The organism is Agrobacterium fabrum str. C58 (assembly GCF_000092025.1).
GTDB lineage: Bacteria > Pseudomonadota > Alphaproteobacteria > Rhizobiales > Rhizobiaceae > Agrobacterium > Agrobacterium fabrum.
In genome coordinates this window covers 1,159,231-1,216,901 of sequence record NC_003063.2, presented here as the reverse complement: position 1 = coordinate 1,216,901, position 57,671 = coordinate 1,159,231, and the positions used below count along the sequence as shown (strand labels likewise).

The following is a 57,671-nucleotide window of genomic DNA, read 5'->3' as shown; positions in this document are numbered from 1 at the left end:
AATAAAGGCAGAAGTTCGGTGCGCGGGCTCTGGGTTGCGGGGGAAACCGCCTGCACCGGCCTTCACGGCGCAAACCGGCTTGCCAGCAACTCGCTGCTGGAGGCCGCCGCGATGGGCATGCGTGCGGCGCAGGATATTGCCGGCCGGCCCGCACCCGCGGCAAGATCGGCGGCTGCCGTTTCGCCCAACGCGACAGCTGATTTTTCGCCCGCCGATCTCGCCGCTGTCAGGCCCATCGTTTCCCGTCATCTCGGCATCGTCAGACATGCCGCGGGACTGGCCGAAGCCATCAGGGACTTACTGCCGCTTGCCGAGCGAAACGGCCCGGCCTCCGACCCGGCGGTGGTCGCTCTCTCCATCGCCGTTTTCGCAGCCCTGCGGAGGGAATCGCGCGGCGCGCATTTCCGTGACGATTTTTCGCAGAAGGATGCCAAGGCCATGAGACGCCGACTGAGCCTGAACGACGTCGTCACCGTCGCCCATGAATTTTCCTCTTCCAGCCTTGCAACAGCCGGTTTCGCGCGGAGCGCCTGACATGATCCTTTCTCCCCTGCCACGTCTCATCATCGAACCGCCCGTGCGCAATGCCCTTCTGGAAGACCTGGGCCTTGCAGGCGACATCACCTCCACTGCCGTCATCCCCGCCGATCACCGCTCGGTCGTTGTCATGGCGGCGCGGGAGCAGGGTGTCATTGCTGGGCTCGATGCGGCGGAACTCGCCTTCCAGCTTGTGGACCCGGCGATCAGGATGAACAGGCACATTGCGGATGGGGCAGCCGTGGCGGCCGGCGATATCATCGCAACCATCGAAGGGCCGTCTCGCGGGCTTTTGACCGGGGAACGCACGGCGCTGAATTTCCTCGGCCATCTCTCGGGCATCGCCTCCGTCACCGCAAAAATCGTCGCCGCCATTGCCGGCACCAAAGCGTCGGTCGCCTGCACCCGCAAGACGACGCCAGGGCTGCGGGCGCTGGAAAAATATGCCGTGCGCGCCGGCGGCGGCATGAACCACCGTTTTGCGCTTTATGATGCCGTTCTCATCAAGGACAATCATATCGCCGTTGCCGGCGGCGTGCGTGAGGCCATCCGCCGCGCAAGGCACGGCGTCGGACATCTCGTCAAGATCGAGGTCGAAGTCGATACGCTCGTGCAGTTGCACGAGGCCATGGAAGAGGGTGTGGATGCGGTTCTTCTCGATAACATGACGCCGGAACAGCTGCGCGAGGCGGTAGAGATCGTTGCCGGTCGCGCCATCACGGAAGCCTCTGGCCGGATCAATCCGCAGACGGCGGCAGCCATCGCCGCCACCGGCGTCGATCTTATCTCCATCGGCTGGATCACCCACAGCGCGCCGGTTCTTGATATCGGGCTGGATTTTGAGAGCCAGAGTTGAGTTTGCGCTAACGTACACGCCTCACGGAACAAAACTTCCGCGTCTTCGTTAATAATCGCCTGGGGTCAATTCAAGGCGGGGGGACGTGCGCAAAAAATGCGGGTCCATATGCCTATGACCTCTCTCTAGAAAGGAAAGGCTTGTTATGGAAGACGCACAAGTTGGCTGGATTGCAGCAATCATCATCGGCGGCGTAGCCGGTTGGCTCGCCGAACAGTTCATGAAAAGCAATATGGGTGTTTTCATGAACATCATCCTCGGCATTATCGGGGCCATCGTCGCCAATTTCCTTCTGGGGCTCATCGGCGTCTCGCTCGGAGGCTGGATTGGCTATCTCATCGCAGGTTTCATCGGCGCCTGCATTCTCATCGCCGTCGGGCGCGCATTTCGCAGATAAGGGGAGGACAGAATGAGCTTTTTCAACAAGATCAAGGACGCTATTTTTGGCAAGGCCGAGGCCGCGCCGCAGACTTCGGCTCCGGCCGGCACATCCACAACCACCGCAAGCCCGGCAGCACCGGCCCAGCCTGCCTCTCCGGCACCGACAGCTGCGGCTCCTGCGCCCACCGGCACCGTCGACGTCGCCTCCATCCTGGATGCGGCAGTCAAGAAGAACGGACAGAAGCTCGACTGGAAACATTCGATTGTCGATCTTCTGAAGGCGCTTGATCTGGACAGCAGCCTCACCGCCCGAAAGGAACTGGCGAGCGAACTCGGCTACACCGGCGACACCTCGGATTCGGCGACCATGAATATCTGGCTGCACAAGGCGGTCATCAAGAAGCTCTCCGAAAACGGCGGCAAGGTTCCGGCCGACCTTCTGGATTGAACCGATAAACGGGAGAACCGCGATGGACGACTATTCCAGCCTGAGAGAGCAGATCGGCCAGGATCTCGACACCCTGCACAGGACCGAGAACCCGAAGTCGATTTTCGAGATCGCCGATGACTATCTGCTGGGAGATCCAAATCTCAAGCGAGCCATCGTCGAAGACATCATCAAGGAAGAAGCGGACAAGCGCGGTATCGCGATCCACTGAACACACGCGACAAGCGCGGCTGTTTCACACGAAGGGCGGCATCCAGACCGGGTGCCGCCCTTTTTGCTTCAAGCGTCATTTTTCCGGCTTCGCTTCGGCCTTCTTCGCGTTTTCTTCCATCAGCTCATACCACATGGCGTTCATGACGGCGAAGATGGCGGCGAGAGGCAGGCCGAGCAGCCAGGCGAAATACCACATGTTCGATCTCCTTCTTTTCAAACTTTTCCTGGAATTGCGTCAATAAGCGTGGCCGCTGTCGTCACGGATCGCCTTTTCATCCACCTTGCCCCACAGCACGCGATAGACCCATGAAGTGTAGGCAACGATCATCGGAACGAAGATGAGCGTGACGACCAGCATGTTGAATAGCGTCATGTGGCTGGACGATGCGTCCCACACCGTCAGGCTCGACCTGGGATCGACCGAGGACGGCAGGATGAAGGGAAACATCGTAAGCCCGACGGTGGCGATGATGCCGAAAATCGCGAGCGAACTGGACAGCAGTGCCAGGACTTCCCTGCGGGCCCTGAAAAGGATGAAAGCGAAGAGCGGGAAGACGAGACCAAGCGCCGGCGCCAGCATCATCCACGGATGTGCCGCATAGTTGGCAAACCAGACACCACCCGCAACCTCGACCGTCTTGGACAGCGGGTTGGAGGGACCATCGGTCACGACTTCAGAGGTGAAGCGATAACCATCGACCCCGAGCCAGAGAAAGACACCGCCGAGCGCGAAAAGAACTGTGGTCGCAAGGGCCGCAATGCTGCCGAAACTGCGCGCACGGGCAGCCACCGGACCTTCGGTCTTCAGCACCAACCAGGCCGCACCATGCATTACCAGCATGGAGACGGAAACGAGGCCGCAAAGAAGGGCATAGGGGTTCAGAAGCTCGAACAGCGTCGTGCCGTCGTAGAAAATCCTGAGGTCGTCGTTAAAGTGGAAGGGAACACCCTGCAGCACGTTGCCGATCGCCACGCCAAAGATCAGCGCCGGCACGAAGCCGCCGACGAACAGGGCCCAGTCCCAGCCGCTGCGCCATGCCGGGCTCTCGCGCTTGGAGCGATATTTGAAACCGACCGGCCGCAGGATCAGCGCGAACAGGGTGGCAAACATCGCCAGATAGAAACCTGAAAACGAAACCGCATAAAGCGGCGGCCAGGCGGCAAAGATCGCACCGCCGCCAAGGATCAGCCACACCTGGTTGCCTTCCCAGACCGGGCCGATGGAATTGATGACGACACGGCGCTCGATATCCGTCTTCGCCACGAAGGGCAGCAGCGCACCCGTGCCAAGATCGAAACCACCCGTCACGGCAAAACCGATAAGCAATACGCCGAGCAGCAGCCACCAGATGACGCGAAGGATTTCATAGTCGATGAGTTGATGCAGGATCATGATATCTTACTCCGCAGCGACGAGTTTTTCAGGAACGAGCGGTGCCTCCGGCTCATGGTCCGGATCCGGCCCCTTGCGGATCGCCTTCAGCATCAGCCCCATTTCGACGATGAACAGCACCGTGTAGATGGCGATGAAACATAAAAGCGTAATCAGGACAGTCGAAGCGCTGAGGCTGGAGACGGCAGCGGCTGTTGGCAGCACACCCTCGATGATCCATGGCTGGCGGCCGAATTCGGCGACCACCCAGCCCATTTCGGCGGCAATCCACGGCAGCGGAACGGCAAAGACCGCCACCTTCAGCAACAGCGGATAATGATCCAGCCGGCGGCGGGCCGAGAGATAGAAGAAGGTCGCCGTCAAAAGGATGAAGAACATGCCGAGGCCGACCATGATGCGGAACGACCAGAACAGCGTCGGCACATGCGGGATGGTATCAGCCGCAGCTTTCGCGATCTGCTCTTCGCTCGCCTGACGCGGATCGTCGACATAGCGTTTCAACAGCAGCGCGTAACCAAGCTCGTGGCCGACTTCGGCGAAGGTGCCGCGCACCTCTTCCGGCAGCTGTGCGCCCTTGCCGGTGGCGCGTATCTGCATCAGCGCGTCATAGGCCTTGATACCGTCGCGGATGCGGGTCTTTGCCTGCTCGACAAGATCGTTGATGCCTGGGATTTGCGTATCAAGCGAACGGGTGCCGATGAGGCCCATCACCCATGGGATTTTGACCGCAAAATGCGTCTCGCGCGCTTCCTGATCCGGAAAGCCGATGGCGGTGAAGGGGGCGGGCGCCGGCTCGGTTTCCCACATTGCTTCGATGGAGGCGAGCTTCATCTTCTGGTGTTCTGTCGAGAGATAACCGCTTTCGTCCCCCAGCACGACGACCGAAAGCGCGGACGCCAGACCGAAGGAGGCGGCAACCGTCATCGACCGCTTAGCGAGATCGACGTGGCGGCCTTTCAGCACATACCAGGCGGAGACGCCGAGCACGAAGATGGAGGCCGTCACGTAGCCGGCTGAAACCGTGTGCACGAATTTCGCCTGCGCCACCGGGTTGAACAGGACCGCGAAGAAGTCAGTCACTTCCATGCGCATGGTCTGGGGATTGAAGGCGGAACCGGTCGGGTTCTGCATCCAGCCATTGGCGATCAAGATCCACAGCGCCGAAAAATTCGAGCCGATCGCCACGCACCATGTCGCGACGAGGTGGCCGAGTTTCGACAGCTTGTCCCAGCCGAAAAAGAACAGGCCGACGAAGGTGGCCTCCAGAAAGAAGGCCATCATGCCCTCGATCGCCAGCGGGGCGCCGAAGATATCGCCGACATAGTGACTGTAATAACTCCAGTTCATGCCGAACTGGAATTCCATGACGATGCCGGTGGAAACACCGAGCACGAAATTGATGCCGAACAGGGTGCCCCAGAATTTCGTCATCTGCCGCCAGATCGTGCGGCCGGTCATGACATAGACCGTTTCCATGATGGCGATCACCACCGACAGCCCGATCGTCAGGGGAACGAACAGGAAGTGATATAAAGCCGTCACTGCAAATTGCAGGCGCGACAGCGCCACTATGTCGAGTTCCATAGTCTTACCCACCTTTTCCGGAAGGCCGGCCTTCCATTTTCAAAACGACGCCGGCTCTCAAAAAATCTCAGTCCGGGCGCAGTGTCTCAAGCACTACGCCGTATTCCAGGGTACCGCTTTGACATTCATCAAACTGGCGTCCCTCTCTCAGCACGATGATACGATCGGCAAATTCCGCCTCGCGGCGATTATGGGTGATCATCAAGACAGTCTTTCCCTCTACCCTCGCGAAAAGCCGGCCGAGCACATCCCGGGCGGTCTCGCCATCCAGCCCTTCCGTCACCTCGTCGAGAAGCCAGAGCGGCCTGTCGGCAAGCAGGAAACGGGCAAGCGCCAGTCGGCGCGACTGGCCGCCGGAAAGACCCTGCCCGGCCTCGCCGAGCTTCGTTTCCAGCCGTTTCGGCAAGGTTCTGACGTGTTCGGCAAGCCCGGCCGCCTCGAGCGCCTCCCACAACTCAACCCCCGTTGCCGCAGGTTTTGCCAGCCGCAGATTGTCAGCGATGCTGTCACGGAAAAGCTGGCTGCGCTGCGTCATCAGGGTGGACGGCAAGGCACGGACCGAGCCCGCAGCCGGGTGCAACTCGCCCGCCACCAGCTGGATGAGGCTCGTCTTGCCCGCACCGCTTGCACCGACGATCGCGACCCGTTCCCCGCAGGCGATTGCAAGGTTGATATTCGTCAGGACCGGATGCTCGTTCCCTTCCCGCTCCAGACGCACGCCTCTAAGCTCCGCCGCGATGCCACTCGCGGGTAATGCGGGACAGTGCGCCTCGGCCGTTGCAGAAAGGCGCGGCGCAATACGCCTTGCGGAAAACAGCGTACGGCCCAGCTCCATCGCCCCGCGGCGAAGCGCCGTGAAAGGCTCCAGCGCAGCGAAACAGACCAGCAGTCCGAGTGCGGCGGCCGGTGCGCTCCCCGCCCCATGCTCCACCAGACAGGCCATGCCGAGAAGGGCGGCGCTCAAGAGAATGGCCGCTGAAAGACCAAAGGAAAAGCCGGCATTGGTCTCGATGCGGTTGAGGCTGTCATCACAGGCAGCGAGATAGTCATCCGCGCGCTTTACCGCGGCCACCTGCGCGGAAAGCCGGCCCGTGGTCAGCAGCTCCGTCTGTCCGCTCACCAGATCGGCCGTGCGGGCGCGCAACGCCTCGAGCCCGATGGCCCGCCGGCGCGAGAATTTTTCCGCTTTCAAGGCAGAGCGCGCAGAAATCCCGAGCCCCGCTGCAATAAGGAAGGTTGCCGCCAGCACGCCGGCAAGCGGATGCAGGAAAGCAAGCCCGAAGCCGGTCACGAGCGCGGCAAGGATGGCGACGGCAGCGGGAACCAGAACGCGCAGATAAAGCGAATCCAGCGCATCGATATCCGCCGTCAGCCGGTTCAGCAGGCGCGCGGGCCGCGCCTCCAGAGATTTCGCCGCCTGCGGTGCGGCAAAACCGCGAAACAGTTTCTCCCGAAGAGCCGCAAGCACGGAAAGCGTGGCTTCGTGGGTCGTCATGCGCTCGCCATACCGGGCGGCGGTGCGCGCCAGCGCCAGAAGGCGAATGGCTGCCGAAGGGGCAAAGACATCGAAAGCGAAGGCCGTCGCCGGTAGCAGGCCGGCAATGGCCGTCGCGGTGATGAACCAGCCGGACACGCCGAGAAGACCGATGCCCGCCAGAACAGTCGTGACCGCCAGAACCGCGCCCGCAAGCAACATGCCGCGCCGTGTCGACCAGAACAGGGCGATGACGGGTCTCAATATGGCAAAACGCGCGATCATGGCTGCCCCCTCGAATGGATCGCCGTCATATCCACGATCCTGTCCATGCGTGCCGCAAGTACCGGATCATGGGTCGCGACGATCAATGTCCTGCCCTTTGCCAGTTGCAGCAGGTTATCCGTGACGAGAGCAGCCGTTTCCCGGTCGAGATGCGCGGTCGGCTCATCGGCCAGAACAAGCTGCGTTGCCGGATCGGCGAAAGCGCGCGCTATGGCGAGCCGCACCGCCTCCCCGCCCGAAATGCCATTTCCGCCGTCTCCGATCTGCAAATGCCGGCGCGCCTGCGTCAATCCATCCAGTCCGGTGCGGTGCAGGACCTCTTCCACCATGGCCTCGCTGACCGCCAAGCGGCCAAAACCAATATTCGCCTTCATGGACGCGGCAAAAAAGAATGGCTTCTGACTGACCCAGCCGATCGTTCCGCGCAGCCCATCAGCCGTTGCGTCATCAAGCGTGACGCCGCCGATCCTGATTACGCCCTCACCCGCCTCGGCCAGCCCGGCAATCAAGGAGAGTATAGTGGATTTGCCACAACCGGAAGCCCCAAGAATCGCAACTCTCTCGCCCTGCTGAACCGTCAGGTTGAAATTCCGGATGACAGGCGGAGCATTCGGGTAAGCGAAGGAAAGGTTTTCCATCTCCAGCAGGCCGGGTGTCGAAGATGGCGCGCGCACCACATCCGCGCCCTCACCCACGATGGCAGCACCGCCGGCCGTTAATGTGGCGAGCGCATTAAGTGACGCCTCGCCGGCCGCGCGGTCGTGCCAGACGGCGGAGAGTTCGCGCAATGGCTCGAAAAAAGCGGGTGCAAGCAGCAGGATGAAGAGGCCTTCGGCCAGCGTAAGCTTTTCGCCCCACGCGCCGAAATCGAGAAAACCGAGCAGGTGGAAACCGATATAAACGGCGGTCATGGCAACGCCGATCGCCGCAAAAAGCTCCAGCACGGCGGAGGAGAGGAAGGCGATCCTCAGAACGGCCATCGTCCGCTTCTTGAGGTTCTGCGCATCGGCATCGAGGCGCGCCGCCGTCAGGTCAACGGCCTTGAGCGTGCGGATCGTTTCCAGCCCGCGCAGCCGATCGAGCAGGAAGGCGTTGATGTTGCCCGTCTCGGCCAGCTGCTTTTCACTGGCGGCCTTTGCCTGCCAGCCGATCAGGGCCATGAAAAGCGGGATGGTGGGCATGGCGAGCAGAAGCACAAGCGCCGCAATCCAGCTAAAGGGCAGGATGGCGAGCACGAAAACCAGGGGAACGATGGTGGCTTTCATGCGCGCCGGCTGGAACCGGGAAAGATAGGGCACCAGCGCTTCCGCAGCCTCCGCCACGATACCTGCCGCCTCACCCGAGGCCGTGCGCGACAGATCGAGCGGGGAAACCTTCGCCACGGCCTGCAACGCCTCGAACCGCCGCTGCGAAAGTGCTGCGCGCGCGGCCCGGAAGGACAGCCGCGCCGCGACTTTTTCCAGCCACGCCTTGAGAAGCCCGAGGATAAGGACCGCAACGGCGGCCGGCACGATCGCCATCATCGGCTCGCCATCGGCAATTTTTCCAACTGAAAAGGCCAGCAGGCCCGCCTGCGGCAGCCAGAGCAGCGCCGGCAGCACATGCAGCAGGGCGACGGATCTGCCAACCGCGGGCGCATGTTGCGTTTTTACCGCGGTCTTGTCGGGGGCAACGTTGCGCCGGGCTCGACCGAAGAACCGCCTTTGCCCGGCACCGGGCACGGGACAGTCTGCGGCATCACCATCGGCCGAACGGGGGATTTGTGCGGACATGGTCACGACCGATCACCCTTTCTTCTTCGTGCCGCGGGGTCTTGCAAGCGAGACGATCTTGTCTTTCGCCTCCAGAAGCTTCGTGACCTTGGAACCGAGCGCCAGAAGCGAGGCCAGCCTCTCCGTCTCCAGCCGCTTCACATCGTCATACCAGCCGGTAAGCTGCTCGATCAGCGTCTTCATCTCGTCGATCCGCCTTTGCGCATGCCGCTCATCTTCGTTTTCCGGCGTCTCCATCAGGATTTCGCGCAGCACGCTGAGCGTGGGATCGATCTCGCGCTTTTTCCGCTCCTCGGCGAGCGTGCGCAGAATCTGCCAGACATCATCAGGCGTCGTGAAAAAATCGCGCCTGTCACCGGGGAAGTGCTTGAGAATTGCAAGGTTCCACGCCTGAAGCTCCTTGAGGCTCATCGACACGTTGGAACGGGAAATGCCAAGCGCCTCGACGATCTCGTCCGCACAGAGAGGCTGCGGCGAAATGTAAAGCAAAGCATAGACCTGGCCGACGGTACGGTTGATTCCCCAGCGGCTGCCCATCTCGCCAAAATGCAGCACGAAGGACTGAACGAGCGGTGACAGGCTGGTTGGCATTTCTTCACTTCCTGAATTTTCAGTAATTTCTGAAATTTCGATAACGCAAAAAACCGCAGGCAGCAAATCACCTTTTTGACCTGCGTCAAAATGTGCAAACCGGTGGGGCAGATCGGCAAAGGACGGTCAGGGTCGCCAAATATGAGACTGGAATCCCCGGCATCATAGCGGATTGCGCTGCTTGAGGCCGCGGCCTCATCGCAAATCCATGATATCGGTAACAGCGCCGCTGGATCGCGCCACGCCCAAAACCATGCATAAAAAATCGGCGGCGGAATTATCCGCCACCGATTGAAAATAGCTAATCACTGTCCGCAGCAAATGCGCTTAGGAAAAGGCGATCTGCACCTTCATGGCGCGGCTGCGATCCGAGGCGAATTCGAAGGCCGAGATGGCGTCGGCAAGATCGACGGTCTGGGTGATGAAGGGTTTGACGTCGATCAGGCCCTTGCGCATCAGCTCGACGCCGGTGGCGAATTCCTCGTGGAAGCGAAAGGAACCACGCAGGTCGAGTTCCTTGGCTGTGATCGCCATCATCGGCAGGCTCATATCGCCGCCGAGCCCGAGCTGGACGATGATGCCGCGCGGCCGCAGTGCCGTAATGCCGCCGGCAAGCGCCACGGCCGCACCCGAGCATTCATAGAGAATGTCGAAGGTTCCCTTGTTTGCACCATAAGCGGCGAGCGCATCGGGCTCATCCTTGCTGTTGATGACACGGTCCGCCCCCGCTTCACGCGCCTTGCCGAGCGTGAAATCGGAAAGGTCGGTGGCGACGATTTCAGCAGCACCCGCCCGGCGCGCAGCCAGAATGGAGAGAATGCCGATGGGGCCGCAACCCGTGACGAGCACACGTTTTCCCAGCAAATCGCCGGCCCGGCGTGTGGCATGCAGCGTCACCGCCAGCGGTTCCGCCATGGCGGCTTCCCCGGCGCTGAGACCATCGGCCGGCACGCATTGCAGGGCGTCCGCCACCAGAATTTCCCGGAACGCGCCCTGAATATGCGGGAAAGGCATGGCGCTGCCATAAAACCGCATGTTGAGGCACTGATTGTGCAGACCCTCCTGGCAGAAGCGGCAGGTTCGGCATGGGCGCGACGGCGAAACCGCCACCAGACCGCCGATCTTCAGCCCCTCAACGCCTTCGCCCAGTTCCTCGATGACGGCGGAAACCTCATGGCCCAGCACCATGGGTTCACGAAGCCGCACGGCGCCGAAACCGCCATGATTGTAATAATGCAGATCACTGCCGCAGATCCCGCCCCTCGCCAGACGGAGCCGCACCTCGCCCGGACCCGGCTTTTCCTCCGGCCGGTCTTCGATGCGCACATCCTTTGCCCCGTGGGCGACAATCGCTTTCATGACAACTCCCGTTCAAGCGCCCGCCACTGCGGCGCATAAAATTCCGCATCCAAATTGCTGCCACAAGGCGGACCTTGACCCGCCTTGCCAGTTCGCCACCCGCCCGATACGTACCGAAAACGGGCGCGCCAGCCTTGACATCCGCCCTCAAACGGATGAATGTTATCGGTAACATATATCTTCAAGAATGCAATGTCGAGAGACTGGAGGAAACAGTGGGCCTTAATTTGTTCGATCTTTCCGGCCGCCGCGCCCTGATCACGGGTTCGTCCCAGGGCATCGGTTTCGCGCTGGCGCAAGGGCTTTCGGAAGCCGGGGCGGAAGTGGTGCTGAACGGGCGCGACGAAGCGAAGCTGAAAGCCGCCGCTGCCGGCATCAAGGGCGCGAGAACACTTGCCTTCGACGCCACAGATCATGGCGCGGTGCGCGAGGCTATCGACCGCTTCGAGGCGGAGGTTGGCGCGATCGACATTCTCGTCAACAATGCCGGCATGCAGCACCGCACGCCGCTCGAGGATTTTCCGGCCGATGCCTTCGAGCGCCTGCTGCAAACCAACATCGCCTCGGTATTCCACGTCGGACAGGCCACCGCGCGCCACATGATTTCGCGCGGGCGCGGCAAGATCATCAATATCGCCAGCGTTCAGACAGCACTTGCCCGCCCCGGCATCGCACCCTACACCGCCACCAAGGGCGCCGTCGGCAATCTGACTAAGGGCATGGCGACGGACTGGGCAAAATATGGCCTGCAGTGCAATGCCATAGCACCCGGTTATTTCGATACCCCGCTAAACGCCGCCCTTGTCGCAGACGAGACGTTTTCGGCCTGGCTTGAAAAGCGCACGCCGGCCGGACGCTGGGGCAAGGTGGAAGAGCTTGTCGGCGCCTGCATTTTCCTGTCGTCCGACGCCTCGTCCTTCGTGAACGGCCATATTCTCTACGTCGACGGCGGCATCACCGCCTCGCTTTAAAATGCCGTTTCCGGATGGTGGGCCACGGCCGCCATCCGGATGCGACCTGACGATACCACGACACTTTGGGAGGAGGCCGTGAACAGCATGACCGAGAAGAATAAAGTCGCCCTCATCGGCGCGGGCGCCATGGGCGGCGCGATCGGCACACGGCTGGTGGAAACCGGCAATCACCTGACGGTTTTCGATCTGGATGCGGAAAAGGTCGCGGCGCTGACAAGCCTTGGTGCGGAGAGCGCTCGCACGGCGGCAGAGGCGGCCGCGGTTTCCGACGTGGTCATCCTCAGCCTCAACTCGCCGAAAATTGTTCGCATCGCCGTCTTCGGCAAGGATGGCGTGGCGGCAGGGGCAAAAGCCGGCACGCTGATTATCGACATGTCCTCCATCGACCCGGAAGCAACCAAGGAACTGGCGGCTGACGCCGCTGAAAAGGGCCTGCGCTGGGTGGATAGCCCGCTTTCGGGCGGCGCACCCAAGGCGCTCATCGGGCAATTGACGCTGATGGCTGGCGGCAGCGAGAAGGATGTGGCCGATGCCCATCGCGTGCTGCAGCATGTCGCCAGCAACTACACCCATATGGGCCCCTGTGGCGCCGGGCAGACAACCAAGCTCATCAATCAGGTTCTGTGCGGCCTGAACTTCCTTGCGGTGGCGGAAGCAACGCAGCTCGCGCTGGATGCCGGCGTCGATGCCGCCAAGATACCGCAGGCGCTGAAGGGCGGCCGCGCCGATAGCGCCATCCTTCAGGAATACATGCCACGCTATGTGGCGAAGGATTACCGCCGCACCGGCCGCATCGATAATATGGTCAAGGACCTGAACGGCGCGCAGGATCTCGCCCGGCGCACCAACACGGCCATGCCGCTGACGGCGGTTTGCGCCGAGGTGCATCGCATGCTGACGGCGGCGGGGCTCGGCGGAGAAGACCAGGCGGCGCTGATGGAATTTTTCAGCGGCGCAAAACGAACCTTCCCTGACTGATTTTCATGGCGAGCGCCACGGATGTGTGCGGCGCATCATAGCCATTGCGAAATGTCGCTGCAGCGAAGATGATCGGGCGAATCGGCGAGGCAATCGGCCCGGCCGTCGCAGATGCGTGCATGCAAAGGACAATTCCCGATGACCATTTCCGCAACAGGCACGGGGATTGCCGGTCTGACCGTTTCCGGCAACGGTTTTTGCGCCGAGATCGCTTATGAGGGCGCAACGCTTCTCAGCTGGCGACCGCTCTCTGCCGATGGCGAAAACGGCGAGGATCTGGTTGACGGATATCTGACAGCCGCGGAATTGCAGTCGCAGAACGGCGTGAGAAACGGCATTCTTGCACCCTTCACCAACCGCATTCCGCAAGGCCGATATGATTTCGGCGGCGAAACGCACCACATCGAGCCGGTGCTTGACCATGAAGACCTTGTTTTCCACGGCTTCGCCCGCGCCCTGCCCTTTGTTCTCGACCAGTCCTTCGAGGAAAATGGCGCGCAAATTCTTGTGTTCCGGACGGAAATCGCGCCTGGCGATTTCAAGGGTTACCCCTATCGGCTCACCATCGAGGTGGAGTATCGCTTTGCCGGCCACGACGTCACCATCGACATACGCGGCACCAATCGCGGCGACCAGCCTTTGCCTTTCGCCGCCGGCTGGCATCCCTATTTCCGCCTGCCCGGTTCGACCTCCATCGACGACCTTCTTCTCACGCTGCCCTCGCGAACCGCGATCGAAACGGACGACAATCTCATTCCCCTGCGGGATCAGCAGGGCGGCATCGTCACACGGGACGACACCCGCTTTCTTTATGCGCCGCTATCCGGTCATGTAGCGGATGTCTGCTTCACCGATCTGATCGCATCCGAAAACGGACTTTGCGAGACGCGGTTAGAAAACCGGCATAACGGTTCGAGCCTCACGGTCTGGCAGGAGCGTGGCCACATGCATGTCTTCACCGGCGATACGCTCGCCCGCGACAGGCGGCGATCCATCGCACTCGAACCGGTGGAAACGCCCACCAATGCCTTCAACCACGGGGAACTCGCCGCTGCAATTACCTTGCAACCGGGCGAGACGCGCAGCTTCCGCTTCGGCGTCCGTTTTGAGGCGGGCCGCTGAGAGGAGCTCGATGGTCCCTCAGATATGCGTCGTCGGCAGCGACGAAGACAGCTTCACCGTTTCCATGGAGATATAGGCGGACATGTCGTAAAGCTGGACGCGGCGCAGGATCTGTTTGTAGACCGTGTCGTAATATTCGACATTCGGCAGCACCAGTTTCAGAATATAGTCGAAATTGCCGGTCAGCCGGTGAACCTCGACGATCTCAGGTATCGTGCTGACGGCAGCATGGAACCTGTCCAGCCAGTCTTCCGCATGCAGGCCCGTCCTCACGAGTAGAAAAACCGTGGTCGGAAGGTTGATCTTCCGCCGGTCAAGCAGCGCCATCGTGCCCGTTACATAGCCCTCCGTGCGCAATCGCGTGATACGGCGCGAACAGGCGGATAACGACAGGGAAACCTGCTCCGCAATGTCGGCGAGCGGCGTTTCGGCATTTTCCTGGAGAATCGCAAGGATTCGGCGGTCGCGATCATCAATCATCCGGAAAGAATGCACAGGTTAACGCAACAACGCAAGAATTTTGCAGAGTTTTCTCAAATTGCGCCTCGCACTTGCATATGCAGCCTGAAATCCCCGAAAAAACGCACGCCGTTTTCGTGGCGGCGATGGCATTCTTGTCTTCAATCAAACTCGATAAGGGGAAACTTATGAAACGCATCGGCCTGATCGGCGGCATGAGCTGGGAATCCACCGCAACCTATTACCGCATGATCAACGAGGCCGTGCGCGACAGCCGCGGCGGTCTGGTCTCGGCCGATATCATCATGCATTCGCTCGATTTTTCCGAGGTTGTCGCCCTTCAGAAGGCTGACCGCTGGGATGAAGCGGGCGCGCTGCTGGGCGCTGCCGGTGCGCGCCTTGCCAATGCCGGTGCCGATTGTGTGCTGATCTGCACCAACACCATGCATCTCGTTGCGGACACGGTTGAGAAAATGTCGGGCGTCGCCCTGATCGACATCATCGACGAAACGGCGGCCGCCCTGAAGGCGGACGGGCGTCGCAAGCCGCTGCTGCTCGCCACCCGCTACACGATGGAACATGGCTTCTATACCGACCGGATGCGCCAGCATGGTGTGGACGTGGTCGTGCCCGAAGCGGACGACCGCGCTGCGATCCATGACATCATTTTCGGCGAACTGTGCCAGGGCGAAATCAAGTCCTGCTCGCGCGAACGCTACCTTGCCGTCATCGAAAAGGCCCGTGCACTGGGCGTCGATTCCGTCATTCTCGGCTGCACGGAAATTTCCCTGCTGATCGATCCCGATACGCTGCCGCTGCCGGGGTATGATTCGACCGCCATTCACGCGAAGGCCGCCGTCGACTTCGCGCTCGGAGACAAGGCATTCGACAGAGCCGCATGAATGTGCCGCCTTTTTGCCTATTCCGGTAAACCTGTCTGGCTCGACAGCCTGCTGATCGAGCCGGAAGCATCATTGGTAAGCCAGTCCATGGCCGCACGGGAAGCAAAAACCGTCGTCAACGGCGATGGCTGCGGCCTTGGCTGGTATGGCGAACGGGGAACGCCCGGCGTCTTTCGCGACACCCGGCCCGCCTGGTCCGATGCCAATCTGGCCGCGCTCTGCCAGCAATTGCGCTCCGGCATGTTCATGGCCCATGTCCGCTCCGCCACGTCAGGCGAGGTATCCCGTGCCAATTGCCATCCCTTTGCGCATGGCCAATATCTGTTCATGCATAACGGCCAGATCGGCGGTTACGAGCAGATCCGGCGCGACATCGATTCCCTTATCCCGGACGATATCTACGCATCCCGGCGCGGCACCGGCGACAGCGAAGCCATTTTCCTGATTGCCGCCGGCCTTGGTCTCGATGCGGATCCGGTTCGCGCCATTTCTACCGCGCTGCGCCTCTGCCAGGAAAAGATGGTTGCGGCGGGCGTGTCTTCGGCTCTGCGCTTCAGCGCGGTGCTGATGGATGGCGATTGCGTGCATGCCTTCCGCTGGTCGAGCGACGACAAACCACCGACCCTCTACTGGCGCGGGTTGGAAGAGGGCATTGCGTTGAGTTCCGAACCCTTTTCCTTCGATTGCACTCCCTGGTGCGCCGTTCCACCCAACACCAGCGTGACGATCCGCGCAGGCGAAATGGTGGCGCAGCCTTTTTGCCTGGGGTGAACACGTTAATATCGCCCGGTTTCGCGCAGCAGCCGCCGGGGATCGGTGCGGCTGCGGCGAACACCCATTTATTTTCATTGAATTTTTGCAGCCGCGAAGGCTAGTGTGTGGTTCAGGGCATCAGGCCGGAACCCATGCGCGGTTTTCGACCCGGTGTTTAAACATGATAATTGAGCGAAACAGATTTCAGGACCGGTGAACCATTTATAAAGTGTTGCAGCCTCTTTCCCTTTTTTGAACGATGCCCGGCATCGCAACGACCACGCGAACCTTTTCGGTAACGGCGGATAAAGGGCCGGCAATGCCTTCGGCGATCCTTGGGACGCGGAAGAAAAAGTCTTATTTTTCATAATCCTAAGCCGTTCAACTTTCCGTAAAAATTGCTGTTGCCACACCTCCATATCGATGCATAAACTGGCATCAGCAAAGGCAACACGGATCGACCTCTCAGACCCTCTCCTCCCACCAAGGTGCTGACCGACCAATGATCAATAATCTTACCGCCGCCGATCTTCCCCGCCCCGCCCCGCGCAGTTCCAACCCGGAAATCATGGCCGCGGAAATCATCGAGCGACTGACCTACCGCATCGGCAAGGACGTCAAGGTTGCGAAACCGCACGACTGGCTGACCGCAACCATCCTCGTCGTGCGCGACCGCATCATCGACAAATGGATGGCATCCACCCGCAAGGCCTATGCCGACAATTCCAAGCGCGTTTATTATCTGTCGCTGGAATTCCTGATCGGCCGCCTGATGCGCGACGCCATCTCCAATATCGGGCTGATGCATGAAATCCGCGATGCGCTGTCCTCGCTCGGCGTCGATCTCGACGTGATTGCCGGTCTTGAGCCGGATGCCGCACTTGGCAATGGCGGCCTCGGCCGCCTCGCCGCCTGTTTCATGGAATCCATGGCGACCGTCGACATTCCCGCCTATGGTTATGGCATCCGTTACGTGCACGGCCTCTTCCGCCAGCAGATGGCGGATGGATGGCAGGTGGAACTGCCGGAAACCTGGCTGGCGCATGGCAATCCCTGGGAGTTCGAACGCCGCGAAAGCTCCTATGAAATCGGCTTCGGCGGATCGGTGGAGACGATCGGCGGATATGAAGACCCGCAGCGTTTCGTCTGGAAACCGGCCGAACGTGTGATCGCCATGGCCTATGACACCCCGGTCGTCGGCTGGCGCGGCACCCGCGTCAACACGTTGCGGTTATGGTCTGCGCAGCCTATCGACCCCATTCTCTTGGCCGCCTTTAATGCCGGCGACCATATCGGCGCATTGCGCGAGAGCAACAAGGCGGAAAGCCTGACGCGGGTTCTCTACCCTGCGGACGCGACCCCGGCCGGGCAGGAACTGCGCCTGCGGCAAGAGTTCTTCTTCTCCTCCGCCTCGCTGCAGGACATTCTGCGCCGCCATCTCCAGCAATATCCTGACTTCACCTCGTTGCCGGACAAGGTCTCGATTCAGCTCAACGATACCCATCCGGCCATTTCCATCTGTGAAATGATACGGCTGCTCTGCGATGTGCACGGTCTTGAATTCGACGAGGCCTGGAGGATCACCCAGGGCACCTTCTCCTACACCAACCACACGCTTCTGCCCGAAGCGCTGGAAAGCTGGCCGGTGCCGCTGCTCGAGCGTCTTCTTCCAAGACATATGCAGATCGTCTACGCGATCAACGCCAATACGCTGCTCTTTGCCCGCAAGGAAAAGAAGATGGCGGATCAGCAGATCCGCTCGATCTCGCTGATCGATGAAGGCGGCGAGCGCCGTGTGCGCATGGGCAATCTCGCTTTCATCGGCTCGCATTCCATCAATGGCGTTTCGGCGCTTCATACTGAGTTGATGAAGGAAACGGTTTTTGCCGACCTGCACAGCCTCTATCCTGAACGGATCAACAACAAGACCAACGGCATCACCCCGCGCCGCTGGCTGATGCAGTGCAACCCCGGCCTCACCGGGTTGATCCGGGAAGCGATCGGCGACGATTTCCTCGACGATGCGGAAAAGCTCATCGCGCTCGACCGTTTCGCCGACGATGCCGGTTTCCGTGAGAAATTCGCTGAAGTGAAGCGCCTGAACAAGGTGCGCCTCGCCAACACCGTGGCACAGCGCATGGGCATCCGCGTCGATCCTTCGGCCATGTTCGACATCCAGATCAAGCGCATCCACGAATATAAGCGCCAGCTTCTGAACCTTATCGAAACGGTGGCGCTTTACGACCAGATCCGTTCCCACCCGGAACTGGATTGGGTGCCGCGCGTTAAGTTCTTCGCAGGCAAGGCGGCGCCGAGTTATCACAACGCGAAGCTGATCATCAAGCTTGCCAACGATATTGCCCGGGTCATCAACAACGACCCGGCCGTGCGCGGGCTTCTGAAGGTGGTGTTTATTCCGAACTACAACGTCTCGCTTGCGGAAATCATGGTTCCCGCCGCCGATCTTTCCGAACAGATTTCGACCGCCGGCATGGAAGCGTCCGGCACCGGCAACATGAAATTTGCCCTGAACGGCGCGCTCACCATCGGCACGCTCGATGGCGCGAATGTGGAAATGCTCGAACATGTCGGCGCTGACAACATCGTCATCTTCGGCATGACGGCGGAAGAAGTCTCCAGGGCTCGCGCCGAAGGCCATAATCCCCGCGCCATCATCGAAGGGTCTGCGGAATTGTCGCAGGCGCTGTCATCAATCGCGTCGGGTGTGTTTTCACCGGATGACCGTTCGCGGTTTTCCGCCCTGATGGATGGCATCTACAACAGCGACTGGTTCATGGTGGCTGCCGATTTCGACGCCTATGCCGATGCACAGCGCAAGGTGGACGCGATCTGGAGCGATCAGGATAGCTGGAACACGAAAGCAGTGCGCAACACGGCGCGTATGGGCTGGTTCTCGTCCGACAGGACGATCCGCCAATATGCCACCGAGATCTGGAGAGCCTGATGAAAAAACCGCTCAATTCGGCCGAAGAGAAAAAGACTGGCGACATCACGAAGGCTGAAATCGAGGCGATCAAGAGCGGTTTGCACTCCAATCCCTTTGCCCTTCTCGGCGTTCACGAAACGCCGGAAGGGTTTTCCGCCCGCTGTTTCATTCCCGGTGCCGAGGAGGTTTCCGTCCTGACGCTGGACGGAAATTTCGTGGGCGAATTAAAGCAGATCGATCCGGACGGTTTTTTCGAAGGCCGGATCGATCTTTCAAAGCGCCAGCCGGTGCGTTACCGCGCCTGTCGCGATGATGCCGAATGGGCGGTTACCGACCCTTACAGCTTCGGCCCGGTTCTTGGCCCCATGGACGATTATTTCGTACGCGAGGGCTCGCATCTGCGGCTATTCGACAGGATGGGCGCGCATCCGCTGAAGCTCGAGGGCGTCGAAGGTTTCCACTTCGCCGTCTGGGCTCCCAATGCGCGGCGCGTTTCCGTGGTCGGCGATTTCAACAATTGGGACGGTCGCCGGCATGTGATGCGCTTCCGCAAGGATACCGGCATCTGGGAAATCTTCGCGCCTGACGTCTATGCCGGCTGCGCCTACAAATTCGAAATCCTCGGTGCGAACGGCGAGCTTCTGCCGCTTAAGGCCGACCCCTATGCGCGGCGCGGTGAATTGCGGCCGAAGAACGCTTCCGTCACTGCGCCGGAATTGACGCAGAAATGGGAAGACCAGGCCCATCGCGAACATTGGGCACAGGTGGACCAGCGCCGCCAGCCGATCAGCATCTATGAGGTGCATGCCGGTTCCTGGCAGCGCCGCGAGGACGGCACTTTCCTCAGCTGGGACGAGCTGGCCGCGCAACTCATTCCCTATTGCACGGATATGGGCTTCACTCATATCGAGTTCCTGCCGATTACCGAACATCCCTATGATCCCTCCTGGGGTTACCAGACGACCGGCCTTTACGCCCCGACCGCCCGTTTCGGCGATCCGGAAGGTTTTGCGCGTTTCGTCAATGGCGCCCACAAGGTCGGCATAGGTGTTCTGCTGGACTGGGTTCCCGCGCACTTCCCCACCGACGAGCACGGGCTGCGCTGGTTCGACGGCACGGCGCTTTACGAACATGCCGATCCGCGTCAGGGTTTTCATCCCGACTGGAACACGGCCATCTATAATTTCGGCCGCATCGAGGTGATGTCCTACCTCATCAACAATGCGCTTTATTGGGCCGAGAAATTCCATCTCGACGGCCTGCGTGTCGATGCAGTCGCCTCGATGCTCTATCTCGATTATTCCCGCAAGGAAGGCGAGTGGATCCCCAACGAATATGGCGGGCGCGAAAACCTCGAATCCGTTCGTTTCCTGCAGAAGATGAATTCCCTGGTCTACGGCACTCATCCGGGCGTCATGACGATTGCAGAGGAATCCACCTCCTGGCCGAAAGTGTCCCAGCCGGTTCACGAGGGCGGGCTTGGTTTCGGCTTCAAATGGAACATGGGCTTCATGCACGACACGCTGAGTTATTTCTCGCGTGAGCCGGTGCACCGCAAATTCCACCATCAGGAACTGACCTTCGGGTTGCTTTACGCCTTCACCGAAAATTTCGTGCTGCCGCTTTCCCATGACGAGGTGGTGCACGGCAAGGGATCGCTGATCGCCAAGATGTCCGGCGACGACTGGCAGAAATTCGCCAATCTCCGGTCCTATTACGGCTTCATGTGGGGTTATCCCGGCAAGAAGCTGCTGTTCATGGGGCAGGAGTTCGCCCAGTGGAGCGAATGGAGCGAAAAGGGATCGCTCGACTGGAACCTTCGCCAATATCCGATGCATGAAGGCATGCGCCGCCTCGTGCGCGATCTCAACCTCACCTATCGATCCAAAGCCGCCCTGCACGCCCGTGACTGCGAACCCGACGGCTTCCGCTGGCTTGTCGTCGATGATCACGAGAATTCCGTCTTCGCCTGGCTGCGCACGGCGCCTGGTGAAAAACCGGTGGCGGTCATCTGCAATCTCACCCCGGTCTACCGGGAGAACTATTATGTGCCGCTCCCTGTTGCGGGGCGGTGGAGGGAGATTCTCAACACCGATGCCGAAATTTATGGCGGCAGCGGCAAGGGAAATGGCGGACGCGTTCAGGCGGTCGATGCCGGCGGAGAAATCGGGGCGATGCTCGTCCTGCCGCCGCTTGCCACGATCATGCTCGAACCGGAAAACTGACAGACAGAGAGGGAGGACACCATGTCGGAAAAAAGAGTTCAGCCTTTGGCGCGTGATGCAATGGCCTATGTCCTCGCAGGCGGAAGAGGAAGCCGTCTGAAGGAACTGACGGACCGCCGGGCAAAACCCGCGGTTTATTTTGGCGGCAAGGCGCGCATCATCGATTTTGCGCTTTCCAACGCGCTCAATTCCGGCATCCGCCGCATCGGCGTCGCCACGCAATATAAGGCTCACTCCCTCATCCGCCACCTGCAACGCGGCTGGGACTTCTTCCGTCCCGAGCGTAACGAAAGCTTCGACATTCTGCCGGCTTCGCAGCGCGTGTCCGAAACGCAATGGTACGAAGGCACCGCCGACGCGGTTTACCAGAACATCGACATCATCGAGCCCTATGCCCCGGAATATATGGTCATTCTGGCCGGCGACCATATTTACAAAATGGACTACGAATACATGCTGCAACAGCATGTGGATTCCGGTGCCGACGTCACGATCGGCTGCCTTGAAGTGCCGCGCATGGAAGCGACCGGCTTCGGCGTGATGCATGTGAACGAAAAAGACGAGATCATCGACTTCATCGAAAAGCCGGCCGATCCGCCCGGCATTCCCGGCAATGAAGGTTTTGCGCTCGCCTCGATGGGCATCTACGTCTTCCACACGAAGTTCCTGATGGAAGCGCTGCGCCGCGATGCCGCCGATCCGACCTCCAGCCGCGACTTCGGCAAGGACATCATTCCCTATATCGTCGAACACGGTAAAGCCGTTGCGCACCGCTTCGCTGATTCCTGCGTGCGTTCGGATTTCGAGCACGAACCCTACTGGCGAGACGTCGGCACCATCGATGCCTATTGGCAGGCCAATATCGACCTCACGGATGTGGTGCCGGACCTCGATATCTACGACAAGTCCTGGCCGATCTGGACCTATGCGGAAATCACCCCGCCGGCGAAATTCGTGCATGACGATGAAGATCGCCGTGGTTCGGCCGTATCGTCGGTCGTCTCGGGCGACTGCATCATTTCCGGTGCAGCGCTCAACCGCAGCCTGCTGTTCACAGGCGTGCGCGCCAATTCATACTCCCGCCTTGAGAATGCCGTAGTACTGCCGAGTGTGAAGATCGGGCGTCATGCTCAGCTCAGCAATGTCGTCATCGACCATGGCGTGGTCATTCCGGAAGGACTGATTGTAGGAGAAGACCCCGAACTGGATGCCAAACGCTTCCGCCGCACGGAAAGCGGCATCTGCCTTATCACCCAATCGATGATCGACAAGCTGGACCTGTAGAGCCCATGAATGTCCTTTCGGTTTCATCCGAAATTTATCCCCTGATCAAGACCGGAGGGCTCGCCGACGTTGTCGGCGCGCTCCCCATCGCGCTCGAAGCCCATGGCGTCAGAACGCGGACATTGATACCCGGCTATCCGGCGGTGAAAGCCGCCGTGACGGACCCCGTCAAATGTTTTGAGTTCACCGACCTGCTTGGCGAAAAGGCCGATCTGCTCGAAGTCCAACACGAGAGGCTAGACCTTTTGATCCTCGACGCGCCCGCCTATTACGAGCGTTCCGGCGGCCCCTATCTCGGCCAGACCGGCAAGGATTATCCTGATAACTGGAAGCGTTTTGCGGCGCTGTCACTGGCGGCGGCGCGGATCGGCGCCGGTGTGCTCCCCGGCTGGCGGCCGGATATGGTGCACGCGCATGACTGGCAGGCCGCCATGACGCCTGTCTATATGCGTTACGCCGAAACACCGGAAATTCCGAGCCTTCTCACCATCCACAACATTGCCTTTCAGGGCCAGTTCGGCGCAAACATCTTCAGCAAACTTGCCCTGCCCGCCCACGCCTTCGGCATGGAGGGCATCGAATATTACAACGACGTCAGCTTCCTCAAGGGCGGCTTGCAGACGGCAACCGCGCTCAGCACGGTCAGCCCATCCTATGCGGAAGAAATCCTGACCGCGGAATTCGGCATGGGGCTTGAAGGGGTGATCGGCAGCCGCGCCCATGTGCTGCACGGCATCGTCAACGGCATCGACGCCGATGTCTGGAACCCGGCCACCGACCATCTGATCCACGACAATTATTCCGCCGCCAATCTCAAGAACCGTGCCCTGAACAAGAAGGCGGTCGCCGAACATTTCCGTATCGATGATGATGGCAGCCCGCTATTCTGCGTCATCTCCCGCCTCACCTGGCAGAAGGGCATCGACCTCATGGCGGAAGCCGTGGATGAGATCGTTTCCCTCGGCGGCCGCCTGGTCGTGCTGGGCGCGGGCGATGTGGCACTGGAAGGCGCGCTTCTTGCGGCGGCATCCCGCCACCATGGACGCGTCGGTGTTGCCATCGGTTACAACGAGCCGCTGTCGCATCTCATGCAGGCGGGTTGCGACGCGATCATCATTCCCTCTCGCTTCGAGCCCTGCGGCCTGACCCAGCTTTACGCGTTGCGTTACGGCTGCATTCCGGTCGTCGCCCGCACCGGCGGCCTTGCCGACACCGTGATTGACGCCAACCATGCCGCCCTCGCCAGCAAGGCGGCAACTGGCGTACAATTTTCACCCGTCACACTTGACGGTCTGAAACAGGCGATCCGCCGGACCGTCCGTTATTATCACGACCCGAAACTGTGGACACAAATGCAGAAACTCGGAATGAAATCCGATGTTTCCTGGGAAAAAAGCGCCGGTCTCTACGCCGCGCTTTATAGCCAGCTTATTTCGAAAGGCCATTGAACCAATGATCAAGACTATCAAGACGACGCCTTATCAGGACCAGAAGCCGGGCACATCCGGCCTGCGCAAGAAGGTGCCAGTCTTCGCCCAGGAAAATTATGCCGAGAACTTCATCCAGTCGATCTTCGACGCGCTTGAAGGTTTTGAGGGCCAGACGCTGGTGATCGGCGGCGACGGCCGTTATTACAACCGCGAAGTCATCCAGAAGGCGATCAAAATGGCCGCCGCCGCCGGTTTCGGCAAGGTGCTGGTCGGTCAGGGCGGCATTCTCTCGACGCCCGCCGCCTCCAACGTTATCCGCAAATACAAGGCCTTCGGCGGCATCGTGCTTTCCGCCAGCCATAATCCCGGCGGCCCGACCGAAGATTTCGGCATCAAATACAATATCGGCAATGGCGGCCCAGCACCGGAAAAGATCACCGACGCGATCTATGCTCGCTCTAAGGTCATCGACAGCTACAAAATCTCTGATGCAGCCGATATCGATCTCGACAAGATCGGCAGCTTCAAGGTGGATGAACTAACGGTCGACGTTATCGATCCGGTTGCCGATTATGCTGCGCTGATGGAAGAGCTGTTCGATTTTGGCGCCATCCGTTCTCTCATCGCCGGCGGCTTCAAGGTCGTCGTCGATTCCATGAGCGCCGTCACCGGCCCCTATGCCGTTGAGATCCTCGAAAAGCGTCTCGGCGCTCCCAAGGGCTCCGTCCGCAACGCAACACCGCTGCCCGATTTCGGCGGCCACCATCCCGATCCGAACCTTGTCCATGCCAAGGAGCTTTATGACGACGTCATGAGCCCGGAAGGCCCGGATTTCGGCGCGGCTTCCGATGGTGATGGCGACCGCAATATGGTTGTCGGCAAGGGCATGTTCGTCACTCCCTCCGATAGTCTCGCGATCATCGCCGCCAATGCCAAGCTGGCGCCCGGTTATGCCGCCGGCATTTCCGGCATCGCCCGCTCGATGCCGACCAGTGCGGCAGCCGACCGCGTCGCTGAAAAGCTCGGGCTTGGAATGTACGAAACCCCGACCGGCTGGAAATTCTTCGGCAATCTCATGGATGCCGGCAAGGTGACGATCTGCGGCGAGGAAAGCTTTGGCACCGGTTCGAACCATGTGCGTGAAAAGGATGGCCTGTGGGCCGTGCTTTACTGGCTGAACATTGTCGCGGCGCGCAAGGAAAGCGTGAAGGACATCGTCACCAAGCACTGGGCGGAATATGGCCGCAACTATTATTCGCGCCACGACTATGAGGAAGTGGATTCGGATGCCGCCAATACGCTGGTGGCCATCCTGCGCGAAAAACTCGCGACACTGCCCGGCACCAGCTACGGCAATCTGAAGGTCGCGGCGGCGGATGATTTTGCCTATCACGATCCGGTCGACCAGTCTGTCAGCAAGAACCAGGGCATCCGCATCCTGTTCGAAGGCGGCTCGCGCATCGTGCTGCGCCTTTCCGGCACCGGTACTGCGGGCGCGACGCTTCGACTCTACGTCGAGCGTTACGAGCCGGATGCGGCCCGCCACGGCATCGAAACGCAGTCGGCGCTCGCCGATCTGATTTCCGTTGCCGATACCATCGCCGGCATCAAGGCCCATACCGGCCGCAGCGAACCGACTGTCATTACCTGATAACGTCCGCCCGCTCATGAGGGACGCGCAAGCGCCCCTCATTCGGCCTTGCCTCTGCTTTCTCCGATCTGGAGGAGGCACACCATTCTCCGGAGAGACAGACCATGCAGATACCACCCGTTTTCCCCAAAGGCGCAACCCGAACGGAAAACGGAGTGGAGTTCACTGTCTATTCCCGCCACGCCTCGCAAATCGATCTCTGCCTGTTCGATGACGCTGGCGAGAAAGAGACGGCGCGCCTGCCGATGATGCGCGGCGAAGACGACGTTCATCGGCTCACACATGAGAATGCCGGGCCCGGCACGCGATACGGCTTCCGTGCCCACGGCATTTACGCCCCCGAACATGGCCTGTGGTTTGATCCTGCAAAGCTGCTGCTCGACCCCTATGCCACCGAGATCGACCGCCCCTTCCGGCACGATCCCTCGCTTTATGCCTTTGGCGCTGAAACCGGCGCGATCATGCCGAAGGCGATCCTTTCCGCGCATGACCCGGTCAAGCGCCAGCCGCCTCGTTTTGCCGAAGGCGGGTTGATTTACGAACTTGCCGTCAAATCCTTCACCCAGCTGCATCCTTATGTGCCTGAAGATATCAGGGGCACCGTCGCGGCACTGGCGCATCCCGCCATTCTCGCGCATTTGAAAAAAATCGGCGTCGATGCTGTGGAATTGATGCCGATTACCGCCTGGATCGACGAACGCCACCTGCCGCCGCTCGGGCTTTCCAATGCCTGGGGTTATAATCCGGTCGGCTTCATCGCGCTCGATCCGCGCCTCTGCCCCGGCGGTGTGCGGGAACTTCGCGACACCGTTGCAGCTTTGCATGCGGAAGGTATTGGCGTCATTCTCGATCTGGTCTTCAACCATACGGGTGAAAGCGATATCGAAGGCTCGATTCTATCACTGCGCGGCCTCGATAATCTCACCGCTTTCCGTCACCCGCAGGGAAAGCCGGGCGTGCTGGTCAACGATACCGGCACCGGCAATACGGTTGCCTGCGACCACCCCTATATCCGCCAGCTCATCGTCGATTCGCTGCGGCATTTCGTTCTCAACGCCGGCGTGGATGGCTTCCGTTTCGATCTCGCGCCCGTGCTCGGCAGAACAGCCGCGGGTTTCGACATGGCGAGCGAGACGCTGGCCGCCATGCATTCGGACCCGGTGCTTTACGACCGCCTGCTGATCGCCGAACCCTGGGATATCGGCCCCGGCGGTTATCAACTCGGCAATTTCCCTGAGAGTTTCCTGGAGTGGAACGACCGCGCCCGCGATGACATGCGCCGGTTCTGGCGTGGCGATGCCGGCACGACCGGGGCGCTTGCCAATGCGCTGTCCGGCTCCTCGCCGATCTTTTCCCGCCATGGCCGCTTAAAAAGTCGCAGCGTCAATTTCCTTGCCGCCCATGACGGTTTCACCCTGTTCGATCTCGTCAGCCATGAGCGCAAGCACAATGAAAAGAACGGCGAGAACAATCGCGACGGCCACAATGACAACCATTCCTGGAACAATGGTTTTGAAGGCCTGACCGATGATCCCGCCATTGTCGCCGCCCGCCTTGCGGATGTGAAAGCGCTGCTTTCCACGCTTTTCGTCAGCCGCGGCACCCTGATGTTGACGGCGGGCGACGAGGGTGGCCGCAGCCAGCAGGGCAATAACAATGCCTATTGCCAGGACAATGAGATCAGCTGGGTCGACTGGTCATCGCTTGTCCCTGAGTTGATCGACCACACGGCGTTTCTCGCCGCACTGCGCAAGCGCTTCGGTGTGTTTTCTGAGAGTGGCTTCTTCTCCGGCAGGGGCGACGTGACATGGCTTGCCCCGGGCGGCGAACCGATGACGGTTGCTGACTGGGAGAGGCCGGATGGGCAGGCCTTCGCCATGGTGCTTTCCACCCCGGACCGGGAAACCGGCAAAGCTACCGAGCTTGCCGTGCTCATCAATCGCGGCCGTGACATCGTTCCCTTCACCTTGCCGGGCGATGGTTGGCGCTCCATCGGCACGGATTTCGGCAATCCCGCCTTCCTGCCCGCCCGTTCCGTGGTGTTTTATCTGCGCGGTTGATCCCTTCGCGTCACCAGCCGTATAAATCGTGGGAAACAATGCGGACGAGGTAACATGACAAAAGAAATTGCGCTGGCGGAAATAAAGGGCCGCGTCGGCACGGAAATGGGTGTTTCCGACTGGATCACCGTCGACCAGACGATGATTAATGCCTTCGGGAAAGCGACACTGGATGAACAGTTCATCCATATGGACCCCGAGCGCGCCCGTGCTGAAAGCCCTTTTGGCGGCACGATTGCCCATGGGTTCCTGACGCTTTCGCTGCTTTCGGCGCTGAATTACGACGCGCTGCCCCGCATTCGCGAGCAAACCATGGGCATCAATTACGGCTTCGATACCGTCCGTTTCGTCACCCCCGTGAAAAGCGGTGCGCGGGTGCGTGGCCGGTTCACGCTGGCGGAAGCGCGTTTTCGCGGCGCGGCCATGCTGATGACGACCTATGATGTGACAGTGGACATCGAAAACGAAAAAAAGCCGGCGCTCACCGCCCGCTGGACCACCATCAGCCAGTTCAACCCGGAAGACAGGCCAGAAGACGCCTGAGATATGGCTAGGGAGAAACCGCATGCATGACGAAGCCGTGAGGAATGCGTTTCTCGTTCAGGCAAAGGCTTGCGACAGCCTCGGGTCTCCCTTTACCGCACGGCTTTGTCGCGCCGTGGCCGCAAGGCTCGACCGCCAGACGGAGGTGGGCGAGACGATCCTGTCCTGGCCCGGCGATGTCGGCCCCTCCGGTGATTCCGTTCCCCTGCGGCTGGCGGGGGCGCTGCACGCGCTCGCCATTCAAGAAAAGATCGCGCCACTTGTCGATATTCCGCCTGATGACGAGGAGGCGCTGTGGCAGGCCTGCGCCAGCGCCCTGCGGTTCCATCAGGTCTTTATCCTCGAAACGCTGAAATCACCGCCGCAGACCAACGAGGTCCGCCGTTCCGCCGTGCTGTTGCCGGGCTTTCTTTCGATAGCCGAGCGCACCGGCAAGCCGCTCGTGCTGTCCGAGGTGGGGGCGAGCGCCGGGCTCAACCTGCAATTTGACCGATACCGCTATCGTCTCGGCGACTTTGCATGGGGCGAACAATCCGATGTCTTCCTGTCGCCGGAATGGCGCGGCGGCACCCCGCCGGATGGGCGGATCGAGGTCATTGAGCGTGCGGGATGCGACCTCAATCCGCTCGATCCCTCTTCGTCCGAGGACCGCCTGCGGCTGATGTCCTATATCTGGGCCGACCAGACCGACAGGCTGGAGCGCACTGCCGCTGCCTTACGGATCGCGGTGGAGAACGGCCTGCAGGTGGAGAAAGCCGATGCGGTCGACTGGCTGAAACGCCGCCTTGCCACGCAACATACTGGCGCGACCCATGTCGTCTATCACTCCATCGCCTGGCAATATCTGCCGGATGCCCTGAAACAGGCGGGCGAGGCATTGATCGCTGAAGCCGGAGCCCGCGCCACGCCGGAAGCCCCGCTTGCGCGCCTGCAAATGGAGGCGGATGCGACACCTGGCGGTGCCGCAATTACCCTGCAGATATGGCCCACCGGCGATAAACAGGAGATCGGCCGGGCCGATTTCCATGGACAATGGGTGGAATGGCGGGGTTGGAGCGGCTAAACCGCCACGTCGGCCGCCGCTTCCTGCAATAGCCCACCGACATATTCCGCGAAGGAACGCCAGCATTCCACCCGGAATGTATCATCCGCCGTGCGCAGCAGCACCACTTCCGCCTTGCCGAAAACCGTGCGCGAGCAGGCGCCGACAGGGAACCTCGCTTGAGACAGGTCCTGCGGGCAGCCGGCATTGAGTGCGGCTTCCGCGCCCGCGCCAGAAACGTTGACGGCTGTGTTGCGGTGGGAAACATCGGTCGCGGAAAACAGCCCGGAGACGCCGGCAAGCGCCGCCATCAGGTCGCTTTCGCCCTGATCGATCACCAGCCACTCATCCGGGCCGAGCCACAGAGCAAAGCGCAGGCCTGATGTGACGGAGCCTTTCGGGCTGGTGGGAAGCGCAAGGCCTAGTGCTTCCGAAAGCGCCGGCACGGCACTTTCCCGCGCCCGCAACGACAGCCGCGAGGCGGAAGCGGCGGGTTTCAGCGAAACGAACGGCGAACCGCCGTGGAAATCCTCGAGCACGGATTTGCGTTTTGCGTGCAGCATGTCAGCCATTGAGACGGGTTCCTTCCTTGTCGAGGAAGACCATGTCGGTCACTTCGACGGCAATGGTTTTATCGGCAAGCGGAATATAGAGCGTTTCGCCCATGCGCGCCCTGCCATCCGCCACCAGCGCAAAAGCGATGGAGTGGCCGAGATTTTCCGACCAATAGGCGGAGGTGACATGGCCAAGCATGGTCATCGGCTTCGGCTGGTTCGGATCGGTAACGATCTGGCCGCCTTCGTCGGGCACGGTCAGCCTGTCCTTCGTCTTCAAACCGACGAGCTGCTTGCGGCCGGTGCGCGTCAGGTCAATGCGTTTCAGGCCGCGAATGCCGACGAAATCAGTCTTCTTCTTGGAAACGGCCCAGGCGAGCCCGGCATCGTCAGGTGTCACCGTGCCATCCGTATCCTGACCGACGATGATATAGCCCTTTTCCGCACGCAGAATATGCATGGTCTCGGTGCCATAAAGGCACCCGCCGACGGCTTCCGTCCTGTCACGGATCGCGGACCAGACGGCTGCGCCATAGTCGGCCGGCACATTGATTTCGAAACCAAGTTCGCCGGTGAAAGAGACGCGGAAAAGCCGCGTCGGCACACCGCAGAACTTGCCCTCGGCCACCGCCATATGCGGGAAGGCTTCCGGCGACAGATCGATACCTTCGACGAAGGGCGCGATCACCTCGCGCGCCTTCGGCCCCTGCACGGCAATGACCGCCCATTGTTCGGTCGCCGAGGTGAGCCAGACATTGAGATCGGGGAATTCGGTCTGAAGATAATCTTCCATGTGCTGGAGCACACGCGGCGCACCGCCTGTCGTCGTCGTCACATGGAAGCGGTCCTCGGCCAGACGCCCGACAACGCCGTCATCATAAACGAAGCCGTCTTCGCGGGTCATGATGCCATAACGGCAGCGGCCGGGTTTCAGCGTATCCCAGGCATTGGTGTAGATGAGGTTCAGGAACTTCGCCGCATCCGGACCGACCACCTCAATCTTGCCGAGTGTGGAGGCATCGAACACGCCGACGCTTGTCCGCACCGTCTTGCATTCGCGGTTGATCGCCTCATGCATGTCCTCGCCCGCACGCGGGAAGAACCAGGCGCGTTTCCAGTTGCCGACATCTTCGAACACCGCGCCGGCTGCCAGTTCTTCCTCATGCATCGGTGTCTTGCGGGTCGGGTCGAACAGCGCGCCGCGCGAATGGTTGATGAGCGTGCCGAAAGTAACCGGCGTATAGGGCTGGCGGAAGGTGGTGAGACCGACCTTGGGCAAATCCCGGCCAAGCGCTTCCGACGCGATGGCGAGGCCATGCATGTTCGACATCTTGCCCTGATCGGACGCCATGCCATTGGTGGTGAAGCGCTTGATATGCTCGACGGAATGCATGCCCTCGCGCACGGCAAGGCGGATATCCTTGGCGCAGACATCGTGCTGGAAATCGATGAAGGCCTTGACGCCGGTGCCCTCACCCGCCCCTTCGGCCGCACCGATCATGCCACCGGTCCAGGCCCTTGCATTCTCGCCGGAAAACGCCACCGAACCGCCGCCGGCAGCTGCCGCTTCGGCAATGATCGCGACAAGATCGTCCGTGCCGTTGCAGGCGCCAATGGAAACGCAGTTCTGCACATGGATATCAGGCAGGAAACGCTGGTTAGCCGCGTCAAACTTCAGCTTGCCGCGCGATTGTGAGAAGAGATGCACGGACGGCGTCCAGCCCGCCGAAACCACAAGCGCGTCTATGGCGATCTTGCGCTTGTTGGAGCCGCCATTGCGGCCAACGGTCATGGAAGACACGCGCAGGCGGCCGGCGGTGTTGTAAACACTGTGGCCTGCCAGCACTTCGATGCCGAGCGCCCGTGCCTCGTCCAGCAGGCGCTGGTCCGGGTTCTCGCGGCAATCGACGATGGCGGCGATCTTCACGCCGGCCTTTTTCAGGTCGAAGGCTGTCTCATAGGCCGAATCATGAGCCGTATAGACACCGACATTATGGCCAACGGACACGCCGTACTGGTTAAGATAGGTGCGGGCAGCCGCAGCCAGCATGATCCCGGGCCGGTCATTATTGGCAAAGACCATGTGGCGCTCGATTGCACCAGCGGCCAACACCACCTTTTTGGCGCGCACCTGCCACAGCCGCTCGCGCGGCTGGTGTCTGGCCGGCGTGGCGAGATGATCGGTGACGCGCTCCGCCAGCGCCACGAAATTGTGGTTGTAATAACCAAAGGCCGTCGTGCGCGTCAGAACCCGCACATTCGACATGGACTGAAGTTCGGCGAGAACCTTCTGCGCCCACTCGTAACCGGGCAGACCGTCGATCACCGCGCCGGTATCGAAGCGCAGCGCACCGCCGATCTCGGCATTCTCATCCACCAGAATGACGCTGGCGCCTGTTTTCGCCGCCGACAGCGCCGCCGTCAGGCCGGCAACGCCGGCACCGGCGACCAACACGTCGCAATGGGCATAACGGCCGGAATAATGATCAGCATCCGGTTCGCTCGGCGCCTTGCCGAGACCGGCAGCGCGGCGGATCAGCGGTTCGTAAATCTTGTGCCAGGCGGCCTTCGGCCACATGAAGGTCTTATAATAAAAACCGGCCGCGAACATCGGCGACAGGAGGTCGTTGACGGCGCTCAGATCAAAGGACAGCGACGGGAAACGGTTCTGCGAGGCAATGATGGCGCCGTCGAACACCTCCTGCACCGTGGCGCGCACATTGGGCTGCTTGCGTAGGCTGTCTCGCGACACGTCAATCAGCGCGTTCGGCTCCTCCGGTCCGGCAGACAGGAAACCGCGCGGGCGGTGATATTTGAACGAGCGGCCGATCAGATGCACGCCATTGGCCAGAAGCGCTGACGCAACGGTATCGCCCTCCAGCGCCGGATAAATCTTGCCGTCGAAGGTGAAACGCGCGGTTCTGGCCGGGGTGAGGCGACCGGCGCCCTTGATACGATAGTCGCCGCTCATTGTCCGGCTCCCTTTTCTGCGGAAAGGACCGTCTCAGTATCCGGTTTGGGTTCGCCGGCCTTGTAGGTCATCAGGAATTTATCGCTGACGGAATCGCGGGCGGCGTTGAAGAAACGGCCGCAGCCGTGAATGTGACGCCAGCGCTCGAAAACGAGGCCCTTGTCGTTGTCGCGAATGAAGAAATACTCCGCGAAGGCCTCGTCGGAAATATCGGCGATGTTTTCCGGCCGGGCGATATGGGCTTCGCCCGCCCAGCGGAATTCCAGTTCGGAACGGTCTTCCCCGCAATAGGGGCAATGAATCAGAAGCATCGTCGCTCCACCTAGAGAGAGTTTTCCGGAAGTGCTGTTCCGGCGGGTTGGTCACACAGCCGCTTTCCCATGGCTACGAAAGGGGAAAGCCGCTTTAAAAGCTGCTCGAAATTATCGAAGGGACGCAGCGCCGAGGCCCGGCCCATATTGACGATGGCAACCGCCATCATGTCGGTGTCGATCGCGAAGGGGTAGTCCTGCTCGCCATCCTCCTTCTCGCCGACAAAATAGACCATCTTGTCCGCCAGACTTGGCGCACAGAGAAGCAGGCCTTTTTCCGCCATGAAAGGCCAGTCTTTCTCACCCTGCATCTTCCGGATTTTCTGGCTGCGAAAATCCTGTACCTCGGGAATGACGCTGCCGACGGGCACGGCCGCGGCCACGCCGGATATGTTGATCGCAAGCATGGCCGCCGCCAGCATCAATGCGCTACCGCGGCAGCGGCAGCCTCGTCGATAAGCCGGCCGGTACGGAACCGGTCGAGCGTCAGGCCGGCCGCCAGACGATGCGGTTCACCGCGGGCGATGAGATGCGCAAAGAGATTGGCCGAACCCGGCGTTGCCTTGAAGCCGCCCGTACCCCAGCCGCAATTAACGAAGAGGTTCGGCACCGGCGTCACGCTCTGGATGGCGGAACGATCAGGTGTGTTGTCGGTGATGCCGCCCCATTGCCGCATCATCTTCACACGCCGGAAAATCGGGAAGAGCTCGCAGATGGCGTCGAGCGTATGGGTGATGATCTGCAGACCACCGGTCTGGGAATAGGAATTATACTGGTCCGTGCCGGCACCAATCACCAGCTCGCCCTTGTCGGACTGTGAAATATAGGCATGTACCGTGTTGGACATGACAACGCAGGGGAAGATCGGCTTCAGCGGCTCTGACACCAGCGCCTGCAATGGATTGGAATGCAGGGGAACGCGCACATCAGCCATTTTCATGATGACCGAGGAATGGCCAGCGGCGGAGACGCCGATTTTCTTCGCGCCGATGAAACCGCGATTGGTCTCGACGCCAGTTACAGCCCCGTCAGGCCCGCGGCGAATGCCCGTGACCTCGCAGTTCTGGATGATATGCACGCCGCGGTCCGAGGCCGCGCGCGCATAACCCCATGCCACCGCATCGTGGCGCGCCGTGCCGCCGCGGCGCTGAAGGGCAGCACCATTGATGGGATAACGCGCATTGCCTGATATATCGAGCGGCGGGCAATAGGCTTTTGCCTGCTCCGGCGTCAGCCACTCATTGTCGATGCCATAAAGACGGTTGGCATTGATGTGGCGGCTGAAGGATTGCCGATCATGAATATTGTGCGACAGCATCATCACGCCACGCGCCGAATACATGACGTTGTAATTGAGGTCCTGGCTCAAGCCTTCCCACAGTTTCAGGGAATGCTCATAAATATCCATGCTCTCTTCATAGAGATAGTTGGAGCGGATGATGGTGGTGTTACGGCCGGTGTTGCCGCCGCCAAGCCAGCCTTTTTCCAGAACCGCGACATTGGTGATGCCGTGTTCCTTGGCCAGATAATAGGCAGCGCCCAACCCGTGGCCGCCGCCGCCGATGATGATGACATCATAGTCCTTGCGCGGCTCGGGCGAGGCCCATTGCGCATCCCACCCTTTATGACCCCGCAACGCCTCACGCGCCACGGCAAAAACGGAATATTTGCGCATTCGCAGTCTGCTCCTCAAGAACCGGCCAGAGGCCGTAAACATAGTCCCGGCCCGTATCATACACATGGCAAATCGGGAGGGGAGGCAATATTCATTTTGCGACGTCGCAATGATTTTGTTTCGACATTGCGGTCAGAATGCGGGACACGCCGCATTTTGCAGGGGGATTATGCGCTACCGGCTGGACTTGCTGCAAATGATCTGATATTGCACCACACCAATCGCCCGGCTCGCCAGCCGGACGGACCATTTTTGTTTGCGTGCGAATGCCTTTATTCGCACAGCAAGATAACCAAACTAAAGGAACGGGTTTAACGTGCAGGTACTAGTCCGCGACAATAACGTTGATCAGGCGCTCCGCGCCCTGAAGAAAAAGATGCAGCGCGAAGGCATTTTCCGTGAAATGAAGATGCGCGATTATTACGAAAAGCCCTCCCAGAAGCGCGCCCGCGAAAAGGCTGAAGCCGTTCGCCGCGTTCGCAAGCTGGCACGCAAGCGTGCGCAGCGCGAAGGTCTGATTGCGGCCCCGCGCGCGAGCCGTTAATAGGTCGTCTTTTGGACGTTTTTGAATGCTTGTTGGGCGGGGGCGATCAATTCGCCACCGCTCTTTGTGTTTGTGGTCGGAGACAAATCGTGGGACAACGATTATGAGACCGGCCTGCGAGGGAACCCACACCGAATGATCGCTGTCGACGCCTGTGTTGTGAAAAACGCCGATGCCTCCACGCGCCGGTTGCCATTGAAAAACAACAGAGGGTTTCGCGCTTCTCTGGTCATTTGTACTGTGCTTGCCGGTCTTTCCGGCTGTGCGACATCCAACCAGACGGAAGATGTGTTCAGGATCGACCGTGCCCAGGGCTCGCAGGAAAACATCGCCTCGCTCACCTCGGTCATCAACGCCAATCCGCAGGATCCGGAAGGTTACAATGTCCGTGGCTCGGCTTATGGCCGCGCCGGCGATTCGCGCCGCGCCATCGAGGACTTCAACAAGGCGCTGCAGCTGAACCCGCGCTTTTACCAGGCCTACGCCAACCGCGCGCTCGTTTACCGCAATAGCGGACAGCAGCAGCAGGCCCTGCAGGACTACAACGCCGCTCTGCAGATCAATGCAAGCTATGATGTTGCATTGATCGGCCGCGGCAATCTTTACCGCCAGTCCGGCCGCGTGAACGAAGCCTTCAACGATTTCTCCCGCGCCATCGAGCTGGAAACCACCGACGGACGCGCCTGGCACAATCGCGGCCTGATCTACCAGCTGCGCAACCAGCATGCCCAGGCGATCGAGGACTTCTCCAAGGCAATCTCGCTGTCGTCGACATCGCCGGAGCCCTATAACGGCCGCGGCCTTTCTTATGTCGCGCTGAACGACGACGAAAATGCCTTTGCCGATTTCAACCACGCCATTTCGCTCGATGACAAGGTGGCGGAATCCTGGGCCAACCAGGCGCTGGTCTATGAGCGCCGCGGTGACATGGCCAAGGCCGCAAAGTCCTATTCGCACGCAGCGCGGCTCGACCCGAAATACAAGCCGGCGCTCGATGGTGTTGCACGCACGCGCGGCGCGGGCGCTTCCTGATCAAACAGGTACGAACAAAAAAGCCGGCGGGTGTATCACCCGCCGGCTTTTTTAATGGCACCGAAAGCGCCTCAATGGCTGTCGCGGCGCGCCTCGGGCGTGGCGTCGCCCGCCCACAATTCCGCCTGCACTGCGTTTTGAAATTCCATGACCTCGCGCCGCATGGCCGCATCCTCATAACCGAGCGCCATCAGACGGGCGGCCAGTTCGCGGCACTCCTTGCGCCAGAAATCATTCGCCTCCACACCATGCAGTCGGTCGAGCATGGTTGCACATCGTTTTACGTCGGCAATGCGGTTCTTTGCCGGAAAGGCGATTACTTCTGAACTCGTTGTCACGCGGGCACCTTGCTCTTGCTGAGGAATCAATACCGACTTTTTAAAGGCGAGATGGTTAACGAAGTCTGCAGAACGCGTAAGACAGCCTGCAATCGCTGCGTGAGAAGGGTTTCATGCCCTTTGAGAAACATGAAACGGCGTCGCGCGGCAGCCCCGATTGGGGGCAAGTCACCGATTACCGAGCAATTTACCAATCCGGATTACCGAAATTTCATGCGGTTGGCGTTAGAAGAAGTATATATGTGTGTTGAAACAACACCGGTCTCATCGTATATTTCTTGCAAAGAAAAAAAATGCCGCAGCGCAGCCAAAAACGGAGAAATCGTTCTCGGGAGGAGAGCACCATGTATGCACCTCGTGTTTTTTTCAGCATGATCGGTGCATTGCTTGCTTTTGCGGTTGCCACATACTTCATCCACGGATCGTTCTATACCGCCTTCATCCAGACCCTCATCTGTGCCGTCATTCTGCAGGTCGGTTATTTTATTGGGATTCTGGTTCTTGTCAGCAGGGAAAAACGGCGGATGCGGGAAACCTTCTTGCTGGATCGCAACGCCGAGACAATTGCGACGGACACGGTCAAAAGCGCCCCGCCGCATGGTGCCAAACTCACCGATATGTGAGCTTTTAAGAAGCTTCATTTATTGCGTCGCAAAAAAATCGCTTGCATCCACACCCATGACACTTTCTGCTGGCCAAATCCTGACGGTTGGTCAAAGCAGAAGGACAACACATGGTGAGCGGTTCACAGCCCATTTGCGTCATTATCGCTGCGAAAAACGCATCCGAAACGATCGATATCGCCATTCGCTCCGCACTTGTGGAACCTGAGGTCGGCGAGGTCGTGGTGATCGACGACGGTTCCACCGATACGACAAGCGATGTGGCGCATGCGGCGGATGACGGCACGGGGCGGCTAAGGGTTGTGCGATTCGAGGTTAATCGTGGCCCTTCGGCTGCGCGCAACCATGCAATCTCGATTTCCTCTGCCCCGCTCATCAGTATTCTCGATGCGGACGATTTCTTTTTCCGCGGCCGTTTTGCCGCCATGCTGGCCGATGACGACTGGGACCTGGTGGCAGACAATATCGCCTTCATCCAGCAATCGGTTCCCGGCGCATCCTCCATGCAGCCGGCCCGCTTCGAACCGCAGGCGCGGTATCTGTCGCTCACGGAATTCGTGGAAGGCAATATTTCCAGGCCCGGTGTGGAACGCGGAGAAACTGGCTTCTTGAAACCCGTGATACGTCGCGATTTTCTCGACAAACATGCGCTGCGTTATGACGAGGGCCTGCGGCTCGGCGAGGATTACGAACTTTACGTGCGGGCCCTTGCTGCCGGCGCGCGTTACAAGGTCATTCGCCATTGCGGTTACGGCGCGATCGTTCGCGGCAACTCCCTGAGCGGCCGCCATCGCACGGAAGATCTTCGTCGTTTATACGAGGCGGACAACGCCATTCTGGCCGGCTGCCGGCTCTCGGCCGAGGAAAAGGCGATCCTGCGCGAACATGAAAAACACATCCGCGCCAAGTTCGAGCTTCGCCATTTTCTCGATGCAAAAAAGCAGAATGGCATGGGCGGCGCGCTGAGCCATGCCCTGACGCGGCTACCCGCCCTGCCCGCCATCACGCGCGGCATCTGGAGCGACAAGACTGCGCGCTTCCGTAAAACGCCGCCGGTCAGGGATGTGCGTTATCTGCTGGATGGCACGCCGGTTTCGTGAGCGGGAAAGACCACCTCGCCAAACTCTCTGCCGTCATCCTCGGCCCTGTGCCGAGGATCTAATCTCGTTGCAGAAAATCGAAACGTTGCGGATCCTCGGGACAAGCCCGAGGATGACGTCGGCGCAATTGGCATGAACGGCATTGCGAGCAATGACGACAGAGACGTTAGAGAACGGCGTCCCCAAGCGCGAAGGCGGCAAAAAGTTCTCTGCCGCATCTATGGCCTTCACCCTCAAAGATAATCCCGCTTCACCGTTTCCAGAACGGCGGCGAAACGCTCCTTGCGCTCCTCCAGCCGGCCATCCGGGCTGAGGCGCGGTTCCGCGCGGCTTGCCTGCCAGAGTGCCAGCGTGGAAGGCGCGGCCAGTACCTGCTTGGCCAGTTTGCGCAATGACCGGGGTTGCGTTTCCTGTGGCCGCACCAGCACGTCACCCTCATGCGCCGGGCTTCTATGCGCTTGGGCAGAACCGGCCTCGGCGACAACGGGGGCTGACGGCGAGGGGAAACTCATGCCCCAGAAACGCGAGCCTTTTTTCGCGGCCTCGGCGCGGGTGGAGACCGGAACATAACGCGGCTGATAGTCGACACCCACGCTGCCGGCCCAGTCGCTCCATTTGAAGCTGTTGATCGACGGCGAGGTGCTGACCGCAACCCACGGCACGCGGAAGGCATCGGCAAGGATTGCGCCGTGCATGGATTCGGCCACGATGAATTCCGACTGGGCGATGGCACGGATGACCGCTTTCGCCTCGCCCCGCGGGTCGAGATAGGTCAGCCCCGCCGGTTCGCACACGGTTTCCCACATGCCGAATTCCGCCGATTCCCAATGGGGAACGAAGGTCTTCCTGTAAAGCTTGGGCAGACCTTTGAAGTCTGGCATCTCGGTGACCATAACGGCCGGATCGACAATGCCCTTTTCGGGCGCGAGCCCGAGCTTCGCCGCGGTTTTTTCGCCCCGCACGCAGCGAATGTCCCAGAACTCGGTGCTGGTATCTGGCACCGCGCCATAACCATAACCGCTGCCGATCACCAGCTTGCGCTGTTTTCCGGGCAAAAGAACATCGTTCAGGACAGTGCCGACGCCGACCAGCATGACGTCGTCATGCACATCGCGAAGGCCGGGGAGCAGAAAATCCCACAGCCACAGGTTGAGATCGTCACCAAAATTGCCATGATGCGATTCCCAGTGGTAAGGTTTCATGAGGTCACTCCTGGGTAAAAAACATATAAATTCTTGCGGGCGAGAATTCGCTCATCTCGAGCGGACGATTTTTCCTGCACCGAGCTCGAAAGCGGCACGCAGCAGTGCGGGATCACGCATCGCCCATTTGAACAGCAGCCCGAATTGAGGTGCCCTGCGCCGTTTCAGATTGCCGGCCTGGCTCCACAGCGCCTGTTTGCGGGCGGTGTTTTTATAGGAAGCAATCGAGGCCACATCGGCCGGCCGGCGTGAAAAACGCCCCTCCAGCGTATCGAGCGCCACCCAGGTATTGAACTGCTGGCGCAGGAATTCCGGCGAGGTATTGTCGATGCTGTGAAAGATGTTGACGCCCATCCCGCGCATCGCGCCGGCATCGTCACACAGCAGCGTGCGCTTCGATGCGAGGATGGAATCACAGAAAAACAGCACATCTTCGGCCGCCAGTCTGAGCGCTGGATCGAAGCGGATCTTCTCGAAAAGAGGACGGCCGATCACCATGCAGGAGAGATGCAGGAAGCTCCAGTTGCGCAGCATGACGCTTGCGAGATCCGGCAGTTCGATCACCAGCGGTTTCTCGGAAAGTCGTGCCGCACCCTCATTCTTCTCCAGCTCGGAAATGGCGAAATGATAATAAAATTCGTCACTTGCCTGCATGGATGCCCAGTAGCATTCGCCGCCATAGGTGTTAAGCGCGAAGGCGGCATTGCGCAGATGATCGGGGGTCCACATATCGTCGGAATCGAGAAAGGCGACATAGTCTGTGCCATCAGGCACATGGTCGAGACCCGTGTTGCGCGCACCGCCCGGACCGGCATTGGCCTGCTTAATGACAACAATCCGGTCTTTCTGTTCCTGCGAAATTTCCGCAAGCTCCTGATCGATCGGGTATGGCGATTCGTCATCGACGATGACAAGATCGAAGTCCTGGTAAGTCTGCGCAAAAACCGATGCGAGTGCACGTCCCAAGACACCGTGCTGCTTTTGGTAGTAGGGAATGACGACAGTAAATCTTGCCATTGTTTCGCCCCTTGCGTTGATCAAGAAGTGTCGGGCCCGATCCTAAAAGCGGCCCCGATGGTATCGGCAACTCCCAACCGGCTTCCTCCCGCCGGCCTCCAGAAACAGGATGCTTGTATGCCCCCAGCGCCAAATGTAAAGACCATCACCACGAATGTCGGCTGGAGCGTTTTATCAAAAACAGGGACATTCGGGCTTAAGTTTGTCACGGTCCCCATCCTCGCACGTCTCCTCTCTCCGGAAGAGTTCGGGGTGGTGGCGGTAGGACTAACGGTTGTACAGTTCCTGACCATGATTGCCGGCGCGGGACTGACCTCTGCGCTGATCGTCGAGAAGGAAGAGGATATGGATACGATCCATACCGTCTTCTGGGCCAATCTGGCGATCTCCTGCACCATGGCCGCCGTGCTCTACATCTTCGCGGAATTTTTCGGCGGGCTGCTGGGCGCGGTGGAAAGCGCCTACCTGCTGCGCATCATGGCCTTCCTCATTCCATTGCAGCTGGCCGGCGATGTCGCCTATTCGCTCTTGGCCCGGCGGATGAACTTCAGCAAGGACGCGCTCTGGAGCATGGCTTCGGAAAGCATTGCGGCGGTGGTGGCGGTGGCTCTGGCGCTTCTCGGCTTCGGCGTCTGGGCGCTTATCATCCAGCTTTTTGCCGCGGCCCTCATCCGGCTTGTCGGTCTTTACGCCGTCTCGCGCTATTGCCCGCGTTTCGTCATGAAACCGCGCCGACTGGTGCCGCTTCTCGGCTTCAGTTCCGGGCTGATGGGCTCGGAAATCGCTAATTTCGTTACCTTCCAGTCGCCGATGGTGGTCATCGCCAGGCATCTCGGTCTTGCCGATGCCGGCGCCTATTCCGCCTCCAACCGTTTTGCGAGCATCCCCAATCAGGTGGTTCTGTCGGCCGTCATGGGCGTTCTGTTTCCGGCCTTCAGCCGTATGATGGACGATCCCCAGCGCCGCCGCGATGCCCTGATGTTCAGCACGCAGGTGCTGACCGTACTGCTCGCGCCGATGATGTTCGGCCTCTGGGCCGTCGCCGAGCCGGCCATGCTCGTGATCTTCGGGCAGAACTGGGCTTATGCCTGGCCGGTTCTCGGTCTTCTTGCCCTTTCCAAGGCCATTCTCACGCCCTGCAGCACCTTCATCCCCTATCTCAAAGGCGCTGGGTACGGCCGTGTGCTGTTCTGGTCCGCGACGGTCCGCGCCATCGTCACCACGGTTGCGGTGTGGCTTGCCGCCCTTTATGGCACGCTGATCGACGCTATGGTGTGGCTCTGCATCGTCAATGCGGTGACTTTGGTCGCCTATTCCTGGGCCGTGTTCAAGGCAAGCGATACACCGTTTTTCCGCGGCCTCTATGTCAGCAGCAGGCCGATGATCGCGGCGCTGATCATGGCCGTTGCGGTACGTTATCTGCTTCATGCCCTTTCCGGTCATATTCCGAGCGCCACCCTTCAGGTCCTTGTCGGTGCCGCCGCGGGTGGCGTTATCTATGGCGTCCTGATCCTGCTGACCGAAAGGGCGCTGCTGGGAAAAATCCTTGGGATGGTGAAATCACGGCGCATGCGCGATACCGCAACCCAAGGTTAGAAATTTCCTCGGGAAGTACGCCTCATTTCCGCCGTTAACCGGTCCTTGCCGCGGCGCTTGCCTCTGCCGCAGCAAGGCCGGACACTGCTGTTTTTGCAGTGCAACATCACGACAAATGACAAATCCACACAGTTCAGAGATTTTTAACGACGGCCGAATTTCAGAAAAGTTGTTTTATTTCATTTACTTGCTCTTCACCCCCAACAGGAATGGCTAAAACGCCAGACATTCACCCGCAAAATCTAAGCTTGTGTTTTTCCCGCGTCGCCACATTTTATCCCAAAGTCGAAACCAGACTTTCCAGTGCGGGCGCAAGTTCGCTCTGGTTGCAACGCGGCGTGGGGAGACGCCGCCAAATAGGGGTGACTGATGTGACTGTCGATCAGAACCTATCCTCCCGTATCAATTTGATGCGCATATTGTTGATCTCGGGGATCGTGTTCGTGCATGTGCCGCACGATGCCGAGACAAGCCCGTTTCTCGGCCTCTACGGCTTCTTCGACTGGCTGCGGGTTTTCCTGGGCGATGCGCTGTTCCGTATCGGCGTGCCCTGTCTCAGCGCGATATCCGGTTACCTCCTGTTTCGTCGCGGCATGAGCGGTTTCGATTATCCGGCAACGATCCGTTCCAAGTCTAAAACCGTGCTTTTACCCTTCCTGCTGTGGAATGGTGCGCTGTTTGCCGTTGTGCTGCTGGTGCAGTTGTTCGATGTCGGTGTGGGTTATTTCCCCGATCTCTGGAACGCCAGCCCGCGTGAAATCATCAGCCACGGAACGGCGCTCGAAGAGTTGCCGGTGAATGTGCCGCTGTATTTCCTGCGCGATCTCTTCGTCTGCATCCTGCTGTCGCCCGTGCTTGCCTTTCTGATGCGCCGTTTCGCGCTGCCAACACTGGCGATCCTGCTCATCATTACGGCGATGCCTGACCTGACAATCTTCATCGTCCAGAAAAAATCCATCCTCTTCAGCTTTTCGCTCGGCATTGCGCTCGCGCTGCACCGGGTCGATGTCAAGGCGCTCGATCCCTATGCCCTGCCGATCATGGCGCTGACCTTCGCCGCCTCCGCCATGCTGGCGACCGGCCTTTATTTCACCGGCCCGGAATTTACCTTCTGGCTCAACATGTCGCGCAATCTGCTCGCCGTCTTCGGCGCGCTCGGTTTCTGGGTCTCTTCCTCGATCCTCATCCGCAGCCGGCTTGGCCAGCGGCTTGCCGACACCGGCAGCCTGAGCTTTTGGATATTCTGTGCCCATTACCCGTTGCTTGTCATCATGTGGATGGTTTGGAACAAGGGTGGCCCGGACTTCTATCCCGCCTTTTATATCAGCGCGACGCTTTCCGCCTTCGTCATTCTGGTGATCAGCAACGCCCAGACCCGCAAATACCTGCCGGCCATCTATGGCGTGCTGACGGGAAGCCGTAACGGCAAACGCAGGACGAAAGCCGATGTTGCGAACAAACGGAATTCCATCATCGGCCCGCCCACATCCGAAACGCTTTATTCGCAACGACAGAGGTGAACCAATGACAACATTTGTCACCCGCGTTCAGACACGCATTTTTCTTGCCGCAGCCCTCTCGATCACGGCTTTCGCAGCACCGATCCACGCGCAGGAAGACAATGGCACGTCCTTCATCGAGAACTTCGACCAGATGGACAGATCCTTCTGGTACGTCTCCGACGGCTGGAACAACGGCGCGCATCAGAATTGCACTTGGTCAAAGAAACTGGCGACGGTCGAAAACGGCCAGCTGACGCTCGGTTTCGAGGAGGCCAAGGCCGGTGAGCGCAATTTCGCCTGCGGAGAAATCCAGACCAAGGGGCGTTATCGTTACGGCACCTATGAGGCCCGCATGAAGGCCGCTACCGGCTCGGGCTTGAACTCGGCCTTCTTCACCTATATCGGCCCAACCGACAAGAAACCGCACGATGAAATCGACTTCGAGGTGCTGGGAAAGAATACCGGCAAGGTGCAGCTCAACCAGTATATTGCCGCCAAGGGCGGCAATGAGAAGCTGGTGCCGGTGGAAGGCGGCGCCGATGCCGGTTTTAACGACTACGCTTTCGTCTGGGAGCCGCAACGCCTGCGTTATTACGTCAATGGCAAGCTCGTTCATGAAGTGACGGACGAGACGAAAATCCCGCAAAACGCCCAGAAGATTTTCTTCAGCCTGTGGGGAACGGACACGCTGAAGGACTGGATGGGCAAGTTTTCTTATACCGGCGCAACCCAGATGATCGTCGACCGTTTCGCTTTCACGGCGCTCGGCGACAAGTGCCAGTTCCCGGAATCCATCGCCTGCGCCCTCAACTAACCGATTTTAAAAACCGGAACCCCGTATGACCCATGTTCTTTATCTCGCGCATGATCTGTCGGACCCCGCCATTCGCCGGCGGGTGCTGACCCTGCTTGCGGGCGGGGCGCGGGTCACGCTGGCGGGTTTCCGGCGCGGGCAGAACCGGCTGGCGGAGATCGAGGGTGTCGTTCCCGTTGTGCTCGGGGAAACCGCCGACGGACAGTTTCTGCAGCGCATGGCGGCGGTTGCGAAAGCCAGCCTCTCTCTGGGCAAGACATTGGGCGGCATTTCGGCCCCTGACGTCATTCTCGCCAGAAACCTCGAAATGCTGGCGCTGGCAAAGCGGGCCATGTCGATCTATTTCGGCCAGCCGGCGCTGGTTTACGAATGTCTCGACATTCACCGCCTGCTTCTCAACAAGGGCAAGCCCGGTCAGATGCTGAATGCAGCGCAGCGTTATTTCGCCCGTGACGCGAAGCTGCTGGTGACGAGTTCTCCGGCCTTCGTGGAGCATTATTTCAAGCCCGTCTCCGGCCTTAACCTTCCCGTCCTCTTGCAGGAAAACAAGGTGCTGGCGCTCGACGCCACCTTTGCCGCCACGCCGCAACCGCGCGCACCGGCCCCCGGAGAACCCTGGAAAATCGGCTGGTTCGGCGCACTTCGCTGCCGCAAATCGCTCGAAATCCTCGCCGACTTTGCCCGTCGCATGGAAGGCAGGGTCGAGATCATCCTGCGCGGCCGGCCGGCCTATTCTGAATTTGCCGATTTCGACGGTTTCGTGGCTGCCGCCCCGCATGTGCATTTCCACGGGCCATACAAAAACCCCGAGGATCTTGCCGCCATCTACAACGAGGTGCAGTTCACCTGGGCGATCGACTTTTTCGAGGAGGGCCAGAATTCCAGCTGGCTGCTGCCCAACCGGCTTTATGAGGGCTGCCTTTACGGCACGCTGCCGATTGCGCTTGCCGGCACGGAAACCGCCCGTTTCATCGAAAAACGCGACATCGGCTTTGTCCTGTCACATGCACGCCCGGACGATCTCGCCGCCCTGTTCGGCCAGATGACGCCGCAAACCTATGCGGGCGCCTTCAACACCCTCTCGGCAATCGACAGGAAACAATGGCTGACGGACCGCGACGATTGCCGTCAGCTGGTGCAGCACTTGTCCTCGCTTTCCAAATCCGCTTCCGGCCATGCCCGTGAAGCGCAGTTTTCACCCGTGTAGTGCGTAGGGGGCAAATCATGGAAGGTCTTGGTCATTCCGGCATCAGAACGCTGATCGTCATTCCCTGCCTCAATGAGGCAAAGACGATCGAGGGGCTGCTTGTCAAATTCACCGGCGCGATGCAGGGGCGTCTTTTCCGCATCGTCGTTGCCGATGGCGGCAGCACGGATGGAACCCGCAATATCGTTTCCGCCTTCGCAGCGACGGATGACCGCGTCACGCTGCTTGCCAATCCGAAGCGCATTCAGAGCGCCGGCATCAACCTTGCCGTTGCGACCTTCGGCGAGGATTTCGACTACCTCATTCGCATCGACGCCCATGGCGATTATCCCGATGATTATTGCCAGCGGCTGATCGAGGATGCCGATCGTACCGGCGCGGATTCCGTCGTCGTCGCCATGGATACGGTCGGCCACGGCCTGTTTCAGAAGGCGACGGCCATCGCCCAGAATTCCAAGCTCGGCAATGGTGGTTCCAAGCACCGCGAAGGTGCCAAGGGTCACTGGATCGATCATGGCCACCACGCCTTGATGCGGATTGCCGCCTTCGATGCGGTCGGCGGTTATGACGAGAGCTTCAGCCATAACGAGGATGCCGAACTTGATTTCCGGCTGCGCAAATCCGGTTTTCGCATCTGGATGACCGACAAGACCCGCATGACCTATTATCCGCGCGCCAGCGTCATGCCGCTCTTCAGGCAATATCTCGCCTATGGTCGCGGCCGCGCGAAGAACCTGTTGAAACATCGTTCGATCCCGAAGATCCGCCAGATGATTCCGCTCGCCGTGCTGCCGGTCTTCGTGCTTGCATTGCTGTCGCTCGTGCATTGGGCGGCGCTTATTCCGCTCGGCCTCTGGATCGCCGCATGTGTGGGTTATGGCTTGTGGATGGCAATAGGTCAGAAAAACCCATACGGCCCCCTCGCCGCCTTTTCGGCGATGGTGATGCATCTGGCCTGGTCCACCGGCTTCTGGCTGGAACTCCTGAAATTCCGGGGAAGAAAGGCTGTCTCATGACCGACAACACCGTCACCCTCCCGCATGATTCGAAAACCGTCGATATCGGCATCTGCACCTACAGACGCCCGGCGCTGGTTGCCACACTTCTGTCACTCTTCGAGCTGGACGTGCCGGAAGGCGTGAAAGTTCGCTTGATCGTCGCCGATAATGACGAGCAGCCGAGTGCCAAGGCGAGCGTCGATCGCCTGCGCGAAACCGCCCCGTTCGAGATTACCTATGTGCATTGCCCGAAATCGAATATTTCGATTGCCCGCAATGCCTGCCTGTCGGAATGCAAGGCGGATTACCTCGCCTTCATCGATGATGACGAAACCGCCCCGCCACATTGGCTCACCGCCCTTCTCGAAACGGCCGAAGAAACCGGTGCGGAAACCGTTCTAGGCCCCGTGACGGCGGTGTACCGGGACAATGCCCCGGGCTGGATGAAACGCGGTGATTTCCACTCGACCGTTCCGGTCTGGGTGAATGGCGAGATCATCACCGGTTACACCTGCAACACGCTTCTCAGGATGGAAGCGCCCGCGGTGAAGGGCCGGCGCTTCGCCCTGGCGCTCGGCCAGAGCGGCGGCGAGGACACGCATTTCTTCTCGCATCTTCACGCCGCCGGCGGCCGCATCGTCTTTGCGGAAGATGCCGTGCTGTCGGAGCCGGTTCCGGAAAACCGGGCGAGCTTCATGTGGCTTGCCAAGCGCCGCTTCCGTTCCGGCCAGACCCATGGCCGCGTGCTGGCCGAGAAAAAGCCCGGTGCACGCCGCGTGGTGCAGGTACTGAAGGCCGGCTCGAAGGCGCTTTATTGCGGCGTCTTTGCCGCGCTGAACGGTTTCAACGCCGTGCGCCGCAATCGTTATGCGCTGCGTGGCGCGTTGCATATGGGCTCGATGAGCGGCGCCTTCGGGGTGCGTGAAATCCGCCAATATGGTGCGGTGGAGGCGACCTGATGGAGAATCTTGCCTCGCCACCCGATATCAGCTTCGTCATCGCCGCCTATAATGCCGCCGATACGATCGAAGCCGCCGTTCAAAGCGCGCTCGACCAGCGGGGGGTGACGCTGGAGGTGATCGTTGTAGACGACCGTTCCGCTGACGATACCATCACGTTCGTGGAGGCGATTGCCGCCATCGATCCGCGTGTTCGCCTGCTTGCGCTCGAAGAAAACCGTGGTCCGGGCGGTGCGCGCAATGCCGGCATCGAAGCCGCGACCGGACGCTGGATTGCCGTGCTTGATTCCGACGATGTCATCCGCCCGGAGCGCTCCGCCTGCATGATGTGCCGGGCCGAAGCCGCCAATGCCGCCGTCGCGGTCGACAATCTCGATGTCGTCTACACCGACGGCAGGCCGATGGAGACGATGTTTCCCGAAGAATTTCTGGAGGAACGAGCGGTTCTCACGCTTGAGGACTTCATTTCCTCCAACATCCTGTTCCGCTCCACCTTCAACTTCGGCTATATGAAACCGATGTTCCGGCGCGACTTCCTCAATAACGAGGGACTGCGTTTCCGCGAGGATATCCGCATCGGCGAGGATTATATCCTGCTCGCCTCAGCGCTTGCGGCCGGCGGTCTCTGCGTCATCGAACCGAAGCCGGGTTATATCTACAATATCCGCGAAGGCTCGATTTCGCGTGTGCTCGAACTTCATCACGTCGAGGCAATGATGCGGGCGGATCAGGAGTTCCTGAGCCATTACACATTGCTGCCCGCCGCCATGGATGCGCAGCAGGCGAGAGCCCGCAGCCTGCAGCTGGCGCATAATTTTTTGACATTGGTGGAAAACATCAAGCGCCGCTCGGTACTCGGCGCCTTGAAGACCACGATCAGGGATCCCGCCGTGCTGGGGCATTTAAGAATGCCCATTGCAGTGCGGCTGAGGAGGCTGCGGGACGCGATGTTTGCGCCTGCGGCAAAAATACAGGGGTGAGAAGGCAGATTTCGTGAAATTTGCGCGCGGACGACCTCTGCGCGGGGACTGGGGACAGATCAAACCTTGATGAAGGAGAACACGATGGACCTGAACAGAACTGTCAGAAAAGCCGTCATTCCGGTAGCCGGCAACGGCACGCGGTTTTTGCCCGCCACCAAGGCGATGCCAAAGGAAATGCTGACGATCGTCGATCGGCCGGTCGTGCAATATGCTGTCGACGAGGCAATGCAGGCCGGCATCGAACACATTATTTTCGTCACCAGCCGCAACAAGACCGCCATCGAGGACTATTTCGACAGCGCACCCGAACTCATCAACACGCTCACCCGCTCCGGCAAGACCGTGCAGGTGCTGCAGCTGGAAAAGATGCTGCCGGTTGCCGGCACCGTCAGCTATACGCGCCAGCAGGTGCCGCTCGGTCTGGGCCACGCCGTCTGGTGTGCGCGTGAACTGGTGGGCAAGGAACCTTTCGCCCTGCTTCTGCCTGATATGGTGTCCTATGGTGCGCGCGGCTGCATTGCCGGGCTGATGGAGCTTTACGACGAAGTCGGCGGCAATATTCTCGGCGTCGAGGAATGCCTGCCGGAAGAAGTCTCGTCCTATGGCGTGGTCGGCGTCGGGCAGAAGGTCAATCACGGCTTTTCCGTCACTGAAATGGTCGAGAAGCCGGAACCGTCCAAGGCGCCTTCGAATTATTACCTGAACGGCCGTTATATCCTGCAGCCGGAAATCTTCGATATTCTCGCCAGGCAGGAACGCGGCGCGGGCAATGAGATTCAGTTGACCGATGGCATGAAGCGACTTGCTGAAAAGCAGCCGTTCCACGCGCAGAAATATTCGGGCCGCACCTTTGATTGCGGCAGCAAGCAGGGCTTCATCGCCGCCAACGTCGCCTTTTCGCTGATGCGTTCGGATATGGAGGCCCAGGTCCTCGCTTCGGTGAAGGAACTGATTGCAAACCACGAAAGCCGCGTCCAGGCGGCCTGACGTTCATCGCGCCACCGGGGAGGCGGCCGGCGCACTGATAACGGGAGGCGGGAAGGCGAGCGATGCTCGGCTTCCCGCGTACCATTTTTAATTCACAAGGTAGGTCCATGCACCACAAGACCTTTAAATCCAATATTGGTTTTCCGGAATCCGGCAAGGATTCCGACACGTTCATCGACCTCGACCGCCTGTGGGCCGCCGTGGTGCGTCGTGCCAATGTCATTGCCGCCTCCGTCATTGCCGCCGTCGTTCTCGCCGGCCTCTATCTGGTGCTCGCGACCCCCGTCTACACCGCCATGACGCAGGTGCTCTTGGATGAAAGCCTGTCCCGCTATGCGGAAGAGGAATCTCCGGTGCCGGCCGCGCAGATCGTCGACAACCGCATCGCCAGCGCCGTGGAAATCCTCAAATCCAAGGAAATGGCGCTGACCGTGGTCGACAAGGCCAAGCTCGACGAGAACGACACCATCGTCAATCCGCCGATGTCGCCAGTCGAACTCGTCAAATCTTCCGTGCGCGGCATCCTCGATCTCGTCCTGCCGGGCGATCCACCGGTCTCCGAGGCCGCGATCCGCGCCGGACGCCGCGAAAAGGCGGCCGCCATGCTGCAGCAGTCGCTGGCGGTGGAACGTGTCGGCCGCAGCTCGGTCATCGCCATCTCAACCCGCTCGACCGACCGGCAACTCGCCGCGCAGATCGCCAAGACCTATGCGCAGGCCTACCTTACCGAACAGCTGAACGCCAATTTCGACGCCAGCGAGCGCGCCTCCGTATGGTTGCAGGAGCGCATGACCGACCTCAACCAGCGCGCCCAGGCGGCGGAGCTCGCAGTCCAGAAGTTCCGGTCCGACAACAATATCGTGTCCTCACGCGGCGAACTCATGTCGGAAAGCCAGCTTGCCGATCTTAACGGCCAACTGATTGCTGCGCAGGCGGATGCCGCCACGGCATCTGCCCGCTACAGCCAGTATAAATCGATTATCGACCGTGGACCGGAAACGGCTGTAGACAATGCCGTTGTCTCCGCCCGTGATACCGACAATTCGGTCATTCAGGATTTGCGCAAGCGCTACATCACCATTTCCGACCGGCAGCGCGGCATCGTCCAGCAATTCGGCGCTGACCACCCGCAGGCGACCGCACTCGACGCCGAGAAAAAAGAGTTGTCGCAGCAAATCTTCCAGGAATTGCAGCAGCTGACCGGCAGCTTCAAGAACGAGTTTGATGTTGCCAATTCTCGCGTTCAGTCGCTGCGGGACAATATCGACAAGGTCGCTGGCCGCAATTCCGAAGCCAATATCACCATGGTGCAGTTGCGCGAACTCGAGCAGCGGGCAACGGCGTTGCGCACCCTCTACCAATCCTATCTCGGTCGTTTCGAGGAGGCTTCGCAGAAACAGTCGCTGCCGATCGCCAAGGCCCGCATCATTTCCGAAGCCGGTCTGCCGACATCACCTTCCAGCCCGAAAAAGACCATGACCATGGCGCTTTCGGTCATCCTCGGCCTAATGCTGGGTGGCGGTATCGCCGCACTTCTGGAATTTCGTGATCGCTTCTTCCACACCGGCAACGATGTGCGAGACAATCTGCGCATGCGTTTCCTGGGCTACCTGCCCTTCATCGGCGAAAGAGGCGTGGAAAATGCCAAGGCCGGCACCAGCGCCGCCACCCCCGGCGGCGAGAACGCTACGCTTGACGAAAGCGGGCAGGTCTCCTTCCAGAAAATGCTGCGACTTGCCGTCGACAGCCCGCGCTCCAGTTTCGCCGAAACGCTGCGCAACGTGAAACTGACGGCGGATGTCGTCATTCAGGAGCGCCAGTGCCGTGTCATCGGCGTCATTTCCTGCCTGCCGAACGAAGGCAAGTCGGTCGTGGCACTCAACCTCGCCGGGCTGATTGCCTCTACAGGCAAACGCACGCTGGTCGTGGACGCCGATATCCGCAATCCCGGCCTCAGCCGCATGCTGACGACACGCCAATCCGCCGGTCTGGTGGAAGTCGTCCTCGATGAAGTTCCGTGGACGCAGGCGGTGAAGGTAGATACCCGCACCAAGATGGGTATCCTGCCGGTTTCCACGAGCAACCAGTTCGCCCATTCGAGTGAATTGCTCTCCTCCTCCGGCATGCGCAAATTCATCGATTCTGCCCGCGAAGCCTGCGATTACATCATCGTTGACCTTGCGCCTGTCGTTCCCGTGATCGACGCCAAAGCTTTTGCGCCGCAGGTGGACGGCTTCGTCTTCGTGACCGAATGGGGCAAAACGCCGATCCAAATGGTGCAGAACCTGATGGCCAACGAACCGCAGATCGCCAACAAGACGCTTGGCATCGTGCTCAACAAGACCGACATGACGGAATTGCAGCGTTATGCCGGCCCCGGCGGCTCGGAGCATTATCACGAGAAATTCTCGGCCTATTACGGCGACGCAAAGCCGCCCGTAAAGGAAGATGCCTGATCATGAAACGGCCTGGTGAAAACCGGGCCTTTTTTCTGCTAGGGTACGATCGATAAACCGATGGCATTGCCCGGCGAAATGCGCATTGATGGCGGAAAGCCAAATCGCAAGCAGGATCAATCTCATGCCATCACCCATCGCCTTTGTTTCGCGGATGAATGCGGAAACGGAAGCCGTCTGGAAACAGGCGCTGCGCGCCGCCATGCCGGAAGAAGACATCCTTTCCTTTTCCGAATTGAGCGCGGAACAGAAAAGCCGGGTGGATTTCGCCATCGTCGCCAATCCCGATCCCGCCGATATTGCCGCACTTCCTAGCCTCACATGGATCCACAGCCTGTGGGCAGGTGTTGAGCGATTGGTGCTGGAACTGGGTGAAAAAGCCCCGCCCATCGTTCGATTAAAGGACCCCGAGCTTTCCCGTGTGATGGCGGAAGCCGTGCTCGCATGGACCTACTATCTGCAGCGCGACATGCCGGCCTATCGCAAGAACCAAGAAAAGGCGCTCTGGCAGGAGCTGGACTATCGTCACCCCGGCGAGATGACCATCGGCCTGCTCGGCCTTGGGGCGCTCGGAAGGGCGGCAGCGGAGCGCCTCACCCATGCCGGTTTCAACGTCAGTGGCTGGAGCCGTTCGGAGAAGGCAATTGCGGGTGTGGAAACACTGACCGGCGATGACGGGCTGCAAACATTGCTCGAAAAAAGCGACATTCTCGTCTGCCTCGTGCCGCTCACCGATGCGACGCGCGGGCTTCTCGACGCCGGACGTCTCGCCGTGATGAAACAGGGGGCCGCACTCATCAATTTCGCCCGTGGCGCCGTCATTGTCGCCGATGACCTGCTCTCTGCTCTCGATTCCGGCCGGATTTCCCACGCCGTTCTCGATGTCTTCGAACAGGAGCCGCTGCCGACGGCTTCGTCGTTCTGGCGGCACCCGAAAGTCACCGTCCTGCCGCATATTTCCGCGCCGACAAGCCGGGAGAGTTCGGCCCGCATCGTGGCGGGGAACGTCCGCATCTGGCGGGAGACCGGCAGGCTACCGGACACGGTCGACATGATCCGCGGTTACTGAGCCGGCGACAAGACGGCGGGCGGCCTATTCCGCCCCCGTCGCCTTTGCCGTATGAGCCCGTTCGACGGCCGCGACGATCTGCTGCTCGTCATAGGGCTTGGTCAGCAGCACCGCGCTTTCGGGCGCCCCTTCCGGCAGATGGCTGTCACCCGTCGCAAACACGATGGCAAGCCCCGGCTTGCGGCGCAGGGCCTCCGCCGCCAGCTCGCCGCCCTTCATGTCGGGCAGGCCGAGATCGGTAACGAGAACGTCTATCGGGTCCGCCTCGATCACCTCCAGCGCCTGCGCGGCATTTCCCGCCTCGACGACGGCAAAACCGCTATCCGAAAGCATTTCCGTCGAATTCATCCGGATCAACTCATCGTCCTCGACCAGCAGCACGCGGATAGACCTGTTTTCGCTGTCGACCGCGCTCGCGGTTTGGGAAAGTTTGGAATAACCGTTCGTGGCCGCCGGTTGTGCTCTCGACAGCGATACCTGCTTGCGATTGGCGATCACATGGCGAAGGCGCCGTGCCAGTGCTTCGCGTGTATAGGGCTTGGAAAGCAGTTCCACCCCGGCATCCAGCTTGCCGCCGTGCACGATGGAGTTTTCCGTGTAACCGGACGTGAAGAGAACGGCGAGGTTGGGCAGCCGCTCCTGCGCGCGGCGCGCCATTTCCCGGCTCTTCAAAGACCCGGGCATCACCACGTCGGTGAAGATGACATCGATCGGAATGCCGCTTTCCACCACCGTCAGGCCGGCCTGCGCATCACGGGCGGTCAGCACCCGGTAACCGAGGTCACCAAGCGTCTCAACGACGGTGTTGCGCACTTCCTCGTCATCCTCCACCACCAGAATGGTTTCCGTTCCGCCCTCGACGGGACCGGTCGGCATCACCACTTCCCTGTCCTCATCGGCAGCGGAGCGCGGCAGATACATCTTCACCGTCGTGCCCTGCCCCACCTCGCTATAGATGTTGACGTGGCCGCTCGATTGTTTCGCGAAACCATAGACCATCGAAAGACCGAGACCGGTGCCCTTGCCCTCCGGTTTTGTCGAAAAGAACGGCTCGAAGACCTTTTCGAGGATCTCAGGCGACATGCCCGATCCCGTATCGGTGACAGCGAGCATCACATATTGCCCCGCCGAAACCTCGGAATGCTTGCGGGCATAATCACGATCGAGAACCGCATTGCCAACTTCGATGGTCAGCTTGCCGTGCCCCTCCATGGCGTCGCGCGCATTGATGGCGAGATTGAGCAACGCATTCTCCACCTGGTTGGGATCGGCATAGGTGTTCCAGAGACCACCTGACGTAATGACCTCCACCTCTATCCCCTCGCCGAGCGAACGGCGCAAAAGATCATCCATGCCGGTCACGAAACGGGCGATATTAATGACGCGCGGCTCCAGCGCCTGTCGGCGGCCGAAGGCCAGCAGCTGGCTGGCGAGCTTTGCACCACGATGGACACCGGCAAGCGCATTTTCCAGCCGCCTTTCGGCGCGTTCATTGCCGATCACATCCTTAGACAGCAATTGCAGATTGCCCGCGATCACCTGCAGAAGATTGTTGAAATCATGCGCCACGCCGCCCGTCAGCTGGCCGATGGATTCCATCTTCTGCGCCTGCTGCAACGCCTTTTCGGTCTGGCGGCGCTCCGCCATTTCCATCTCGACACGCGCTTCCAGGCCTTCGTTCAATTGCCGAAGCTGCTCTTCCGCCCGGATGCGGTGACGAATCTCGCGCTCGAGATTACTGGCATGTTCCTTGAGGGTGTCTTCCGATTGCCGTTGCTCGGTAATATCCGTGTGAACCCCGACCCATTCGGCAATGGCGCCGTCCTTGTCGAAAATCGGCACGCCGCGGATCGAAAAAGTGCGGTAGACGCCGTCATGGCGGCGCACCCGATGTTCCCAGAGGTAGGTCGACTTTTCCGCGACCGCCCTGTTCCAGCTATCAACAGACCCCTGCCTGTCTTCCGGGTGAACCGCGTCCGCCCAGCCAAAATCCTGATATTCTTCAGGGGTTTGTCCGGTCATGGCGGTCCAGGCGGGCTGCTCGCCCCGCATCCTGCCATCGGCGCTGTTGGTCCACAACACGCCATGCACCGCCTCCACCGCTGCGCGGAAACGGTTGTTGCTGATGAGGATTTCCTGCTCCGAGCGCTTGCGTTCCTCGATGTCGATGATCAGCACATAGATGCCATCGATGGAGCCATCCGAAATATAGCGCGGCACATAGCTGATTTCGGCGGCGCGCAGGCTGCCGTCCGGCCTGCGGATCACCGTGTCGGAAACGATCTTCTCACCGGCAAGCGCCCGGTCGAGATAGGTCCTGCGGGCTTCGAAAAACGCCGCGCCGACGATGTCGGGCACGCTGCGGCCGATCACCTCCTCGGCACGTCGTCCGAACCATTCCAGATAGCCGTCATTGGCGAATCTATAGACGTAGTCACGATCGACATATCCGACCAGAATAGGCAGGGCATTCGTCAGCCGGCTAAGCTCCATGCGGCTCTGCTCAAGCGCCTCCAGCGCCCTCACCTTATCGGTATTTTCAAGCACGGTGCATAAAACGCCGTCCACCGTGCCGCCCTCGTTATAGATCGGCGTGTAGAACAGATCGAAGATCACCTCTTCCGGCACGCCATGTCGCATGAGCGTCATTGGCTGGTCGCGATAGGCCATCACCTCGCCGCGGAAACCGGCTTCCAGGATGCGGCTGTTCCAGTCCCATATTTCCGGCCAGATGCCGGGCACCGTTCCGCCAAGTGCCCGCGGGTGATAATTGCCGGCGATCTCGGCATAACCGTCATTGTAGATCATCACATGGTCGCTCCCCCACATCAGCACTTGCGGAATAGGAGAGTTGACGACGGAATTGGCCTTCTGCCTCAGATTTTGCGGCCAGTCGCAAATAGGACCGAGCGATGTCTTCGACCAGTCGAAGCGGCGCACAAGCTCACCCGTTTCACCGCCACCGATCGGCCATACCGGGGCAGCACGAAGATTGGTCATTCAACATCACCACAAATCGAGAGGAAACCTCCCGTAATACACGACGAGAGAAAAGTCCAAGAAAACAGAAACTTCCGCTTATTGTTCCAGAGGTTTTTCAAAAAATCGAAAAAGTTCCACCACGTCACAAATTTCGTGTCGCAACCGCTAAAGAACGTGAAAATTCAGAGCCTTCGCACCGAAAATTTCACTAATAAAACCCTTCACAAGCGGCTTTGCTTACCGATTGCCATCCTCAATACGCCAGAAACTGCCGCAAACGGAATGGCCACAAAGAAATTATTAAGCCTCAATAAGGGTGCTGGCGGTCGCGGTGCCGTCAGCGCCCGGGTCTTCGCCACACCGCGACCAGAGGGAACAAAAATGAAAATACTTTTGGGTGCCACAATTCTTTCTGCCGGCTTCGCCTTTTCAGGCGGCGCGGCCTATGCCGCCGACTGCGGAAACGTGACGATCGCCAGCATGAACTGGCAATCCGCCGAAGTCGCCGCCAATCTCGATAAGTTCATTCTTGAAAAAGGCTATGGTTGCTCCGCCGAAATCGTGACTGGCGACACCGTGCCGACATTGACCTCCATGGCCGAAAAAGGCCAGCCGGATATCGCCCCCGAGGCCTGGGTCAGCCTGCAGCCGGAAATCGTCAAGCACGGACTGGAAGGCGGCAAGGTCGTCGCGGCCGCCAAGATCCTGTCGGACGGTGCCGTCCAGGGCTGGTGGATTCCGAAATATCTCGCCGATGCCAATCCCGATCTCAAGACCATTCCTGACCTTTTCAAACACCCCGAACTGTTCCCCGCGCCGGAAGACAAGTCCAAGGGCGCCGTGTTCAACGGCCCGCAGGGCTGGGGCGGCACTGTTGTCACCGCACAGCTCTTCAAGGCTTTCGGCGGTGAAAAGGCGGGCTTCACCCTCGTCGATACCGGCTCGGCCGCAGGCCTCGACGGTTCCATCGCCAAGGCTTACGAAGCCAAGCAGCCATGGGTCGGTTATTATTGGGCCCCCACGTCGTTGCTCGGCAAATATGAGATGGTGAAGCTCGGTTTCGGCACGGAATATGATGCGGCCGAATGGAAGCGCTGCACCTCGGTTGCCGATTGTCCGGACCCGAAGCCAAACGCATGGCAAGTGGATGACGTGCAGACGCTCGTCAGCAAGAGCTTTGCCGACCGTGCCGGCCCGGCCATGGACTATCTCAACAAGCGCGCCTGGACCAACGCCACTGTCAACAAGTTGATCGCCTGGATGACCGACAACCAGGCAACCGGTGAAGACGGCGCCAAGCAATTCCTGAAGGAAAACGAAGCCCTCTGGAAGGGCTGGGTCTCTCCTGAAGTCGCGGAAAAGGTCAAGGCCGCCCTTTAAAGCGCGTCCTCACATATCTGCCCGGCAACCGGCGTTCGCCAGTGGCGACGCCGCGCCGCATCGGCTCCGGAATGCCTGACGGCTTCCGGGCGATGATGCGCCGGTTCA

50 protein-coding genes (1 of these 50 running past the window's edge) are annotated in these 57,671 nt (G+C 60.1%); 33 read left to right on the top strand and 17 right to left on the bottom strand.

Translation table 11 applies throughout. The annotated features are described in order from the left end of the window. From ATU_RS19145 to ATU_RS19125, 5 genes are all read left to right on the top strand, one after another. Positions 1-534 carry the 3' end of an L-aspartate oxidase gene (locus ATU_RS19145; RefSeq protein WP_010973560.1) on the top strand. It extends 1,035 nt beyond the left edge of the window, so 534 of the gene's 1,569 nt are visible here — the last part of the coding sequence; its start codon lies off the left edge, out of view; it ends in the stop codon at positions 532-534. 1 nt (position 535) lies between these two features. Then, complete coding sequence (gene nadC, locus ATU_RS19140; RefSeq protein ID WP_010973559.1) at positions 536-1,393, top strand: carboxylating nicotinate-nucleotide diphosphorylase; 858 nt, start codon at positions 536-538, stop codon at positions 1,391-1,393. A 145-nt stretch (positions 1,394-1,538) separates the two neighbouring features. Then, positions 1,539-1,790, top strand: coding sequence for a GlsB/YeaQ/YmgE family stress response membrane protein (locus ATU_RS19135; RefSeq protein WP_006313814.1), 252 nt, complete (start codon positions 1,539-1,541; stop codon positions 1,788-1,790). Positions 1,791-1,802: 12 nt separating this feature from the next. Further along, complete coding sequence (locus ATU_RS19130) at positions 1,803-2,222, top strand: DUF3597 domain-containing protein (protein WP_010973558.1); 420 nt, start codon at positions 1,803-1,805, stop codon at positions 2,220-2,222. Between the two features lie 22 nt (positions 2,223-2,244). Further along, the gene (locus ATU_RS19125; protein ID WP_006313812.1) at positions 2,245-2,433 is read left to right on the top strand and encodes a hypothetical protein; all 189 of its coding nucleotides are present in this window, start codon (positions 2,245-2,247) and stop codon (positions 2,431-2,433) included. A gap of 75 nt (positions 2,434-2,508) precedes the next feature. Here ATU_RS19125 and cydX read toward each other — a convergent pair whose 3' ends face one another. The 7 genes from cydX to ATU_RS19090 form a co-directional block, all read right to left on the bottom strand. After that, the gene (cydX, locus tag ATU_RS19120; RefSeq protein ID WP_006313811.1) at positions 2,509-2,631 is read right to left on the bottom strand and encodes a cytochrome bd-I oxidase subunit CydX; all 123 of its coding nucleotides are present in this window, start codon (positions 2,629-2,631) and stop codon (positions 2,509-2,511) included. A gap of 39 nt (positions 2,632-2,670) precedes the next feature. Then, complete coding sequence (cydB, locus tag ATU_RS19115; RefSeq protein WP_010973557.1) at positions 2,671-3,828, bottom strand: cytochrome d ubiquinol oxidase subunit II; 1,158 nt, start codon at positions 3,826-3,828, stop codon at positions 2,671-2,673. Positions 3,829-3,834: 6 nt separating this feature from the next. Further along, a complete protein-coding gene (locus tag ATU_RS19110; RefSeq protein ID WP_010973556.1) occupies positions 3,835-5,412 on the bottom strand; it encodes a cytochrome ubiquinol oxidase subunit I in 1,578 nt (525 codons plus the stop codon). A gap of 67 nt (positions 5,413-5,479) precedes the next feature. Continuing rightward, entirely contained in the window at positions 5,480-7,171 is a 1,692-nt protein-coding gene (locus ATU_RS19105) for an amino acid ABC transporter ATP-binding/permease protein (RefSeq protein WP_010973555.1), read from the bottom strand. Then, positions 7,168-8,943, bottom strand: a complete 1,776-nt coding sequence (gene cydD, locus ATU_RS19100; RefSeq protein ID WP_035255730.1) for a thiol reductant ABC exporter subunit CydD — start codon at positions 8,941-8,943, stop codon at positions 7,168-7,170. The genes ATU_RS19105 and cydD overlap by 4 nt, the downstream gene beginning before the upstream one ends. A 12-nt stretch (positions 8,944-8,955) precedes the next feature. After that, complete coding sequence (locus ATU_RS19095; protein WP_006313806.1) at positions 8,956-9,534, bottom strand: GbsR/MarR family transcriptional regulator; 579 nt, start codon at positions 9,532-9,534, stop codon at positions 8,956-8,958. 327 nt (positions 9,535-9,861) lie between these two features. Continuing rightward, positions 9,862-10,893, bottom strand: a complete 1,032-nt coding sequence (locus ATU_RS19090) for an L-idonate 5-dehydrogenase (protein WP_010973553.1) — start codon at positions 10,891-10,893, stop codon at positions 9,862-9,864. 215 nt (positions 10,894-11,108) lie between these two features. Between ATU_RS19090 and ATU_RS19085 the strand changes: the two genes are divergently transcribed. The 3 genes from ATU_RS19085 (at position 11,109) to ATU_RS19075 (ending at position 13,967) form a co-directional block, all read left to right on the top strand. Further along, on the top strand, positions 11,109-11,864 hold the full coding sequence (locus ATU_RS19085; protein ID WP_010973552.1) for an SDR family oxidoreductase: 756 nt from the start codon (positions 11,109-11,111) through the stop codon (positions 11,862-11,864). Between the two features lie 87 nt (positions 11,865-11,951). After that, positions 11,952-12,845 carry an NAD(P)-dependent oxidoreductase gene (locus ATU_RS19080; RefSeq protein ID WP_010973551.1) on the top strand — a complete coding sequence of 298 codons (894 nt, stop codon included), beginning with the start codon at positions 11,952-11,954 and terminating at the stop codon, positions 12,843-12,845. A gap of 138 nt (positions 12,846-12,983) precedes the next feature. After that, a complete protein-coding gene (locus tag ATU_RS19075; protein WP_010973550.1) occupies positions 12,984-13,967 on the top strand; it encodes an aldose 1-epimerase in 984 nt (327 codons plus the stop codon). Positions 13,968-13,985: 18 nt separating this feature from the next. Here the strand turns inward: ATU_RS19075 and ATU_RS19070 are convergent, their stop codons facing one another. Next, entirely contained in the window at positions 13,986-14,447 is a 462-nt protein-coding gene (locus ATU_RS19070; RefSeq protein WP_006313784.1) for an Lrp/AsnC family transcriptional regulator, read from the bottom strand. Between the two features lie 167 nt (positions 14,448-14,614). Here ATU_RS19070 and ATU_RS19065 point away from each other — a divergent pair, with 167 nt between their 5' ends. The 10 genes from ATU_RS19065 to ATU_RS19020 all read left to right on the top strand — a co-directional run bounded on the left by ATU_RS19065 (position 14,615) and on the right by ATU_RS19020 (position 29,284). After that, complete coding sequence (locus tag ATU_RS19065; RefSeq protein WP_010973549.1) at positions 14,615-15,328, top strand: aspartate/glutamate racemase family protein; 714 nt, start codon at positions 14,615-14,617, stop codon at positions 15,326-15,328. Continuing rightward, positions 15,329-16,099 (top strand): class II glutamine amidotransferase, encoded by a 771-nt coding sequence (locus ATU_RS19060; RefSeq protein WP_006313781.1) that lies wholly within the window; start codon positions 15,329-15,331, stop codon positions 16,097-16,099. Between the two features lie 484 nt (positions 16,100-16,583). Next, on the top strand, positions 16,584-19,046 hold the full coding sequence (locus tag ATU_RS19055) for a glycogen/starch/alpha-glucan phosphorylase (RefSeq protein WP_010973547.1): 2,463 nt from the start codon (positions 16,584-16,586) through the stop codon (positions 19,044-19,046). Beyond that, complete coding sequence (gene glgB, locus ATU_RS19050) at positions 19,046-21,253, top strand: 1,4-alpha-glucan branching protein GlgB (RefSeq protein WP_006313779.1); 2,208 nt, start codon at positions 19,046-19,048, stop codon at positions 21,251-21,253. Before ATU_RS19055 ends, glgB begins: the two co-directional genes overlap by 1 nt. A gap of 21 nt (positions 21,254-21,274) precedes the next feature. Next, complete coding sequence (gene glgC, locus ATU_RS19045; RefSeq protein WP_006313778.1) at positions 21,275-22,537, top strand: glucose-1-phosphate adenylyltransferase; 1,263 nt, start codon at positions 21,275-21,277, stop codon at positions 22,535-22,537. A gap of 5 nt (positions 22,538-22,542) precedes the next feature. Continuing rightward, a complete protein-coding gene (gene glgA, locus ATU_RS19040) occupies positions 22,543-23,985 on the top strand; it encodes a glycogen synthase GlgA (RefSeq protein WP_010973546.1) in 1,443 nt (480 codons plus the stop codon). Between the two features lie 4 nt (positions 23,986-23,989). Further along, on the top strand, positions 23,990-25,618 hold the full coding sequence (locus ATU_RS19035) for an alpha-D-glucose phosphate-specific phosphoglucomutase (RefSeq protein WP_010973545.1): 1,629 nt from the start codon (positions 23,990-23,992) through the stop codon (positions 25,616-25,618). A gap of 104 nt (positions 25,619-25,722) precedes the next feature. Then, on the top strand, positions 25,723-27,678 hold the full coding sequence (gene glgX, locus ATU_RS19030) for a glycogen debranching protein GlgX (protein WP_010973544.1): 1,956 nt from the start codon (positions 25,723-25,725) through the stop codon (positions 27,676-27,678). A 54-nt stretch (positions 27,679-27,732) separates the two neighbouring features. Further along, positions 27,733-28,221, top strand: a complete 489-nt coding sequence (locus ATU_RS19025; RefSeq protein WP_010973543.1) for a MaoC family dehydratase — start codon at positions 27,733-27,735, stop codon at positions 28,219-28,221. A 22-nt stretch (positions 28,222-28,243) separates the two neighbouring features. Continuing rightward, positions 28,244-29,284, top strand: coding sequence for a DUF2332 domain-containing protein (locus tag ATU_RS19020; RefSeq protein ID WP_010973542.1), 1,041 nt, complete (start codon positions 28,244-28,246; stop codon positions 29,282-29,284). On the opposite strand, the gene ATU_RS19015 is transcribed toward ATU_RS19020, so the two are convergent. The 5 genes from ATU_RS19015 to ATU_RS18995 are packed head-to-tail and all read right to left on the bottom strand — an operon-like array spanning position 29,281 to position 34,774. Next, positions 29,281-29,835, bottom strand: a complete 555-nt coding sequence (locus ATU_RS19015) for a sarcosine oxidase subunit gamma (RefSeq protein WP_010973541.1) — start codon at positions 29,833-29,835, stop codon at positions 29,281-29,283. The two genes, ATU_RS19020 and ATU_RS19015, sit on opposite strands and share 4 nt — an antisense overlap. Next, positions 29,828-32,788 (bottom strand): sarcosine oxidase subunit alpha, encoded by a 2,961-nt coding sequence (locus ATU_RS19010; RefSeq protein ID WP_010973540.1) that lies wholly within the window; start codon positions 32,786-32,788, stop codon positions 29,828-29,830. Before ATU_RS19010 ends, ATU_RS19015 begins: the two co-directional genes overlap by 8 nt. Beyond that, positions 32,785-33,099 (bottom strand): sarcosine oxidase subunit delta, encoded by a 315-nt coding sequence (locus ATU_RS19005; protein WP_003508553.1) that lies wholly within the window; start codon positions 33,097-33,099, stop codon positions 32,785-32,787. The genes ATU_RS19010 and ATU_RS19005 overlap by 4 nt, the downstream gene beginning before the upstream one ends. 11 nt (positions 33,100-33,110) lie before the next feature. Beyond that, complete coding sequence (locus ATU_RS19000) at positions 33,111-33,521, bottom strand: hypothetical protein (protein ID WP_006313769.1); 411 nt, start codon at positions 33,519-33,521, stop codon at positions 33,111-33,113. Continuing rightward, positions 33,521-34,774 (bottom strand): sarcosine oxidase subunit beta family protein, encoded by a 1,254-nt coding sequence (locus ATU_RS18995; protein ID WP_003522141.1) that lies wholly within the window; start codon positions 34,772-34,774, stop codon positions 33,521-33,523. Before ATU_RS18995 ends, ATU_RS19000 begins: the two co-directional genes overlap by 1 nt. A gap of 316 nt (positions 34,775-35,090) precedes the next feature. On the opposite strand from ATU_RS18995, the gene rpsU reads away from it, so the two are divergent. Then, on the top strand, positions 35,091-35,318 hold the full coding sequence (rpsU, locus tag ATU_RS18990) for a 30S ribosomal protein S21 (protein WP_006313768.1): 228 nt from the start codon (positions 35,091-35,093) through the stop codon (positions 35,316-35,318). A 135-nt stretch (positions 35,319-35,453) separates the two neighbouring features. After that, positions 35,454-36,350 (top strand): tetratricopeptide repeat protein, encoded by an 897-nt coding sequence (locus ATU_RS18985; RefSeq protein ID WP_006313767.1) that lies wholly within the window; start codon positions 35,454-35,456, stop codon positions 36,348-36,350. A 71-nt stretch (positions 36,351-36,421) separates the two neighbouring features. Here ATU_RS18985 and ATU_RS18980 read toward each other — a convergent pair whose 3' ends face one another. Next, positions 36,422-36,688, bottom strand: a complete 267-nt coding sequence (locus ATU_RS18980; protein WP_010973537.1) for a DUF6074 family protein — start codon at positions 36,686-36,688, stop codon at positions 36,422-36,424. A gap of 344 nt (positions 36,689-37,032) precedes the next feature. Here ATU_RS18980 and ATU_RS18975 point away from each other — a divergent pair, with 344 nt between their 5' ends. Then, a complete protein-coding gene (locus tag ATU_RS18975) occupies positions 37,033-37,311 on the top strand; it encodes an exopolysaccharide production repressor protein (protein WP_006313765.1) in 279 nt (92 codons plus the stop codon). A gap of 110 nt (positions 37,312-37,421) precedes the next feature. After that, a complete protein-coding gene (locus ATU_RS18970) occupies positions 37,422-38,411 on the top strand; it encodes a glycosyltransferase family 2 protein (protein WP_010973536.1) in 990 nt (329 codons plus the stop codon). 233 nt (positions 38,412-38,644) lie between these two features. Here ATU_RS18970 and ATU_RS18965 read toward each other — a convergent pair whose 3' ends face one another. Both ATU_RS18965 and ATU_RS18960 read right to left on the bottom strand, forming a co-directional pair. Then, positions 38,645-39,613 carry a polysaccharide pyruvyl transferase family protein gene (locus tag ATU_RS18965; RefSeq protein WP_010973535.1) on the bottom strand — a complete coding sequence of 323 codons (969 nt, stop codon included), beginning with the start codon at positions 39,611-39,613 and terminating at the stop codon, positions 38,645-38,647. A gap of 51 nt (positions 39,614-39,664) precedes the next feature. Continuing rightward, positions 39,665-40,630 (bottom strand): glycosyltransferase family A protein, encoded by a 966-nt coding sequence (locus ATU_RS18960; RefSeq protein WP_010973534.1) that lies wholly within the window; start codon positions 40,628-40,630, stop codon positions 39,665-39,667. Positions 40,631-40,747: 117 nt separating this feature from the next. Here ATU_RS18960 and ATU_RS18955 point away from each other — a divergent pair, with 117 nt between their 5' ends. From ATU_RS18955 to ATU_RS18910, 10 genes are all read left to right on the top strand, one after another. Then, entirely contained in the window at positions 40,748-42,226 is a 1,479-nt protein-coding gene (locus ATU_RS18955) for a lipopolysaccharide biosynthesis protein (protein ID WP_010973533.1), read from the top strand. Between the two features lie 371 nt (positions 42,227-42,597). Next, positions 42,598-43,746, top strand: coding sequence for an acyltransferase family protein (locus ATU_RS18950; RefSeq protein WP_010973532.1), 1,149 nt, complete (start codon positions 42,598-42,600; stop codon positions 43,744-43,746). A gap of 4 nt (positions 43,747-43,750) precedes the next feature. After that, positions 43,751-44,542 (top strand): endo-1,3-1,4-beta-glycanase ExoK, encoded by a 792-nt coding sequence (gene exoK, locus ATU_RS18945; RefSeq protein ID WP_010973531.1) that lies wholly within the window; start codon positions 43,751-43,753, stop codon positions 44,540-44,542. Positions 44,543-44,567: 25 nt separating this feature from the next. Continuing rightward, positions 44,568-45,749, top strand: a complete 1,182-nt coding sequence (locus ATU_RS18940; RefSeq protein ID WP_010973530.1) for a glycosyltransferase family protein — start codon at positions 44,568-44,570, stop codon at positions 45,747-45,749. Positions 45,750-45,766: 17 nt separating this feature from the next. After that, a complete protein-coding gene (locus ATU_RS18935; protein ID WP_010973529.1) occupies positions 45,767-46,765 on the top strand; it encodes a glycosyltransferase family 2 protein in 999 nt (332 codons plus the stop codon). Further along, complete coding sequence (locus ATU_RS18930) at positions 46,762-47,706, top strand: glycosyltransferase family 2 protein (RefSeq protein ID WP_010973528.1); 945 nt, start codon at positions 46,762-46,764, stop codon at positions 47,704-47,706. The genes ATU_RS18935 and ATU_RS18930 overlap by 4 nt, the downstream gene beginning before the upstream one ends. Beyond that, complete coding sequence (locus ATU_RS18925; protein ID WP_010973527.1) at positions 47,706-48,686, top strand: glycosyltransferase family 2 protein; 981 nt, start codon at positions 47,706-47,708, stop codon at positions 48,684-48,686. Before ATU_RS18930 ends, ATU_RS18925 begins: the two co-directional genes overlap by 1 nt. 84 nt (positions 48,687-48,770) lie before the next feature. Next, a complete protein-coding gene (locus tag ATU_RS18920) occupies positions 48,771-49,676 on the top strand; it encodes a UTP--glucose-1-phosphate uridylyltransferase (RefSeq protein ID WP_006313752.1) in 906 nt (301 codons plus the stop codon). Positions 49,677-49,783: 107 nt separating this feature from the next. Continuing rightward, positions 49,784-52,132: a polysaccharide biosynthesis tyrosine autokinase gene (locus ATU_RS18915; protein ID WP_035255763.1), complete on the top strand. Its 2,349-nt coding sequence runs from the start codon at positions 49,784-49,786 to the stop codon at positions 52,130-52,132. A 124-nt stretch (positions 52,133-52,256) separates the two neighbouring features. After that, positions 52,257-53,201 carry a 2-hydroxyacid dehydrogenase gene (locus tag ATU_RS18910; protein ID WP_010973525.1) on the top strand — a complete coding sequence of 315 codons (945 nt, stop codon included), beginning with the start codon at positions 52,257-52,259 and terminating at the stop codon, positions 53,199-53,201. A gap of 24 nt (positions 53,202-53,225) precedes the next feature. Here ATU_RS18910 and ATU_RS18905 read toward each other — a convergent pair whose 3' ends face one another. After that, complete coding sequence (locus tag ATU_RS18905; protein ID WP_010973524.1) at positions 53,226-56,201, bottom strand: hybrid sensor histidine kinase/response regulator; 2,976 nt, start codon at positions 56,199-56,201, stop codon at positions 53,226-53,228. Between the two features lie 363 nt (positions 56,202-56,564). Between ATU_RS18905 and ATU_RS18900 the strand changes: the two genes are divergently transcribed. Continuing rightward, a complete protein-coding gene (locus ATU_RS18900; protein WP_010973523.1) occupies positions 56,565-57,563 on the top strand; it encodes an ABC transporter substrate-binding protein in 999 nt (332 codons plus the stop codon). Positions 57,564-57,671 lie beyond the last annotated feature (108 nt).

Coding starts and splice junctions, on each gene's coding strand:
- nadC (WP_010973559.1), top strand. CDS start 536: ATGATCCTTTCTCCCCTGCCACGTCTCATCATCGAACCGCCCGTGCGC.
- ATU_RS19135 (WP_006313814.1), top strand. CDS start 1,539: ATGGAAGACGCACAAGTTGGCTGGATTGCAGCAATCATCATCGGCGGC.
- ATU_RS19130 (WP_010973558.1), top strand. CDS start 1,803: ATGAGCTTTTTCAACAAGATCAAGGACGCTATTTTTGGCAAGGCCGAG.
- ATU_RS19125 (WP_006313812.1), top strand. CDS start 2,245: ATGGACGACTATTCCAGCCTGAGAGAGCAGATCGGCCAGGATCTCGAC.
- cydX (WP_006313811.1), bottom strand. CDS start 2,631: ATGTGGTATTTCGCCTGGCTGCTCGGCCTGCCTCTCGCCGCCATCTTC.
- cydB (WP_010973557.1), bottom strand. CDS start 3,828: ATGATCCTGCATCAACTCATCGACTATGAAATCCTTCGCGTCATCTGG.
- ATU_RS19110 (WP_010973556.1), bottom strand. CDS start 5,412: ATGGAACTCGACATAGTGGCGCTGTCGCGCCTGCAATTTGCAGTGACG.
- ATU_RS19105 (WP_010973555.1), bottom strand. CDS start 7,171: ATGATCGCGCGTTTTGCCATATTGAGACCCGTCATCGCCCTGTTCTGG.
- cydD (WP_035255730.1), bottom strand. CDS start 8,943: ATGTCCGCACAAATCCCCCGTTCGGCCGATGGTGATGCCGCAGACTGT.
- ATU_RS19095 (WP_006313806.1), bottom strand. CDS start 9,534: ATGCCAACCAGCCTGTCACCGCTCGTTCAGTCCTTCGTGCTGCATTTT.
- ATU_RS19090 (WP_010973553.1), bottom strand. CDS start 10,893: ATGAAAGCGATTGTCGCCCACGGGGCAAAGGATGTGCGCATCGAAGAC.
- ATU_RS19080 (WP_010973551.1), top strand. CDS start 11,952: ATGACCGAGAAGAATAAAGTCGCCCTCATCGGCGCGGGCGCCATGGGC.
- ATU_RS19075 (WP_010973550.1), top strand. CDS start 12,984: ATGACCATTTCCGCAACAGGCACGGGGATTGCCGGTCTGACCGTTTCC.
- ATU_RS19070 (WP_006313784.1), bottom strand. CDS start 14,447: ATGATTGATGATCGCGACCGCCGAATCCTTGCGATTCTCCAGGAAAAT.
- ATU_RS19065 (WP_010973549.1), top strand. CDS start 14,615: ATGAAACGCATCGGCCTGATCGGCGGCATGAGCTGGGAATCCACCGCA.
- ATU_RS19060 (WP_006313781.1), top strand. CDS start 15,329: ATGTGCCGCCTTTTTGCCTATTCCGGTAAACCTGTCTGGCTCGACAGC.
- ATU_RS19055 (WP_010973547.1), top strand. CDS start 16,584: ATGATCAATAATCTTACCGCCGCCGATCTTCCCCGCCCCGCCCCGCGC.
- glgB (WP_006313779.1), top strand. CDS start 19,046: ATGAAAAAACCGCTCAATTCGGCCGAAGAGAAAAAGACTGGCGACATC.
- glgC (WP_006313778.1), top strand. CDS start 21,275: ATGTCGGAAAAAAGAGTTCAGCCTTTGGCGCGTGATGCAATGGCCTAT.
- glgA (WP_010973546.1), top strand. CDS start 22,543: ATGAATGTCCTTTCGGTTTCATCCGAAATTTATCCCCTGATCAAGACC.
- ATU_RS19035 (WP_010973545.1), top strand. CDS start 23,990: ATGATCAAGACTATCAAGACGACGCCTTATCAGGACCAGAAGCCGGGC.
- glgX (WP_010973544.1), top strand. CDS start 25,723: ATGCAGATACCACCCGTTTTCCCCAAAGGCGCAACCCGAACGGAAAAC.
- ATU_RS19025 (WP_010973543.1), top strand. CDS start 27,733: ATGACAAAAGAAATTGCGCTGGCGGAAATAAAGGGCCGCGTCGGCACG.
- ATU_RS19020 (WP_010973542.1), top strand. CDS start 28,244: ATGCATGACGAAGCCGTGAGGAATGCGTTTCTCGTTCAGGCAAAGGCT.
- ATU_RS19015 (WP_010973541.1), bottom strand. CDS start 29,835: ATGGCTGACATGCTGCACGCAAAACGCAAATCCGTGCTCGAGGATTTC.
- ATU_RS19010 (WP_010973540.1), bottom strand. CDS start 32,788: ATGAGCGGCGACTATCGTATCAAGGGCGCCGGTCGCCTCACCCCGGCC.
- ATU_RS19005 (WP_003508553.1), bottom strand. CDS start 33,099: ATGCTTCTGATTCATTGCCCCTATTGCGGGGAAGACCGTTCCGAACTG.
- ATU_RS19000 (WP_006313769.1), bottom strand. CDS start 33,521: ATGCTGGCGGCGGCCATGCTTGCGATCAACATATCCGGCGTGGCCGCG.
- ATU_RS18995 (WP_003522141.1), bottom strand. CDS start 34,774: ATGCGCAAATATTCCGTTTTTGCCGTGGCGCGTGAGGCGTTGCGGGGT.
- ATU_RS18985 (WP_006313767.1), top strand. CDS start 35,454: ATGATCGCTGTCGACGCCTGTGTTGTGAAAAACGCCGATGCCTCCACG.
- ATU_RS18975 (WP_006313765.1), top strand. CDS start 37,033: ATGTATGCACCTCGTGTTTTTTTCAGCATGATCGGTGCATTGCTTGCT.
- ATU_RS18970 (WP_010973536.1), top strand. CDS start 37,422: ATGGTGAGCGGTTCACAGCCCATTTGCGTCATTATCGCTGCGAAAAAC.
- ATU_RS18965 (WP_010973535.1), bottom strand. CDS start 39,613: ATGAAACCTTACCACTGGGAATCGCATCATGGCAATTTTGGTGACGAT.
- ATU_RS18960 (WP_010973534.1), bottom strand. CDS start 40,630: ATGGCAAGATTTACTGTCGTCATTCCCTACTACCAAAAGCAGCACGGT.
- ATU_RS18955 (WP_010973533.1), top strand. CDS start 40,748: ATGCCCCCAGCGCCAAATGTAAAGACCATCACCACGAATGTCGGCTGG.
- exoK (WP_010973531.1), top strand. CDS start 43,751: ATGACAACATTTGTCACCCGCGTTCAGACACGCATTTTTCTTGCCGCA.
- ATU_RS18940 (WP_010973530.1), top strand. CDS start 44,568: ATGACCCATGTTCTTTATCTCGCGCATGATCTGTCGGACCCCGCCATT.
- ATU_RS18935 (WP_010973529.1), top strand. CDS start 45,767: ATGGAAGGTCTTGGTCATTCCGGCATCAGAACGCTGATCGTCATTCCC.
- ATU_RS18930 (WP_010973528.1), top strand. CDS start 46,762: ATGACCGACAACACCGTCACCCTCCCGCATGATTCGAAAACCGTCGAT.
- ATU_RS18925 (WP_010973527.1), top strand. CDS start 47,706: ATGGAGAATCTTGCCTCGCCACCCGATATCAGCTTCGTCATCGCCGCC.
- ATU_RS18920 (WP_006313752.1), top strand. CDS start 48,771: ATGGACCTGAACAGAACTGTCAGAAAAGCCGTCATTCCGGTAGCCGGC.
- ATU_RS18915 (WP_035255763.1), top strand. CDS start 49,784: ATGCACCACAAGACCTTTAAATCCAATATTGGTTTTCCGGAATCCGGC.
- ATU_RS18910 (WP_010973525.1), top strand. CDS start 52,257: ATGCCATCACCCATCGCCTTTGTTTCGCGGATGAATGCGGAAACGGAA.
- ATU_RS18905 (WP_010973524.1), bottom strand. CDS start 56,201: ATGACCAATCTTCGTGCTGCCCCGGTATGGCCGATCGGTGGCGGTGAA.
- ATU_RS18900 (WP_010973523.1), top strand. CDS start 56,565: ATGAAAATACTTTTGGGTGCCACAATTCTTTCTGCCGGCTTCGCCTTT.